General features: G+C 72.0%; 43 protein-coding genes. 29 read left to right on the top strand and 14 right to left on the bottom strand.

Going from position 1 to position 47,687, the window contains the following annotated elements; genetic code table 11:
- From GTW43_RS09820 to GTW43_RS09800, 5 genes are all read left to right on the top strand, one after another.
- A partial coding sequence (locus GTW43_RS09820; RefSeq protein ID WP_272922514.1) for a glycoside hydrolase family 2 TIM barrel-domain containing protein occupies window positions 1–1,192 on the top strand: 1,192 nt, incomplete at its 5' end.
- Between the two features lie 76 nt (window positions 1,193–1,268).
- On the top strand, window positions 1,269–2,615 hold the full coding sequence (locus GTW43_RS09815) for an extracellular solute-binding protein (protein ID WP_161301238.1): 1,347 nt from the start codon (window positions 1,269–1,271) through the stop codon (window positions 2,613–2,615).
- A 32-nt stretch (window positions 2,616–2,647) separates the two neighbouring features.
- Complete coding sequence (locus tag GTW43_RS09810) at window positions 2,648–3,553, top strand: sugar ABC transporter permease (RefSeq protein ID WP_161301237.1); 906 nt, start codon at window positions 2,648–2,650, stop codon at window positions 3,551–3,553.
- A gap of 2 nt (window positions 3,554–3,555) precedes the next feature.
- Entirely contained in the window at window positions 3,556–4,509 is a 954-nt protein-coding gene (locus GTW43_RS09805) for a carbohydrate ABC transporter permease (RefSeq protein ID WP_161301236.1), read from the top strand.
- A 129-nt stretch (window positions 4,510–4,638) separates the two neighbouring features.
- On the top strand, window positions 4,639–6,075 hold the full coding sequence (locus GTW43_RS09800) for a glycoside hydrolase family 43 protein (RefSeq protein WP_161301235.1): 1,437 nt from the start codon (window positions 4,639–4,641) through the stop codon (window positions 6,073–6,075).
- Between the two features lie 27 nt (window positions 6,076–6,102).
- On the opposite strand, the gene GTW43_RS09795 is transcribed toward GTW43_RS09800, so the two are convergent.
- Window positions 6,103–6,663: a TetR/AcrR family transcriptional regulator gene (locus tag GTW43_RS09795; RefSeq protein WP_161301234.1), complete on the bottom strand. Its 561-nt coding sequence runs from the start codon at window positions 6,661–6,663 to the stop codon at window positions 6,103–6,105.
- 138 nt (window positions 6,664–6,801) lie between these two features.
- On the opposite strand from GTW43_RS09795, the gene GTW43_RS09790 reads away from it, so the two are divergent.
- Entirely contained in the window at window positions 6,802–7,398 is a 597-nt protein-coding gene (locus GTW43_RS09790; protein ID WP_161301233.1) for a DUF2867 domain-containing protein, read from the top strand.
- Window positions 7,399–7,464: 66 nt separating this feature from the next.
- Here the strand turns inward: GTW43_RS09790 and GTW43_RS09785 are convergent, their stop codons facing one another.
- From GTW43_RS09785 to GTW43_RS09775, 3 genes are all read right to left on the bottom strand, one after another.
- Window positions 7,465–9,237, bottom strand: coding sequence for a biotin carboxylase N-terminal domain-containing protein (locus GTW43_RS09785; protein WP_161301245.1), 1,773 nt, complete (start codon window positions 9,235–9,237; stop codon window positions 7,465–7,467).
- A 70-nt stretch (window positions 9,238–9,307) separates the two neighbouring features.
- Window positions 9,308–9,520 carry an acyl-CoA carboxylase subunit epsilon gene (locus tag GTW43_RS09780; protein ID WP_161301232.1) on the bottom strand — a complete coding sequence of 71 codons (213 nt, stop codon included), beginning with the start codon at window positions 9,518–9,520 and terminating at the stop codon, window positions 9,308–9,310.
- A gap of 58 nt (window positions 9,521–9,578) precedes the next feature.
- On the bottom strand, window positions 9,579–11,186 hold the full coding sequence (locus GTW43_RS09775) for an acyl-CoA carboxylase subunit beta (RefSeq protein ID WP_161301202.1): 1,608 nt from the start codon (window positions 11,184–11,186) through the stop codon (window positions 9,579–9,581).
- Window positions 11,187–11,304: 118 nt separating this feature from the next.
- Here GTW43_RS09775 and GTW43_RS09770 point away from each other — a divergent pair, with 118 nt between their 5' ends.
- The 4 genes from GTW43_RS09770 to GTW43_RS09755 all read left to right on the top strand — a co-directional run bounded on the left by GTW43_RS09770 (window position 11,305) and on the right by GTW43_RS09755 (window position 15,577).
- Window positions 11,305–12,177 carry a biotin--[acetyl-CoA-carboxylase] ligase gene (locus GTW43_RS09770; protein WP_161301203.1) on the top strand — a complete coding sequence of 291 codons (873 nt, stop codon included), beginning with the start codon at window positions 11,305–11,307 and terminating at the stop codon, window positions 12,175–12,177.
- A gap of 166 nt (window positions 12,178–12,343) precedes the next feature.
- Window positions 12,344–13,465 (top strand): adenylate/guanylate cyclase domain-containing protein, encoded by a 1,122-nt coding sequence (locus GTW43_RS09765; RefSeq protein WP_161301204.1) that lies wholly within the window; start codon window positions 12,344–12,346, stop codon window positions 13,463–13,465.
- 40 nt (window positions 13,466–13,505) lie between these two features.
- Window positions 13,506–14,318 (top strand): enoyl-CoA hydratase-related protein, encoded by an 813-nt coding sequence (locus tag GTW43_RS09760; RefSeq protein ID WP_161301205.1) that lies wholly within the window; start codon window positions 13,506–13,508, stop codon window positions 14,316–14,318.
- A 77-nt stretch (window positions 14,319–14,395) separates the two neighbouring features.
- On the top strand, window positions 14,396–15,577 hold the full coding sequence (locus tag GTW43_RS09755) for a sensor domain-containing diguanylate cyclase (RefSeq protein WP_161301206.1): 1,182 nt from the start codon (window positions 14,396–14,398) through the stop codon (window positions 15,575–15,577).
- On the opposite strand, the gene GTW43_RS38625 is transcribed toward GTW43_RS09755, so the two are convergent.
- Window positions 15,574–15,738 (bottom strand): LPXTG cell wall anchor domain-containing protein, encoded by a 165-nt coding sequence (locus tag GTW43_RS38625; RefSeq protein ID WP_161301207.1) that lies wholly within the window; start codon window positions 15,736–15,738, stop codon window positions 15,574–15,576. The two genes, GTW43_RS09755 and GTW43_RS38625, sit on opposite strands and share 4 nt — an antisense overlap.
- Window positions 15,739–15,982: 244 nt before the next feature.
- On the opposite strand from GTW43_RS38625, the gene GTW43_RS09745 reads away from it, so the two are divergent.
- The 4 genes from GTW43_RS09745 (at window position 15,983) to GTW43_RS09730 (ending at window position 20,298) form a co-directional block, all read left to right on the top strand.
- The gene (locus GTW43_RS09745) at window positions 15,983–16,321 is read left to right on the top strand and encodes a hypothetical protein (protein WP_161301208.1); all 339 of its coding nucleotides are present in this window, start codon (window positions 15,983–15,985) and stop codon (window positions 16,319–16,321) included.
- Between the two features lie 294 nt (window positions 16,322–16,615).
- Window positions 16,616–17,887: an Ig-like domain-containing protein gene (locus GTW43_RS09740; protein ID WP_161301209.1), complete on the top strand. Its 1,272-nt coding sequence runs from the start codon at window positions 16,616–16,618 to the stop codon at window positions 17,885–17,887.
- A gap of 188 nt (window positions 17,888–18,075) precedes the next feature.
- A complete protein-coding gene (locus tag GTW43_RS09735) occupies window positions 18,076–19,545 on the top strand; it encodes an ABC transporter permease (RefSeq protein WP_161301231.1) in 1,470 nt (489 codons plus the stop codon).
- A 57-nt stretch (window positions 19,546–19,602) separates the two neighbouring features.
- Window positions 19,603–20,298, top strand: a complete 696-nt coding sequence (locus GTW43_RS09730) for an ABC transporter ATP-binding protein (RefSeq protein WP_161301230.1) — start codon at window positions 19,603–19,605, stop codon at window positions 20,296–20,298.
- A 30-nt stretch (window positions 20,299–20,328) separates the two neighbouring features.
- Here GTW43_RS09730 and GTW43_RS09725 read toward each other — a convergent pair whose 3' ends face one another.
- Window positions 20,329–21,243 (bottom strand): helix-turn-helix transcriptional regulator, encoded by a 915-nt coding sequence (locus GTW43_RS09725; protein ID WP_161301229.1) that lies wholly within the window; start codon window positions 21,241–21,243, stop codon window positions 20,329–20,331.
- Window positions 21,244–21,361: 118 nt separating this feature from the next.
- Here GTW43_RS09725 and GTW43_RS09720 point away from each other — a divergent pair, with 118 nt between their 5' ends.
- On the top strand, window positions 21,362–22,405 hold the full coding sequence (locus tag GTW43_RS09720) for an NAD(P)-dependent alcohol dehydrogenase (protein WP_161301228.1): 1,044 nt from the start codon (window positions 21,362–21,364) through the stop codon (window positions 22,403–22,405).
- Window positions 22,406–22,523: 118 nt separating this feature from the next.
- Complete coding sequence (locus tag GTW43_RS09715) at window positions 22,524–22,859, top strand: DUF1330 domain-containing protein (protein ID WP_161301227.1); 336 nt, start codon at window positions 22,524–22,526, stop codon at window positions 22,857–22,859.
- A 24-nt stretch (window positions 22,860–22,883) separates the two neighbouring features.
- Here GTW43_RS09715 and GTW43_RS09710 read toward each other — a convergent pair whose 3' ends face one another.
- Both GTW43_RS09710 and GTW43_RS09705 read right to left on the bottom strand, forming a co-directional pair.
- A complete protein-coding gene (locus GTW43_RS09710; RefSeq protein WP_161301226.1) occupies window positions 22,884–24,485 on the bottom strand; it encodes a M48 family metallopeptidase in 1,602 nt (533 codons plus the stop codon).
- Between the two features lie 156 nt (window positions 24,486–24,641).
- Window positions 24,642–25,733: a hypothetical protein gene (locus tag GTW43_RS09705; protein ID WP_161301225.1), complete on the bottom strand. Its 1,092-nt coding sequence runs from the start codon at window positions 25,731–25,733 to the stop codon at window positions 24,642–24,644.
- A 96-nt stretch (window positions 25,734–25,829) separates the two neighbouring features.
- On the opposite strand from GTW43_RS09705, the gene GTW43_RS09700 reads away from it, so the two are divergent.
- On the top strand, window positions 25,830–27,005 hold the full coding sequence (locus tag GTW43_RS09700; protein ID WP_161301224.1) for a cystathionine gamma-synthase: 1,176 nt from the start codon (window positions 25,830–25,832) through the stop codon (window positions 27,003–27,005).
- Window positions 27,006–27,036: 31 nt separating this feature from the next.
- On the opposite strand, the gene GTW43_RS09695 is transcribed toward GTW43_RS09700, so the two are convergent.
- The 3 genes from GTW43_RS09695 to GTW43_RS09685 form a co-directional block, all read right to left on the bottom strand.
- Window positions 27,037–27,291: a hypothetical protein gene (locus tag GTW43_RS09695; RefSeq protein ID WP_161301223.1), complete on the bottom strand. Its 255-nt coding sequence runs from the start codon at window positions 27,289–27,291 to the stop codon at window positions 27,037–27,039.
- Window positions 27,288–27,773: a sigma factor-like helix-turn-helix DNA-binding protein gene (locus GTW43_RS09690; RefSeq protein ID WP_161301222.1), complete on the bottom strand. Its 486-nt coding sequence runs from the start codon at window positions 27,771–27,773 to the stop codon at window positions 27,288–27,290. Before GTW43_RS09690 ends, GTW43_RS09695 begins: the two co-directional genes overlap by 4 nt.
- 84 nt (window positions 27,774–27,857) lie before the next feature.
- On the bottom strand, window positions 27,858–28,346 hold the full coding sequence (locus GTW43_RS09685) for a MarR family transcriptional regulator (RefSeq protein ID WP_161301244.1): 489 nt from the start codon (window positions 28,344–28,346) through the stop codon (window positions 27,858–27,860).
- A 182-nt stretch (window positions 28,347–28,528) separates the two neighbouring features.
- Between GTW43_RS09685 and ilvA the strand changes: the two genes are divergently transcribed.
- The 3 genes from ilvA to GTW43_RS09670 all read left to right on the top strand — a co-directional run bounded on the left by ilvA (window position 28,529) and on the right by GTW43_RS09670 (window position 31,773).
- Window positions 28,529–29,770 (top strand): threonine ammonia-lyase, encoded by a 1,242-nt coding sequence (ilvA, locus tag GTW43_RS09680; RefSeq protein ID WP_161301221.1) that lies wholly within the window; start codon window positions 28,529–28,531, stop codon window positions 29,768–29,770.
- Between the two features lie 168 nt (window positions 29,771–29,938).
- Window positions 29,939–30,913 carry an ATP-binding cassette domain-containing protein gene (locus GTW43_RS09675; protein ID WP_161301220.1) on the top strand — a complete coding sequence of 325 codons (975 nt, stop codon included), beginning with the start codon at window positions 29,939–29,941 and terminating at the stop codon, window positions 30,911–30,913.
- A complete protein-coding gene (locus tag GTW43_RS09670) occupies window positions 30,910–31,773 on the top strand; it encodes an ABC transporter permease (protein WP_161301219.1) in 864 nt (287 codons plus the stop codon). Before GTW43_RS09675 ends, GTW43_RS09670 begins: the two co-directional genes overlap by 4 nt.
- 69 nt (window positions 31,774–31,842) lie before the next feature.
- Here GTW43_RS09670 and greA read toward each other — a convergent pair whose 3' ends face one another.
- Together greA and GTW43_RS09660 are read right to left on the bottom strand one after the other, a co-directional pair.
- Window positions 31,843–32,340 (bottom strand): transcription elongation factor GreA, encoded by a 498-nt coding sequence (greA, locus tag GTW43_RS09665; protein ID WP_161301218.1) that lies wholly within the window; start codon window positions 32,338–32,340, stop codon window positions 31,843–31,845.
- A 214-nt stretch (window positions 32,341–32,554) separates the two neighbouring features.
- Window positions 32,555–32,959, bottom strand: a complete 405-nt coding sequence (locus tag GTW43_RS09660; RefSeq protein WP_161301217.1) for a DUF4307 domain-containing protein — start codon at window positions 32,957–32,959, stop codon at window positions 32,555–32,557.
- A 151-nt stretch (window positions 32,960–33,110) separates the two neighbouring features.
- Here GTW43_RS09660 and mca point away from each other — a divergent pair, with 151 nt between their 5' ends.
- The 3 genes from mca (at window position 33,111) to GTW43_RS09650 (ending at window position 34,940) form a co-directional block, all read left to right on the top strand.
- On the top strand, window positions 33,111–33,971 hold the full coding sequence (mca, locus tag GTW43_RS09655; protein WP_161301242.1) for a mycothiol conjugate amidase Mca: 861 nt from the start codon (window positions 33,111–33,113) through the stop codon (window positions 33,969–33,971).
- Window positions 33,964–34,233, top strand: coding sequence for a hypothetical protein (locus GTW43_RS37465; RefSeq protein ID WP_237536507.1), 270 nt, complete (start codon window positions 33,964–33,966; stop codon window positions 34,231–34,233). Before mca ends, GTW43_RS37465 begins: the two co-directional genes overlap by 8 nt.
- Window positions 34,234–34,343: 110 nt before the next feature.
- A complete protein-coding gene (locus tag GTW43_RS09650) occupies window positions 34,344–34,940 on the top strand; it encodes a dihydrofolate reductase family protein (RefSeq protein ID WP_161301216.1) in 597 nt (198 codons plus the stop codon).
- A 54-nt stretch (window positions 34,941–34,994) separates the two neighbouring features.
- Here GTW43_RS09650 and GTW43_RS09645 read toward each other — a convergent pair whose 3' ends face one another.
- On the bottom strand, window positions 34,995–38,198 hold the full coding sequence (locus GTW43_RS09645; protein WP_161301215.1) for a tetratricopeptide repeat protein: 3,204 nt from the start codon (window positions 38,196–38,198) through the stop codon (window positions 34,995–34,997).
- Window positions 38,199–38,336: 138 nt separating this feature from the next.
- Between GTW43_RS09645 and GTW43_RS09640 the strand changes: the two genes are divergently transcribed.
- The 6 genes from GTW43_RS09640 to GTW43_RS09615 all read left to right on the top strand — a co-directional run bounded on the left by GTW43_RS09640 (window position 38,337) and on the right by GTW43_RS09615 (window position 47,556).
- Window positions 38,337–38,789: an MmcQ/YjbR family DNA-binding protein gene (locus GTW43_RS09640; RefSeq protein WP_161301214.1), complete on the top strand. Its 453-nt coding sequence runs from the start codon at window positions 38,337–38,339 to the stop codon at window positions 38,787–38,789.
- Window positions 38,790–38,836: 47 nt separating this feature from the next.
- On the top strand, window positions 38,837–40,864 hold the full coding sequence (locus tag GTW43_RS09635) for a thioredoxin domain-containing protein (protein WP_161301213.1): 2,028 nt from the start codon (window positions 38,837–38,839) through the stop codon (window positions 40,862–40,864).
- A 155-nt stretch (window positions 40,865–41,019) separates the two neighbouring features.
- Complete coding sequence (locus tag GTW43_RS09630; RefSeq protein ID WP_161301240.1) at window positions 41,020–42,288, top strand: glycosyltransferase; 1,269 nt, start codon at window positions 41,020–41,022, stop codon at window positions 42,286–42,288.
- On the top strand, window positions 42,285–43,904 hold the full coding sequence (locus GTW43_RS09625) for a phospholipid carrier-dependent glycosyltransferase (RefSeq protein WP_161301212.1): 1,620 nt from the start codon (window positions 42,285–42,287) through the stop codon (window positions 43,902–43,904). The genes GTW43_RS09630 and GTW43_RS09625 overlap by 4 nt, the downstream gene beginning before the upstream one ends.
- 2 nt (window positions 43,905–43,906) lie before the next feature.
- Window positions 43,907–45,151 carry a glycosyltransferase gene (locus GTW43_RS09620; protein ID WP_161301239.1) on the top strand — a complete coding sequence of 415 codons (1,245 nt, stop codon included), beginning with the start codon at window positions 43,907–43,909 and terminating at the stop codon, window positions 45,149–45,151.
- On the top strand, window positions 45,148–47,556 hold the full coding sequence (locus GTW43_RS09615; protein ID WP_161301211.1) for a galactose oxidase early set domain-containing protein: 2,409 nt from the start codon (window positions 45,148–45,150) through the stop codon (window positions 47,554–47,556). The genes GTW43_RS09620 and GTW43_RS09615 overlap by 4 nt, the downstream gene beginning before the upstream one ends.
- Window positions 47,557–47,687 lie beyond the last annotated feature (131 nt).

Raw genomic sequence — 47,687 nt, 5'->3', positions numbered from 1 at the left:
GGGCCACCGGGTGCGGGCCGTGCTCGCCGACGGGCGCGGCACGGTGCTGACCGCCGAGGCCCGCGCGGACCTCGACCTGGCGCCGCGCCTGACGCTGCGCGTGCCGGAGGACCGGCTGCGGGTGTGGTCGCCCGCCGACCCGCACCTGTACGACCTGACGCTGGAGGTCTCCGACGCCGGGGGCCGGGTCGTGGACCGCGTGACGTCGTACGCGGGTCTGCGCTCGGTGTCCCTCTCCGGGAAGCGGCTGCTGCTGAACGGGGAGCCGGTCTTCCAGCGGCTCGTCCTCGACCAGGGCTACTACCCCGACGGGCTGATGACCGCGCCGAGCGACGCCGCGCTGGTGCGGGACATCGAGCTCGGTCTCGCAGCGGGCTTCAACGGCGCGCGGCTGCACCAGAAGGTCTTCGAGGAGCGCTTCCTCTACCACGCGGACCGGCTCGGCTACCTGGTGTGGGGCGAGTTCGGCGACTGGGGATGCGAGGTCGGCGTCCGCGACGACAACCAGCGGCCCGACGCGTCGTACGTGACCCAGTGGCTGGAGGCCGTCGAGCGGGACCACGCGCACCCGTCGATCGTCGGCTGGTGCCCGCTCAACGAGACGTACCAGCCGCTGCACGACCGCATCACCGCGCTCGACGACGCGACCCGCGCGATGTTCCTCGCCACGAAGCTGGCCGACGGCACCCGGCCGGTGATCGACGCGTCCGGCTACGCGCACCGCGTTCCGGAGACGGACGTGTACGACGCGCACTGCTACGAGCAGGACCCGGCCGCGTTCGCGAAGACGATGCGCGGCCTCGCCACGGACGAGCCGTACGTGAACACCGGCCCGGACGGGCGTGCGTGGTCCGTGCCGTACCGCGGGCAGCCGTACTTCTGCAGCGAGTTCGGCGGCATCTGGTGGGACCCGGAGGCGGCCGCCGAGGCGGCGGGCGACGAGCGGGACGCCTCGTGGGGATACGGCGAACGGCCGCGGACCGCAGGGGAGTTCGTGGAGCGTTTCACCGGCCTCACGGGCGTGCTGCTCGACGACCCGGACATGTTCGGCTACTGCTACACGCAGCTGACGGACGTCTTCCAGGAGCGCAACGGCGTGTACCGCTTCGACCGCTCCGAGAAGGTGGACACCGCTCTCCTGCGGGACGCCCAGCTGCGGACGGCCGCGTACGAGCCGACGGACGCCGGCTGACCGGCCGGCGCCGACACCGGACACCGTTTACATCGATGTACACCCATCGGAGACGACAGTTCAGAAGGGAGCCGCGATGACCGGCACATCCGCATCCGCCGTCGGTCGCCCCGCACTCACCAGGCGGCGCGCGCTGGGCGCCGCACTCGCCGCGGGGGCCACGGTCCTCGGTGCGGGAGCGCTCAGCGGCTGCGGCAGCGCGCTGGCCGCCGGGGAGTCGACGGTCCGGCTGTGGGACCTCTTCCAGGGGGCCGACGGCGGGCTGCTGGACGACATGGTGCGCAAGGCCGGGCCGGACATGCCCGGGACGCACATCGAGCGCACGGTCCTGGAGTGGGGCACCCCGTACTACACGAAGCTCGCCATGGCCTCGGCCGGCGGACGCGGCCCGGACGTCGCCGTCGCCCACATGTCGCGCCTCGCGGGGTACGCACCGACGGGCCTGGTGGACCCGTGGGACATGAACCTGCTCGCCGAACACGGCGTGCTGCGCAAGGACTTCGCGGACGCCGTGTGGTCGCGCACCCAGTTCGAGGGCCAGACCTACGCGATCCCGCTCGACACCCACCCGTTCATCGTGTTCTTCCATCCGGAGCCGATGAAGAAGGCGGGGCTGCTCACGGCCGACGGCACGCTGGACGCCGACGCGTTCTCCTCGCCGGACAAGTTCCTCGCGGCCGGCCGGGAACTGGCCAGGGCCTCGGGCAAGCAGGGCATCGCCTTCGGGTACGCGACCGACACCGCGCAGGGCTGGCGGCTCTTCTACGGCCTGTACCGGCAGACGGGCGGCGCGTTCGAGCTGCCTCCCGGTGGTCCCGCGAAGGTGGACGTGGACCGGATGGCCGAGGTCATCGCGTTCATGGCCAAGCTGGTCGACGGGAAGACCAACCCGAAGCGGCTCGACTACAACGCGGGCGTCGCCGCGTTCGCCAACCATCAGACCGCCATGATCCTCTCGGGTGAATGGGAGCTCGGCACCTTCCGCGCCCAGGACAAGCACGTGGGCGCGGCCCCGTTCCCGACCGTGTTCGGCACGCCCGCGATCTACGCGGACTCGCACTCGTTCGTGCTCCCCCACCGCGACCGTCCCGACGAGGAGCACCGCCGGCGCACCCACCAGGCGGTGGCCGCCCTGCTCAAGGCCGGGCAGATCTGGGCGACGGCCGGGCACATTCCCGCGTACGGCCCGGTCACCCGCACCGAGGAGTACGCCGGCCTGCTGCCGCAGGCGCACTACAAGGTGGCCCAGGACCATGTCGTCCTGGACCCGGCGGTCTGGTTCGCGGGCGCGGGCTCCGACTTCCAGAACGCCATGTCGCAGGTCCTCCAGCAGGCCCTGCTCGACGGTCTCGCCCCCGACCGTGCGGCGCGCGCGATGGTGCGGCGCCTCAACACCTTCCTCGCCAAGCCCAGTCCGGCCTGACCGGCCGCGCCCACCTCGCAGGAGGCACGACGATGTCCTCTCCCCATGCCGCGCTCCGGCCGGCTGCCGGTCGGGTGCGCCGGCTGCTGAGCCCCGGCCTGCTCTTCGCACTCCCGTTCCTGGTCCTGTTCGCCGTCTTCATGCTCTGGCCGCTCGGCCAGGGGCTGTGGATGAGCCTGACGGACCGGGCCCTGTCGGCGCACAGCCCGTCCTTCGTCGGCCTCGACAACTTCACCGAGGCCTTCGGGGACGCGGAGATGTGGCGGGCCCTGTGGCACACCGCCTGGTTCACGATCATCTCGACGGTCCCGCTCGTCGTGGTCGCGCTCGCCATGGCCCTGCTCGTGCACACGGGTCTGCCCGGGCAGTGGGTGTGGCGGCTGGCCTTCTTCGCCCCCTACCTGCTGCCGGTGGGCGTGGTGGGCCTGCTCTGGATCTGGCTCTACCAGCCCGACCTCGGCCTCTACAACCACCTGCTCGACAAGCTCGGCCTCGGCCAGCTCGCCTGGCTCAGCGACGAGTCGGTGGCCATGTGGGCGGTCGCGCTGGCGACCCTGTGGTGGACCGTCGGCTTCAACTTCCTGCTGTTCCTCGCCGCCCTGCAGTCCATCCCGGACCATCTGTACGAGGCGGCGGCCATCGACGGTGCGGGTGCCTGGCGGCGGCTGTGGTCGATCACCCTGCCGCAGCTGCGCCGCATCACGGCCGTCATCACCGTGCTCCAGGTCCTGGCGTCCCTGAAGGTCTTCGACCAGGTCTACCTGATGACCAAGGGCGGCCCGAACAACTCGACGCGGCCGGTCGTCGAGTACGTCTACGACGTCGGCTTCACCGGATACCGGCTCGGTTACGCCTCGGCGATCAGCTACATCTTCTTCGCCCTGGTGCTGCTGGCCTCCGCCGCCCAGTTCCTCGCACTCCGCCGCCGGGAGAAGTGACCATGACCTCCACCGACATACCCGCAGCCCGTCCGGCCGGAGCGTCCCGCACGGTCCGCCCGCAGCGACCGGTACGACCGCCGCGGCGGCGGCCCGGACGGGAGCCGTCCCGCACGAACCTGACGCTCGGCACGAGCCGCACCGCCCGGGTGGCCGCGCTCACCGTCCTGTGCGTCGGCGCCGTGCTCTGGCTGCTGCCGATGGCGTGGGCCGTGCTCACGGCCTTCAAGTCCGAGCAGGACGCGAGCGATCCGCTGCACTGGCTGTGGCCGAAGGGCGGCCTCACCTTCCAGGCGTTCCGCACCGTCTGGGACCGGGGCGACCTGCCGCTGTGGATGTTCAACAGCCTGCTGATCGCGGCCTGCGTCACCGTGATCACGGTGCTGGTCTCGGCGATGGCCGGATACGCCTTCTCCCGCACGGTGTTCGCCGGCCGGCGCGGTCTGTTCGCGCTGACGGTCGCGGCCGTGCTCGTGCCGCCGCAGATCCTCATCGTGCCGTGGTTCCAGCAGATGCTGTCGCTGCACCTGCTCGACACGTACGCGGCGGTGATCCTCCCGCAGACGGTGGCGCCGGTCATGGTGTTCATCCTGAAGAAGCACTTCGACTCGCTCCCGCGCGAGCTGGAGGAGGCGGCCCGGATCGACGGGGCCGGGCACTGGCGGATCTTCTGGTCGGTGCTGCTGCCGCTGTCGCGGCCGATGCTCGCCGCCGTGTCGATCTTCGTGTTCATCGGCGCGTGGAACAACTTCCTGTGGCCGTTCGTGTCCACGTCCGACCCCGCGCTGATGACCCTGCCCGTCGGCATCACCTCGGTGAAGGACGCGTACGGCGTGCAGTACGCGCAGTCGATGGCCTCGGCCGTGCTGGCCGCACTGCCGCTCGTCGTGGTGTTCATGTTCTTCCAGCGGCACATCGTGAAGTCCGTCGCGACGACGGGACTCGGCGGCCAGTGAGCGCGGGGCCCGGCCCCTCCGGGCCCCACGATCGCGGTGACACACCGCCCCCGACGCCCCGTTGACACCACCTCACCGTCTCTCTACCGTCCTGAAGCCGTGGCACTTACATCGATGTAAGGAGCGTTCATGCGTCCCCGGCCCCCCACCGCTCTGGTCGCCGCCCTGCTCGCGCTGCTCGTCGGCCTGCTCTGCGCCCCGCAGGCCGGCGCGGCCCGGCCCGCGGCCGCCGCCGCGGGCACCTTCCGCAATCCGCTCAACACGGGCCCCGACCCGTTCGTGACGTACGCGAACGGCGCCTACCACCTGACCACCACCCAGGGCGACAGCATCCGCATGTGGAGCTCGCCGTCCCTGGCCACCCTCCTCGACGCCGACCCCGTCACGGTGTGGACGGACACCGACGCCTCCCGCAACCAGCACATCTGGGCTCCGGAGTTCTACCGCTTCGGCGAGCGCTGGTACCTCTACTACACCGCCGACGACGGCACCGACGACCACCACCGGCTCTACGTCCTGGAGTCCCAGGGCGACGACCCCGCGGGCCCCTACCACTTCAAGGCGAAGCTGGCGCCGCCCAACCACGCGGACGACTTCGCGATCGACCCCGGCATCCTCCAGCACGACGGCCGGCTGTATCTGGCCTACAGCGGCATCAACCCGTACCAGCACAACGGGCTCAACATCGCCCCGCTGGAGAATCCGTACACGCTCTCCGGCGACGCCGTCGCGATCGACGCCGCGGGAGGCTGCCCCGAGGTCCGCGAGGGACCGGAGTTCCTGCACCGGGGCGGCCGCACCTGGATGACGTACTCGACCTGCGACACCGGCAAGCCCGACTACCAGCTGTGGATGAAGTCGCTGCCGGACGGCGCCGATCCGCTGGTGCCGGGCAACTGGACGCAGCACTCCGGCGCCGTCTTCTCGCGGGCCGACGAACACGGCGTGTTCGGCCCGGGCCACCATGCCTTCTTCACCTCGCCCGACGGCACGGAGGACTGGATCGTCTACCACGCGAAGACGACGTCGGTGAACACGTACACCGACCGCACGACGCGGGCCCAGAAGATCGGCTGGAACGCGGACGGCAGCCCCGATCTCGGCACGCCGCTCGCGATGGGCGCCACCCAGGACCTGCCGGCCGGTGACCCCGGCTCCGGGAACCACTGGATCAACGACGACTCCCGCTCCAGCGGCAGCGGGAGCGTCACGTACACGGGCGACTGGAACGCGGGGACGGGCTGCGCCGCACAGTGCTTCTGGGGCGACGACCACTGGAGCGAACAGGCGGGCGCCACCGCGACGTTCGGCTTCTCCGGGACCCGCATCGCGCTCCTGTCGGTGCAGGACACCGGCAACGGCATCGCGGCGATCAGCGTCGACGGCGGCCCCGAGCAACGCGTCGACTTCTACGGCGCGATCCGCACCGGCGAGCGTCTGCAGTATCTGAGCCCGCGACTGGCGAACGGCCCGCACACCCTGCGGGTGCGGGTGACCGGCGAGCACAACGCGTCCTCCGGTGCCGCGTTCGTGAGCGTCGACCGGGCGGAGGTCTACACCGACTGACCGTCGCCGCTCCTCCCCCGGCCGGGGTCAGGCCAGCAGGCGCCGGCTGATCAGCCTCATCACTTCGGCGCGGCCGAGCGTTCCGTTGTCGGCCGCGTTGAAGTGGTTCCCCAGACGCACCGAGACCGCGATCAGACAGCGCACCTCGACCTCCTCCTCGTCGGGGCAGATCGCGGAGAACAGCGAACGCAGATAGTCCATACGGCGGTTGTCGACGCGTCGCAGCCGCTCCGCCACCGCCGGATCACGGCGCGCCCAGTCACGGATCGCGATGTCGGCCGTCGTGCCGCGCACCGGCCCGTCGGTGGACTCGGCGACGAGGGCGAAGAGGCGCACGAGCCGCCGGCGCGCGTCGCCCCCGCCGCTCTCCACCTGCGCGACGACGCCCTCGGCGACCTCGTACTCCCAGGTGTCGAGCATCTCGGTGAGCAGGGCGTCCCTGTTGCGGAAGTAGCCGTAGAAGCCCCCCTTGGTGACGCCGAGCGCCTGCGCGAGGACCTCGATACGCACGGCTTCGGGGCCGCCCGCGGACAGTGCGCGCAGCCCTTCCTCGATCCACTTGCCGCGGGGTGTGCGGGTGACGGCCATGGGGCGGGGCCCTCCTGTCGGGCGGCAGCAGCGTCGAGCCGAGTATACGGTGCCGTACAGATGGGGCTATGCTCGAGTTGTACGCCACCGTATATTCCGTGCGGCCCGCGAGGGCCGGAAGAGTCAGGGGCCGTCGCCATGCGCCTTCCGCGCACCGCTCACACCGAACGCCCGTGGCGGATCCACGAGATCGCCCGCGACTTCACGGTCGAGGACGTGTGGGAGCTGCCGACACCGGGCGGACCCGACGAACTGGACCGGCTGGTGCGGCAGTTCGCCGGTGGCATCCGCGAGGGCGTCCGCGGCGACGCACCGCTGTCCCGCTTCCTGTTCGCCGTCCGCTGGCGTCTGGGCGCGCTGTTGCGCCTGGACGGGGCCGATGCGGGAGTGGGTGCACGCGTGCCCTCCCTGCGCGACAGGCTGCCGGACGACCTGCGCGACGGTCCGCGCGGCCCCGACCTGGGCGAGGCACCGTTCACGTCCGTCTACCTGACCCACGACGAGTGGGCCGCCGAGATGAGGAACAGGACGGTGCACGGCGTGCTCCACCTCGGCTGGGTCCCGGTCGGCGCGGACCGGTACACGGGCCGGATGACGGTCCTGGTGAAGCCGAACGGAACGCTGGGCGCGCTCTACATGCTGGCCATCAAGCCGTTCCGGTACCTGGGGGTGTACCCGGCGCTGCTGCGCCGGATCGGGCGGCAGTGGCGGGCCGGGCAGCCCGCCGGGATGTGACGCCGGGGGCGCCTGTCGGCCGCTGCGGCCCGACAGGCGCCCCCGGCTGCGCTCTGCGCTCTGCGTTCAGTCCTTGATCTCGCAGATGGGGGCGCCGGAGGTGAGGGAGGCGCCGATCTGCGCGGTCAGGCCCTTGACGGTCCCGGACTTGTGCGCGTTGAGGGGCTGTTCCATCTTCATGGCCTCCAGGACGACGACGAGGTCGCCCTCCTTGACCTCCTGCCCCTCCTCGACCGCGACCTTCACGATCGTGCCCTGCATCGGCGAGGCCAGCGTGTCACCCGAGGCCGCCGGACCCGACTTCTTCGCCGCACGCCGCTTCGGCTTCGCCCCCGCCGTCAGCCCGGTCCGCGCCAGCGACATGCCCATCCCGGCCGGCAGCGACACCTCCAGACGCTTGCCCCCGACCTCGACGACGACCGTCTCCCGGCCCGTCTCGTCCTCCTCGCCCGCCTCCGCAGGCGCGGCGAACGCCGGAATGTCATTGACGAACTCGGTCTCGATCCACCGCGTGAAGATCGTGAACGGCTCCTGCGAACCCGTCAGCTCCGGAGCGAACGCGGGATCCGTGACCACCTTGCGGTGGAAGGGAATCGCGGTCGCCATCCCCTCCACCGTGAACTCCGCCAACGCCCGCGCCGACCGCTCGAGCGCCTCCTGACGCGTACGCCCCGTCACGATCAGCTTCGCCAGCAGCGAGTCCCACGCCGGACCGATCACCGACCCCGACTCCACACCCGCATCCAGCCGCACACCCGGACCGGCCGGCGCATCGAAACGCGTCACCGTGCCCGGCGCCGGCAGGAACCCACGCCCCGGATCCTCACCATTGATCCGGAACTCGAAGGAATGACCCCGCAGTTCAGGATCCCCGTAACCGAGCTCCTCACCGTCCGCGATCCGGAACATCTCCCGCACCAGATCGACACCCGCGACCTCCTCCGTCACCGGATGCTCCACCTGAAGCCGCGTGTTCACCTCCAGGAACGAGATCGTGCCGTCCGCACCCACCAGGAACTCGACCGTGCCGGCCCCCACATAACCGGCCTCCTTCAAGATCGCCTTCGACGACGCGTACAACTCGTCCAGCTGCGCCTGCGACAGGAACGGCGCAGGCGCCTCCTCCACCAGCTTCTGATGCCGGCGCTGCAACGAGCAGTCACGCGTCGAGACGACCACCACATTGCCGTGCGAGTCCGCCAGACACTGCGTCTCCACATGCCGCGGCTTGTCGAGATAACGCTCCACGAAACACTCACCGCGCCCGAACGCGGCAACCGCCTCACGCACCGCCGACTCGTACAGCTCCGGCACCTCCTCCAGCGTCCGGGCCACCTTCAACCCACGCCCGCCACCACCGAACGCCGCCTTGATCGCGATCGGCAGCCCGTGCTCCCGCGCGAACGCCACCACCTCGTCCGCACCCGACACCGGATCCGGCGTCCCCGCCACCAGCGGAGCACCCGCCCGCTGCGCGATGTGCCGCGCCGCGACCTTGTCCCCCAGATCCCGGATCGCCTGCGGCGGCGGACCGATCCAGATCAACCCCGCATCCAGCACCGCCTGCGCGAACTCCGCGTTCTCCGACAAGAACCCGTACCCCGGATGCACCGCATCCGCCCCTGAGTCCGCAGCCGCCCGCAACACCTTCGCGATGTCCAGATAACTCGTCGCCGGACTGTCACCACCCAACGCGAAAGCCTCATCGGCCGCGCGGACGTGCAGAGCGTCCCGATCCGGATCGGCGTAAACAGCAACGCTCGCGATCCCGGCGTCCCGGCACGCCCGGGCCACGCGGACAGCGATTTCGCCACGATTGGCGATGAGGACTTTGGTCAGCATGACTGCTCCAGTCGGGGGGAGTTCATGTGCACTCCAGAGAAGAAAGAGAGGAAGGGGCGGGTGGGTCTCAGCGCGGCCAGCACGAGGTGTGCCACGCGCCGGGGCCGGGTTGCGGCAGGCCGTGCGGGACCGTGCGCCGCGCGGCGCGGACCCATGCGTTCACGGCCGGTGGGCCCTCGGGTTCGGCTTGGGTGGCCGCGGTGGTGCGGGCCTGGACGACGGCGAGGGCGGCGGCGAGTTCCTCGGGGGTCGGGTTGCCCCGGACGACCTTGATCACCACGATCGGGCTCCTGACGGCTGAGGGTTGTCTACAGGCACGTTCATGTCCGCAGGTGTGTCTACAGGGGGATGTTGCCGTGCTTCTTCGGCGGCAGGCTCTCCCGCTTGGTCCGCAACTGCCGCAGCCCCTTCACCACGTGCGCCCGCGTCTGCGACGGCATGATCACCGCGTCCACGTACCCGCGCTCCGCGGCCGTGTACGGATTCAGGAGCGTGTCCTCGTACTCCCGCACCAGCCGCTCCCGCGTCCCCTCCACGTCATCGGCGCCCGCCAGCGTCTTGCGGTGCACGATGTTCACCGCACCCTGCGCCCCCATCACCGCGATCTGCGCCGTCGGCCACGCCAGATTCAGATCCGCCCCCAGATGCTTCGACCCCATCACGTCGTACGCACCACCGAACGCCTTCCGCGTGATCACCGTGATCAACGGAACCGTCGCCTCCGCATACGCGTAGATCAGCTTCGCACCCCGCCGGATGATCCCCGTGTGCTCCTGCTCCACCCCCGGCAAGAACCCCGGCACATCCACGAACGTCAGCACCGGCACATTGAACGCATCACACGTCCGCACGAAACGCGCCGCCTTCTCCGACGCATCGATGTCCAGACACCCCGCGAACTGCATCGGCTGATTCGCCACCACCCCCACCGGACGCCCCTCCACCCGCCCGAACCCCGTCACAATGTTCGGCGCGAACAACGCCTGCGTCTCGAAGAACTCCGCATCATCCACCACATGCTCGATCACCGCATGCATGTCGTACGGCTGATTCGCACTGTCCGGAATCAGCACATCCAGCTCACGGTCCTCCTCACCCAGCGCGAGATCAGCCTCCTCCGCAAACGCCGGCGGCTCACTCAGATTGTTCGACGGCAGATACGACAACAACTGCTTGACGTACTCGATCGCGTCCTTCTCGTCCCCCGCCAGATGATGCGCCACCCCCGACCGCGCATTGTGCGCCCGCGCACCCCCCAACTCCTCAAAACCCACATCCTCACCCGTCACCGTCTTGATGACATCCGGACCCGTGATGAACATGTGCGACGTCTGATCCACCATCACCGTGAAATCCGTGATCGCCGGCGAATACACCGCACCCCCCGCACACGGCCCCACCACCAGACTGATCTGCGGAATCACCCCCGACGCATGCGTGTTCCGCCGGAAGATCTCCCCATACATCCCGAGCGCCATCACGCCCTCCTGGATCCGCGCACCACCCGAGTCGTTGATCCCCACGACCGGACAACCCGTCTTCAACGCGAAATCCATCACCTTCATGATCTTCTGCCCGAAGACCTCACCCAACGCCCCGCCGAACACCGTGAAATCCTGCGAGAACACCGCCACCGGACGACCGTCCACCGTCCCGTAACCGGTCACCACACCATCCCCGTACGGCCTGTTCGCCTCCAGACCGAAATCCGTCGACCGATGCCGCGCGAACTCGTCCAACTCCACGAACGAATCCTCGTCCAACAACAACGCGATCCGCTCACGCGCCGTCAGCTTCCCCTTCGCATGCTGCTTCTCCACCGCACGCGCCGACCCCGCATGCGTCGCCTCACCGATCCGCCGCCGCAGATCCGCCAGCTTCCCCGCGGTCGTGTGAATGTCGATCTCGGTCTTCTCGGACGGTTCCAGCTGTTCCAGTTCGGACATCGGGACGCGGCTCCCTGCCTGATTCGACGCTGCTGAGGGGACGAGGCTACTGACTCGTAGAGTAGTGGGGCGCCTACGGTTCGGCAGTGCGTCCTTGGCCACACCTAGGGTGGGGCGCATGACGCCCCCAGACCCCTCCGCCGCACCCTCCAGCCCCTGGTCCGACCTGGACCGGCCGCCGCTGTCCGAGAGCGGGCTGCGCCGCTCGCTGGTCCGCGGCGACGGCCTGTGGTCCGCGCTCGACGTCCTGCCCCGCACCGGCTCCACGAACACCGACCTCGTGGCGCGGGCGAGCGCCGGAACCGTCGAGGAGGGTGCCGTGCTCGTCGCCGAGGAGCAGAGCTCCGGGCGCGGCCGGCTCGACCGGCGCTGGTCCGCGCCGCCCCGCTCGGGCCTGTTCTTCTCCGTCCTGGTCAAGCCCGCGGAGCACGAGGTGCCGGTGTCGCGCTGGGGCTGGCTGCCGCTGCTCACCGGGGTCGCCGTCGCGACCGGGCTGTCCGCGGCGGCCGGTGTCGACACGGCGCTGAAGTGGCCCAACGACCTGCTCGTCACCGTCGCCGGCGAGGAGCGCAAGGCCGGCGGCATCCTCGCGGAGTCCTCCGGCGCGGGCGGCATCGTGATCGGGGTCGGGCTCAACGTGTCGCTGCGCGCGGACGAACTGCCCGTGCCCGGCGCCGGATCGCTGGCGCTGGCCGGGGCGCAGGTCGTCGACCGGGAGCCGCTGCTGCGCGCCGTGCTGCGGTCCTTCGAGCGGTGGTACGGGCAGTGGTGCGCGGCGCAGGGAGACCCCGGCCTCTCGGGGCTCCAGGAGACGTACGCGGCGGGGTGCTCGACGCTGGGCCGGCAGGTGCGGGCGATTCTGCCGGGGGAGCGGGAGCTGGTCGGCGAGGCGGTCGCCGTGGACGGCGACGGGCGCCTTGTCGTCCGGACCGCGGACGGCGACCGGGTGCCGGTCGGCGCGGGCGACATCGTGCACCTGCGTCCGGCCTAGGCCGGGTCCGCCCAGGGCCTGTTTCGCCCCCGTACTCGCCCGAGCGGATGACCTGGCACCTTCCCGTGCGGAACCCGCGCCGAACGGAGTGACGTGCGGCACAAGGGCTGCCGTATCGTTGAGCCCGGTCGATACCTGACCGCGGCAGATCGGAAGGGCAGCAGGCGTGACCGTCGACGACTCGGGCTCCGGCACGGGCTCCCCACCCGACCCCGAGAAGCCGGAGGGGGACGAGCAGGAGACCGCTGACCCCCTCGCGCTGCGGCTCGAAGGGCTGATCCTCGGTGCCGAGCGCCGCTACACCCCGTTCCAGGCGGCCCGCAGCGCCGGTGTCTCCATGGAGCTGGCGTCCCGATTCTGGCGGGCCATGGGCTTCGCCGACATCGGGCAGGCCAAGGCGCTGACCGAGGCGGACGTGCTCGCGCTGCGCCGCCTCGCCGGACTCGTCGAGGCGGGGCTGCTCAGTGAGGCCATGGCGGTCCAGGTGGCCCGGTCGACCGGGCAGACCACGGCGCGGCTCGCCGAGTGGCAGATCGACTCGTTCCTGGAGGGTCTGACCGAGCCGCCGGAGCCCGGGATGACCCGCACCGAGGTCACGTATCCGCTGATAGAGCTGCTGCTGCCCGAGCTGGAGGAGTTCCTCGTCTACGTGTGGCGGCGGCAGCTCGCCGCGGCCACCGGGCGCGTCGTGCAGGCGGCCGACGACGAGGAGATGGTCGACCGGCGGCTGGCCGTCGGGTTCGCGGACCTCGTCGGGTTCACCCGGCTGACCCGGCGGATGGAGGAGGAGGAGCTCGGCGAGCTCGTCGAGGCCTTCGAGACCACCGCCGCGGACCTCGTCGCGGCGAACGGCGGACGGCTGATCAAGACGCTCGGCGACGAGGTCCTGTACGCCGCCGACGACGCGGGCACGGCCGGGGAGATCGCACTGCGGCTCATCGAGACGATGAGCAACGACGAGACGATGCCCGAGCTGCGCGTCGGCATGGCCTTCGGGACGGTGACCACACGCATGGGCGACGTGTTCGGCACGACGGTCAACCTGGCGAGCCGGCTCACGTCGATAGCGCCCAAGGACGCGGTGCTCGTCGACGGGGCGTTCGCCGAGGAGCTGATCCGGGCCGGTGACACCCCGAGCTCGGAGGCGGAGGCCTCCGCGCAGGCGCTGAAGGCGGTGGAGGCGGGCGAGGAGCCGCCCTCGTACCGCTTCGCGCTGCGGCCCATGTGGCAGCGGCCGGTCCGTGGCCTCGGCGTCGTGGAACCCTGGACGCTGACCCGGCGCACCTGACATCTTGACGGTTAACTGACGTTAACCGGAAGGGCGAGTCATGGGCGCGGAGCAGCGGTTCGGGGAGTTCGTGGTCGTACGGCGCCACGGCGCGGAGGGCGGCGGGGCCGTCGCCGAGCTGGTGCTCGACCGGCCCAAGGCGATGAACGCGGTCTCGACCGCCATGGCCCGCTCCCTCGGCGCCGCCTGCGACGCGCTCGCCGCCGACCGGGATGTGCGGGTGACCGTCCTGACGTCGAGCCACGAGCGGGCGTTCTGCGTCGGCGCCGACCTCAAGGAGCGCAACTCCTTCTCGGACCTCGACCTCGTGCGTCAGCGCCCGGTGGCCCGCGCCGCGTACACGGGCGTGCTGGAGCTGCCGATGCCGACGATCGCCGCGGTGCACGGGTTCGCGCTGGGCGGCGGCTTCGAGCTGGCGCTGTCGTGCGACCTGATCGTGGCCGACGCGACCGCGGTGGTCGGCCTGCCCGAGGTGTCGGTGGGCGTCATCCCCGGCGGGGGCGGCACGCAGCTCCTGCCGCGCCGGATCGGGGCCGCGCGCGCCGCCGAGCTGATCTTCTCCGCGCGGCGCGTGGAGGCCGCCGAGGCGGGCGGTCTGGGCCTCGTGGACGAGGTCGTGGCCGCCGGGCAGGACCGGGCCGAGGCGCTGGCCCTCGCGGCCCGGATCGCGGCGAACTCCCCGGTCGGCCTGCGCGCCGCGAAGAAGGCCCTGCGCCTGGGCCACGGCCTGGACCTGCGGGCCGGTCTGGAGGTCGAGGACGCGGCCTGGCGCTCGGTGGCGTTCTCCGGCGACCGGGCCGAGGGCGTGGCCGCGTTCAACGAGAAGCGGAGCCCGCAGTGGCCCGGTGAGTGAGCGGTTGTGGCGGCGGAACCCCCAGGTCGGGCGTACTGAAGTCACCGAAATGCCGGAAACGTTCCTAGCCTGGGGGGATGGGAGAGGACGTCCGGCTGCGCGCCGTGGTCATGCTCGCGCAGGGGATGGCCGCTGCGCAGGCTCCGCGTGACTCCTGGCGGGCCGCCGCGCTCGGCGCCTGCCGCGCGCTGTCCGGCAGCTTCGCCGCGCTCTCCGTGTGGGAGCGCGGCCACGGGCGGCTGCGCGTGCTGGCCAACGTGGGGCAGCTGGCGGCCGACGAGGAGGAGTTCCCCGAGGGCGAGACCTACCCCGTGCACCAGTTCCCCGAGATCACCGAGTTCCTGCACGAGCGGTGGGCCGGGGGCGGCGGGCCGAACGCCTGGGTGGAGACGGCCGCGGGGCCCGTCGAGCGCGGCGGCTACTGCCATCAGAGGGTCGCCGCACTGCGCCGGAGGGGCCGCGGCTGCTGTGTCGTCGCGCCGATCGTGCTGCACGGCCGTGCCTGGGGCGAGCTGTACGTCGCGCGGCCGGCCGGGGCGCCCGTGTTCGGGCGGGAGGACGCCGACTTCGCGACGGTGCTCGCCTCCGTCGTCGCGGCCGGCATCGCGCAGACCGAGCGGCTGGAGGAGGCGCGCCGGCTGGCGTTCACCGACGCGCTCACCGGCCTCGCCAACCGCAGGGCCGTCGACATCAGGCTCGACGAGGCGGTGGAGCGGCACCGCGCGGACGGCGCCGTGGTCAGCCTCGTCGTCTGCGACCTGAACGGGCTCAAGCGCGTCAACGACACGCTCGGCCACGCCACCGGCGACCGTCTGCTCGAACGGTTCGGCTCGGTCCTCTCACTGTGCGGCGCGATGCTGCCCGGGACGCTCGCCGCGCGGCTCGGCGGCGACGAGTTCTGCCTGCTGGCGCTGGGGCCGGACGCCGACGCCGTGGTGCGGGTCGGCGGCGAGGTCTGCGCCCGCGCCGCCGAACTCGATCTGGGCGACGGCGTGGCCTGCGGCATCGCCTCGACCGGCGACCCGATCGGCGAGGTCACCAGCGCCCGGCGGCTGTTCCGGCTCGCGGACGCCGCCCAGTACCGGGCGAAGGCGCTGCGCTCGGCGGAGCCGGTCGTCGCGGGCCGGGACGGCGGTCCGGACGACCCCGTGGTGCGGCTCGCGGACGCCCCGCCGCCCGTCGCGGGCGAGGGGGAGCGCCGCCGCATCCGCGGCATGGACCCGGACCCGGATCCGGACGCGCAGGGCCTGGATCGCTAGGCGAGCCCGGTCGGCCCGTCCGAGCGCTGGCGGCGCACCGAGTACGTCACGAACCCCACCCCGATGCCCAGGAAGACGGCGCCGCCCAGGACGTAGGGGGTGGTGTCGATGCTGCCGGTGTCGGCGAGCCGCAGGTCGCGGTCGGTTCTGACATCGCTCACCGTGGAGGTGGTGCGGGCGTCGGCGTGCGGGGACGGATCGCCCGGCGTCGCTGTGGCATTGGGAACGAACCACAGGGCCCCGAGCAGGGTCCCTGCGGCTGTGGCGGTGAACAACGATCGGCGTGCGGCGGACACGGAAGCGATCCCCCTTGTGGCGCTGGCGAATTGGCCGTGTGCGCCGATGTTAGTGAATCCTGCGGGTCACAGGAAAGTCACGAGCGGAACGGGCCGTACGCTCCGCGGTATGAGCACTGATGAGACGTCACGTTTTGTTCGCCTGAAGGTGGAATTGGTCCTGGAGGTCGAGGACGCGGAGGCGCTGACCGGCGCCGCGCTGCAGCGGATCTCCGAGGACGAGGCCATGCCGCCGGAGGAGAGGTCGCACGCCGAGGGGGCCGTGCAGGAGGACGAGGCGGAGGCCGTCGCGTACCTCGTCGACCCGTTCGACCTGGTCGCGGAGGTGCCCGGGGCGGAGCTCGTGCAGGCCTCGTGGTCCAGCGAACAGGTGGATTACGATCCCGATTCGCCGGATTGGGACCTCGACGAGGATGATGAGGGTCAGGACGGCACGGACCACGTGTAGCGCCACCCGGATCACACCCCCGGGCGGTGACCGCTGCCCGGGGTTCCGTCGTCCCGGAGGGGGAGTCACGGAAGTGGGACGCGAGGTTCCGCGGGGTGCCGTCACGGTCGGTGCGCCGGTGGTCACGTGTCCGTACGCCGACGTGTCCTCGCCCACATCCGAGCGTTTTCGGGAACGGGACGAACCGGTCACCGCGTTGAGTACGGGTATGGGGAACACGTGTGTTCTCCCTGACCGCACTCGGGGCGGCCGAAGACTGGCCGGGACGTCGGGAAGTCGGGTAATTCGGCGACTATGGAGAAGCGTGTGATGACGGACGGTAAGCGGCGCAAGGGCCTGATGGCCGCGTCCGCTGTGCTCGGCGGCGTGCTGGTGCTCTCCGCGTGCAGCGGGAGCGACGCCGACTCGGGCGGCTCGGCGAGCGGTACGAAGGAGTCGCAGGCCTCGCAGGCGGACGAGGCGGCGGCGAAGAAGACCTCCGAGGCCGAGATCAGGATCGCCCCCAAGGACGGCTCCGACAACGCGAGCATCAACAACGCCGCGAAGGTCACCGTGAGCAAGGGCACGCTCACCGACGTCACCATGACGACCGCCGACGGCACCGCGGTCGCGGGACAGATATCGGCCGACAAGAAGAGCTGGAAGCCCACGAACCAGCTCGAGCGGTCGACCACGTACAAGATCGCCGCCGAGGCGAAGGACTCGGGCAACCGGGTCGCGCACGAGAACGCGTCGTTCACGACCGTCTCCCCGGCCAACAGCTTCATCGGCAACTTCACGCCGGAGGACGGCTCGACGGTCGGCGTCGGCATGCCGGTCTCGATCAACTTCGACAAGGCGATCACGAACAAGGCCGATGTGCAGTCCCACATCACGGTCTCGTCCAGCAGCGGCCAGGAGGTCGTCGGCCACTGGTTCAACGCCAACCGCATCGACTTCCGCCCCGAGGACTACTGGAAGGGCGGCTCCACCGTCACCCTGAAGCTGGACCTCGACGGGGTCGAGGGAGCGGACGGCGTGACCGGCGTCCAGCAGAAGACCGTCACCTTCAAGGTCGGGCGGAACCAGGTCTCGACCGTCGACGCCAAGACCAAGCAGATGACCGTCACCCGTGACGGCCAGGTCGTCAAGACCATCCCGATCTCCGCCGGTTCGCCCGACAACAAGACGTACGAGGGCCAGATGGTGATCTCCGAGAAGTTCAAGGAGACCCGGATGAACGGCGCGACGGTCGGCTTCACCGACGACGACGGCAAGGGCGAGTACGACATCAAGGACGTGCCGCACGCGATGCGTCTGTCGAACTCGGGCACCTTCATCCACGGCAACTACTGGGGCGCGAAGTCCATCTTCGGCTCGGTCAACACCAGCCACGGCTGTGTGGGCCTCGCCGACGCCAAGGGCGCGGGCGACTCCAGCACCCCCGGCGCCTGGTTCTACGACAACTCGATGGTCGGCGACGTCGTCATCGTGAAGAACACCGGCGACAAGACCGTCCAGCCGGACAACGGCCTGAACGGCTGGAACCTGAGCTGGGCGGACTGGAAGGCCGGCTCCGCCGCCTGATCCACCCCCGCACCACCGCGCACGGCCCCGGGCACGCACCGCGTCCCGGGGCCTTCGTGTGTCCTCCGTAAGGGGTCTCATCCCGTTCTCATCAACGCTTCAGTCAACCCTTACAGCCCGTCCATACCGTTTCGCCGTTCCCTGTCAGTGCCCCCGTCCCCCGTGGGCCCACATCCGGCGAGGCTTCGATGTTCTTCACCTATCTCCGGCGCGAGCTGCGCCGCCGCAGAAAAGCGGCGCTCGTCGTCGCCTCCGGGCTCGCGCTCGGGATCGCACTCGTCATCGTGGTCAACTCCGTGTCCTCGGGCATGAACAAGGCCCAGGACAAGGTCCTCCAGTCCCTGTACGGGCTCGGCACCGACATGACCGTCACCAAGGCCGCGAGCGCCCCCCAGAGCGGCGAGAGCGGCCGCCCGCGCTTCAAGTTCGACGCCAAGGACAGCGACTCGGACGAGGAGCAGAGCAGCGACCGGGTCATGGTGCAGGGCTTCCAGACGCTCGCCGCGTCGACCGCCGACAAGGTCGCAGGACAGGACGGCGTCGCCGACACCGTGGGCGGGCTCAGCCTCCAGGTCATGAAGGTCGACGGGCAGTTCACGCGCGGCCAGTTCAAGCAGGACGGATCCGGCGGTGGCGGCCGCACGGGCGGCCCCGGCGGCGGCAGCGGCCAGCCCCAGGGCCGGGTCGAGGGCGGCGGCGCCAGCTTCGCCGTCAACTCGTACTCGGTCTACGGCACGGACGTCACCAAGCAGGGGCTCGGCCCGCTGACCTCCTCGAAGATCACCAAGGGGCGTACCTTCAAGGCCTCCGAGACGGACGCGAAGGTCGTCGTCGCCGACGCCTCCTACGCCAAGGAGAAGAAGCTCGCCGTCGGCGACACCGTCACCGTCAAGGGCACCAAGTACAAGGTCATCGGCGTCGCGACGCCGGACAGCGGGGACGCGGCGGCCAATCTGTACCTGCCGCTGAAGCAGGCGCAGACGCTCGCCGACGCCAAGAACAAGATCACGACGGTCTACGTCAAGGCGAGCGACTCCCAGCAGATCGACTCCGTCAAGTCCGCGGTCCAGAAGAACGTCCCGGGCACCACGGTCACCACCTCCGCCGACCTCGCCGACACCGTCTCCGGCTCGCTGTCCACCGCCTCGGACCTCGCCTCGAACGTCGGCCGGTGGCTGTCGATCGCGGTGCTCGTCGCCGCGTTCGTCGTCGCGGGCCTGCTGACCTCCTCGGCCGTCTCGCGGCGCGTGCGGGAGTTCGGCACGCTGAAGGCGCTCGGCTGGAAGTCGGGCCGGGTCACCCGCCAGGTCGTCGGCGAGGCGGTCGTCAACGGGCTCATCGGCGGCGTCCTCGGCATCGCGGTCGGCCTCGCCGGCGCCTACGCGGTCAGCGCGATCAGCCCCACGCTCACCGCCGAACTCGGTGCGGGCGGCGGCCAGTCGGCGGGCGGCCCCGGGGGCGGCGGCCCCGGCGGCGGCATGATGCGCCAGGCCGCGGGCGGCAAGACCCTCGACATCGCGCTCAGCGCCCCCGTCTCCGCGACCACGATCGCCCTCGCGGTGGGCCTCGCCGTCGCCGGCGGTCTGATCGCCGGAGCCTTCGGCGGCTGGCGTGCCTCGCGACTGCGTCCGGCCGACGCGCTGCGCCGCGTCGAGTGACCCCCGCAGCCCTGCACGCCCACCCCCGACCCTCTTACGTACCGCAGGAGTTGCACCATGTATCAGCTGAAAGGCGTCACCAAGCAGTACCGGCGCGGCAAGGACACCGTGAACGCGCTGGCCGGCGTCGATCTGACCATCGGGGACGGTGACCGGCTCGTCATCCAGGGGCCCACCGGCGGCGGCAAGTCGACGCTCCTGCAGATGCTGGGCGGCCTCGACCGGCCCACCGCGGGCAGCGTCGAACTCGACGGCACCGACCTCGCGAGCCTGCCCGAGGCCCGGCTGACCAGGGTCCGCGCCGAGTCCATCGGCTTCGTCTTCCAGTCCTTCAACCTCATCCCGACGCTCACCGCGCAGGAGAACGTCGAGACCGCGCTCGTCCCGCTCGGCCTCAAGGCCGGGACCCGGCGCGAGCGCGCCGCGGAGGCGCTGCGCTCGGTGGGCCTCGGCGAACGCACCGGCCATCTGCCCTCGGAGCTGTCCGGCGGCCAGCAGCAGCGCGTCGCCATCGCCCGCGCCCTGGTGAAGAACCCGAAGGTGCTCCTCGCCGACGAGCCCACCGGGAACCTCGACGAGTCCATGCGCGACGAGATCATGGAGGTCCTGGAGACCCAGTGGAAGGAGCACGGGCTGACCTTCGTCATGGTCACCCACGACTCGGCCCTGGCGAAGAAGGCCCCGCGCCTCGCGACCATCCGCAAGGGCCGGATCACGGTCACCGAGAACGAGGCGGCGGCGAAGGCACGCTGACGCACGCCGGACGGACGGGCCTGCCCGCGCTCAGGCCCGTCCGGCTCCCGGCGAGACCGCCGGGGCGTCCGTGCCCCAGCTCGTGAGGAGGCGCAGGGCCTCCGCCGAGGGGGAGCCGGGCTCCGCGTAGTAGACCGACAGGAACTGTCCGTCGTCGTCCGGCAGATGCAGCGTCTCGTACGACAGCGACAGGTCACCGACCAGCGGATGGTGCATGCGCTTCACGCCGTGGCCCTTCTCCTTCACGTCGTGGGTCGCCCACAGCCGGCGGAACTCCTCGCTCTTGACCGACAGTTCGCCCACCAGCGCCGACAGCTCGGGGTCCTCGGGGTGGCGGCCCGCGTACAGACGCAGGTAGCTCACCATGTCCGAGGCCTTCGACTCCCAGTCCACGAACAGCTCACGGTAGTCCGGGGCGAGGAACGTCAGCCGCGCCCAGTTCCGCTCCGCGGGCGGCAGCACGCCCCAGTCGCCGAACAGGGCCGCCGCCGTCCTGTTCCACGCGAGGATCTCCGAGCGCGCCCCGCCGACGTACGCGGGCACACCCTCCATCGAGTCCAGCATGTGCCGCAGCGCCGGGCGCATCTGCTGCTGCCGGCGCGGCGCCCGCGTCCGGCGCCGCTGCTCCTTCGGCTTGGCGAGGTCGGTGAGGTGCGCGTGCTCGGCGTCGGTGAGCCGCAGGGCGCGCGCGATCGAGTCGAGCACCTCCGCGGACACGTTCCGCCCGTTGCCCTGCTCCAGGCGCGTGTAGTACGCCACCGAGACACCGGCCAGCTGTGCCAGCTCCTCGCGGCGCAGCCCCGGCACCCGGCGGTGCCGGCCGTGCGAGGCGATGCCCACGTCCTCCGGCTTGAGCCGGGCCCGCCGCGTGCGCAGGAACTCGCTCAGCTCGGCCCTGCGGTCGAGGCCGTCGGTGTGCGGTCCGGGCTCCGGTGTGTCGTCCATACCCTCAAGTATTCCCGGTCCTACGCCCACGAGCCTGTCCCCGCCAGTGGTAGGACCGCTGGACGTACGCAAAGCGGTGACCTGGGCGAATGTCCCGCGGCCGGGCACGCTGGACACCATGACCACGACTGTTGCCGCATATGCCGCTCCGAGTGCCAAGGCTCCGCTGGAGCGCACCACCATCGAACGCCGCACCGTCGGCGAGCACGACGTGCTGATCGACATCAAGTTCGCCGGCATCTGTCACTCCGACATCCACCAGGCCCGCGAGGGCTGGGGCGAGGCCATCTTCCCGATGATCCCCGGCCACGAGATCGCCGGTGTCGTCTCCGAGGTCGGCTCCGCCGTCACCCGGTTCAAGGCCGGCGACCGCGTCGGCGTCGGCTGCATGGTCGACTCCTGCCGCACGTGCGAGAACTGCCTCGCCGGGCGCGAGCAGCACTGCCTGCGCGGGAACACCGGCACGTACAACGCGATCGGCCGCGACGGCGAGCCCACCTACGGCGGCTACTCGCAGAAGGTCGTCGTCGACGAGGCCTTCACCGTCCGCATCCCCGACAGCCTCCCCCTCGACGTGGCCGCGCCGCTGCTCTGCGCCGGCATCACCACGTACTCCCCGCTCAAGCAGTGGGGCGCCGCCCCCGGCAAGAAGGTCGCCGTGATCGGCCTCGGCGGCCTCGGCCACATGGGCGTCAAGATCGCGCACGCGCTCGGCGCCGAGGTCACCGTCCTGTCGCAGTCGCTGCGCAAGAAGGACGACGGCCTCAAGCTCGGCGCGGACCACTACCACGCGACCAGCGACCCGAAGACCTTCGAGGAGCTCGCGGGCACCTTCGACGTCATCCTGTCGACCGTCTCCGCGCCCCTCGACTTCGGCGCCTACCTGGGTCTGCTCAAGGTCGGCGGCGCGCTGGTCAACGTCGGCGCCCCCGAGGAGCCGATCGCGCTCAACCTCTTCTCCCTCATCGGCGGCAACAAGACCCTCGCCGGCTCGGCGATCGGCGGCATCGCCGAGACCCAGGAGATGCTCGACTTCTGCGCCGAGCACGGTCTGGGCGCCGAGATCGAGCTCATCGAGGCCTCGCAGATCAACGAGGCGTACGAGCGCGTCGTCAACTCCGACGTGCGCTACCGCTTCGTGATCGACACCGCCACGATCTGACCCGCCGGGCCGTCCGCCCCGCGCGGATGACCCGCGAGGTAATCGACGCCCTCCCCGGGCCCCGGCAGGATCGTTCCCGTACCGACCCGATCCTGCCGGACCCGAGGAGGGCTCACCCATGACCGCCTACGCCATCGCCGTGCTGCGCCCCGAGCCCGTCCTGCACCCCGAGGTGGTGGAGTACATCGAGCGGGTCCAGGGCACGTTCGAGCCCTACGGCGGCCGCTTCCTGTCGCACAACGAACCCGGGGAGTGGCTGGAGGGCGAGCCGCTCGGCGGGATCGTCCTCGTCGAGTTCCCCGACCTGGAGCGCGCCCGTACCTGGTACGCGTCCGCCGCCTACCAGGAGATCCTGCCGCTGCGCACCGCGCACATCCCCGGCGAGCTGGTCCTGCTCGACGGCGTCCCCGCCGGGTACGACGCCCGGCGCACCGCCGCCGCCCTGCGCGGGTGACCCCGCGCGGGCCGGTGCGGGCCGTCAGGCCACGGGTGCGAGCAGCCCGCGCAGCGGCGCCGTGTCCGGGACGTCCGCGACCGCCGCGTCCAGGGCCTCCTCCAGCGGCGCGCTGCGGTCCTCGGCGAGCCGCAGCACCGCGGAACCCGTCCAGGACAGCTCGAAGTGCGCGCGGCCGCGGGCGATCAGCTCGCCGACGACCAGGTGCGACAGCATGTCGCGCAGCTGCGGGCGGGCGAGCTCGCGCGCAGCGCGGCCCGTCGCGGCCGCCGCCTGCGGTGACCTGGGCAGCCGCTCCGCGAGCTGCCACAGCGCGCCCGCCTCGATCGCCGCGAGCACCGAATCCGCCGAACCGTCGCCGCCGGTCGCCTCACGCACCGCCTGCCGCAGCGGCTCCGCCGACCCGGTGGCGTAGACCGTCATCGACTCGTGCACCAGCTGCGGCCAGTCCGCCGCCCGGCGCAGGCCGAGTGCCTGCGAGGTCAGCGCCGCCTGCTCCAGCGCGGTGAACGCGGCGGCCGGATCGACGAGCAGGCCGAGCGCCGGACCCGCCGCGTGCCGGCCGCGCCCGTCGTCGGGCAGCTGCTCGATCCGCGCGACGCGCTCCGCGATCGGCGGGTGCGTGTCGTACCCGGAGGGCTGCTCGTCCGGCAACTCGGCCCGCAGGGCGTCGAGTTCGCCGGAGCGGGCGTCGAGCAGCCGGCCGAGCCCGCCGTACACCTCACCCTGCGGCGGCAGCAGCCCCGCCCGCACGCCGAGCGTCGCGTACGCGCTCATGTACAGGTCGAACGCCGCGTCCAGAACCGGGATCTCGCGCAGCGCCGACGCCGTCGCGTCCCGGCCCGCGATCCGCGCGGCGGCGAGGTCGGCGGCGTACTCCTGGCGTCGCATCGAACCCCGCATCACCCGCACGTAGAACGAGCCGTACCAGAGGAACGGGCGGGCGGCGAGGCGGAAGCTGATGCCCGCCGAGCCCGCGCCGACCTGCCGCACCGACTTGCCCTTCGCGAGCCGCGCGGCCTGCTTGGCCTCGGACCGCCGGAGCTCGTCGGCCCGTCGGGCGTCCGAGGCGCCCATGAGCGTGCCGACGGTCAGGGAGATCCGTTCGAAGCCGCGCCGGTCGATCGCGCCGAGCCGGGGGTCGGCGTGCGCGTAGTGGCCGAACTCGTGGGCCAGGACGCCGGTCAGCTGCGCCTCGTCGAGTCCGGTCAGCAGCGGGGCGCCGAGCAGCAGGACGCGGCGGCCGGGGAACAGGCCGAGCAGGCGCACCTGTTCGTACACGGCGGCGTTCACGTGCGGCACGAGGTAGATCTCGTCCGGGCCGCGGGTGCCGGCCTGCTCGGCGAGCCGGCGCACCGCCGCCCACAGCCGGGGCTCCTGGTGCTCCTCGACGCGCAGGCCGTCCGCGGGCGGTTCGAAGCGCGGGCTGCGCACCGCGAACATGCCCCGCAGGATCGGGATCGCGACGATGCCACTGACCACGACGATCTTCAGCGCCGCCCCGAAGTGGCCGCCGCCGATGATCCACCAGTCGAGCGCGCCGAGCGCACCGAGCAGGACCAGGCCGACGAGATAGAAGCCGAGCAGCAGCACAAGGGCGCGCAGGGCGCGCAGAGTTGAGCCCATCGGGCGGTTCCCCCCACGGGAAGGCGACGAAACACCAGGTGAGACTGGTGATGCGGCTGATGCCAGTGGGGGGAACGGGAGTATGACACAGCCGAGGGGGGAACGATCACCGATTTCGCGCGACGAGCACCGTGCCCCTGCCCCCGGCGGGCCGGGTCAGTGCGGCAGCGTCGCCGGGCTGCCGCCGTTCGCCTCGTAACCGGCCACCGCGAGCGCCCGGTACACCGCGTACGACGCCGCCGGGTCCGGCTCCGTCGTCCACGGGATCGCCCCGACGTGCCCGTCCACCGCGAGCAGCTGCTCCATCGCCTCCGCCCAGTGCTCCATCCGCACCAGGAAGAACACCAGCAGATGCCGCACGTGCGCGAGCATCGGGTCGTCCGCACGCGCCTGCGAGACCGCGAACATCGCGCCGTGCAGCGCCTTCGTCACGACCTCGCTCTCGTAGAAGCTGCGCACCATCGTGATCTCGGGCAGGTGCTCGTACAGCGCGAAGAGCGGCAGGGCGGCGAGCAGCGACCCGCGCGGCGCCCGGGCCGCCGCGGCCTCGGCGAACGAGAACGCCTCCTCGCGGGAGCCGTGCCACTTCTCCGTCCAGTAGCGCAGGCCCGCCAGGTGCGCGCCCATGTGACCCGGCGCCGTGTCCAGGATCTTGAGCCACACCTGCTCGAACTCCTGCCGGGAGTACCCGAGACCGCGGGCCACCGCGAGATGCGTGATGTGCGGGACCGGGTCGCCGGGGGCGAGCAGCGCCGCCTGCTCGCACGCAGAGCGCGCCTCCTCGAGCACGATCCGCTGCTCGTCGGGCGTACCGCCGCCACGCCAGGCCTGCTGCACCAGGAACTCCGCGAAGACCTGCGCCCCGCCCGCGTCCTTCGGCTGCTGCGAGCGCCACGCCTGCAGCCAGCCCGCGCCCAGCCGCGGCGTCTGCTGCGCCTCCAGCGCGGCCGCACCGGCGATCGCCTGCACCCGCTCCCAGCGCGTCTCGGTCTCCTTGCCGGTGCCCGCGAGCAGCTGCGCGGCCGCCGTGAAGTCCTGGTTGCGCTGCACGACGCTCATCACGTCCAGGAGGTCCTGGTCGGGGCCGGGCAGCCGTACGTCCAGCTCCTCCTGGCGCACGAAACCGTAGTCCGCCGGGTCGGCGGCGTCCGGGGAGCCCGGTGACACCAGCCGGATCCCGCCCCGCCGCCGCAGCATCACGACCCAGGCGATCATCAGCACGGCCATGAGCACCCAGAGAATTCCCATGCCTACAAAGCTAACCCGTCGCCGGTGCGCACCCGCCGGCCCCGTCCGGGCCGGCCCGCCCCCCGAGCGGCCCGGAAGCGCCTACGCTCAGGCCCCATGAGCGATACGCACAACCACAGCGGCAGCGCCCCGCGCGGATTCGAGACCACCGCCATCCACGCGGGAAACACGGCCGACCCCGTCACCGGCGCCGTCGTCCCCCCGATCTACCAGGTGTCCACGTACAAGCAGGACGGCGTCGGCGGCCTGCGCGGCGGCTACGAGTACAGCCGCAGCGCCAACCCGACCCGCACCGCGCTCGAGGAGAACCTCGCCGCGCTCGAGGGCGGCCGCCGCGGCCTCGCCTTCGCGTCCGGGCTCGCCGCGGAGGACTGCCTCCTGCGCACCCTGCTCAGCCCCGGCGACCACGTCGTCATCCCGAACGACGCCTACGGCGGCACGTTCCGGCTGTTCGACAAGGTCGTCTCGCGCTGGGGCGTGGAGTGGTCCGTCGCGGACACCGCCGACATCGCCGCGGTCCGCGCCGCGATCACCCCGAAGACCAAGGCCGTCTGGGTCGAGACCCCCTCGAACCCGCTGCTCGGCATCACCGACATCGCGGCCGTCGCCCAGGTCGCCCACGCGGCCGGCGCGAAGCTCGTCGTCGACAACACCTTCGCGAGCCCCTACCTCCAGCAGCCGCTCGCGCTCGGTGCGGACGTCGTCGTGCACTCCATGACGAAGTACATGGGCGGTCACTCCGACGTGGTCGGCGGCGCCCTGATCACCGACGACCCGGCGCTCGGCGACGACCTGGCCTACCACCAGAACGCGATGGGCGCCGTCGCCGGGCCCTTCGACTCCTGGCTCGTGCTGCGCGGCATCAAGACGCTGCCCGTGCGCATGGACCGGCACAGCGAGAACGCGACCCGCGTCGCCGAGATGCTCACCCGCCACCCGCGCGTGACGCAGGTCCTCTACCCGGGCCTGCCCGAGCACCCCGGGCACGAGATCGCCGCCAAGCAGATGAAGGCGTTCGGCGGCATGATCTCGTTCCGCGTCGAGGGCGGCGAGGAGGCCGCGGTCGAGGTCTGCAACCGGGCGAAGCTGTTCACGCTCGGCGAGTCCCTCGGCGGCGTCGAGTCCCTCATCGAGCACCCGGGCCGCATGACCCACGCCTCGACGGCCGGTTCGGCCCTCGAGGTCCCCGCCGACCTGATCCGCCTCTCGGTGGGCATCGAGTCGGTCGACGACCTGCTGGCCGACCTGCAGCAGGCCCTCGGCACCGACTGACCGGTACCGACTGACCGGCACGGCCGGGGGCCTACAGGCCCGTGAGCGGTGGAGTCGTCTCCGAGGGCGGCTCCACCCACGGGTGCGCCGTGCACGCCCACACGGTGAACGCCACGGCGGCGGCCACCAGGAGCGCCCACAGCAGCCGCCGCGCGAGCACCCGGCGGCGCAGCATCCGCCCGCCCCGGCGCATCGCGTCCGCGCACAGCTCCGTCGGCACCGACGGTGGCCGCGCCGCGTCGAGCGCGGCGCGCACGGCGTCCTCCTCGCGTTCCAGCCGGCTCATACCGAAGCGGTCCCTCCCGGCGAGGGGGCGGCGGGCGCCGAGTCCCCGGGCGTCCCCGCCGCGAGCGTCACCGCCCGCGCGTGCAGGGCCCGTACGCGCTCCACGGGCAGTCCGAGCAGCGCCGCCACCTGTTCCTCGCCCACGCCCTCGAACAGCCGCAGCACGAGCACCAGGCGCTCCTGCGGCGGTACGTGCGCCAGAGCGCCGCCGTGCCCGCGGTGCTGGTGCCAGGAGCCGCGCGCGAACCGCACGGCCAGCTCCGTCCGCGCGCAGTCGTAGGGATCCTCGCCGCGCAGCCGGTCCCACGACGCGTACGTGCGCGCGAGGGCGGCCGTGAGCAGCTTCCGCGCGCGAGGGGGATCGTCGGGCGGCTCGGCCGTCAGGAGCGTCGCGGCATGCAGCAGCCGCCCGCCCGCGCCCGCGACGAACGCCTCGAACTCACGGGCCCGGCGGGCGCTCCTGAACGCCTGCCCTTCGCGCACGTCTCATCAGATTCCGCCCGCGGCCCCCGGGTCAAGAGGCAGGAGCCGCGGTGTGCCGCCACCGGCATCGGCACCCGTGCCGGGTCAGGACGCCGGGCCGGCGGACGGCTGACCCGTCTGGCGGGCGGACAGCGCCGAGTTGAAGCGCGTGAGGAGCGCGCAGAACTGCTCGCGCTCCTGCGGCTCCCAGTCCTGCGTCAACTCGGCCATCAGCTCCCGGCGCGACGAGCGCACCTCCTCGAGCCGCGCCGTACCGCGCGGGGACAGCTGCAGCACCACCGCGCGCCCGTCCTCGGGGTGCGAGGTCCGCTTGACGAGACCCGTGTCGACGAGCGGCGCCACCTGGCGCGTCACCGTCGACGAGTCGATCCCCATGCTCGCGGCGAGCGCCTTGACGCCCATCGGGCCTTCCTTGTCGAGGCGGTTGAGCAGCAGGTAGGCGGCACGGTCCATCGAGTTGCGGACCTGCCCGACCCCGCCGAGACGGGTCTGTTCGGCGCGCCGGGCGAAGACCGCCACCTGGTGCTGCAGGGTCTCGAGGAGGCCGGAATCGCCGGCGGTCGACATGTCCATCGTTTCCTGGGGTGTGGGCATGGCCGGGGGCTCACTTCATGCGTGGAGGCGGATGGGGAATGCACTGGATTTGGGGCACAGGGTACGCGGCGAAAGCGCTGACCGTACCGGCCGTGCGCAATCCTCGTTCCGCACCCTGAACACGAACGGTCCCGTCCGGCGTGAGCTGCGAGACTGCCGTCATGAGCTACGACGCGTCTCACTCCTTGCCCCGCTCGCTCCCCGCGGTCACGCTCGACGACGTGCGCGGGGCGCAGAAGATGCTCGGCGGCGTGGCGCGCGTGACGGCCATGGCGCACAGCCACCACCTCTCGCAGCTGACCGGCACCCCGGTCCACCTGAAGTGCGAGAACCTCCAGCGGACCGGCTCCTTCAAGCTGCGCGGCGCCTATGTGCGCATCGCCGGGCTGCTCCCCGAGGAGCGCGCCGCGGGCGTCGTCGCCGCCAGCGCGGGCAACCACGCGCAGGGCGTGGCCCTCGCCTCCGCGCTCCTCGGCGTGCGCTCCACGGTGTTCATGCCGGTCGGCGCGCCGCTGCCGAAGGTGGCCGCGACCCGTGACTACGGCGCCGAGGTGAGGCTGCACGGTCAGGTCGTCGACGAGACGCTGGCCGCCGCGCAGGAGTACGCCGAGCGCACCGGCGCGGTGTTCATCCACCCCTTCGACCATCCGGACGTCGTCGCCGGACAGGGCACGCTCGGCCTGGAGATCCTCGAGCAGTGCCCGGAGGTGCGCACGATCCTCGTCGGGGTCGGCGGCGGCGGGCTCGCGGCGGGCATCGCGGTCGCGGTCAAGGCGCTGCGCCCGGACGTGAAGGTCATCGGCGTGCAGGCGGCGGGCGCGGCCGCGTACCCGCCCTCGCTCGAGGCCGGGCGGCCGGTCTCGGTGCCGCACCCCGCGACGATGGCCGACGGCATCAAGGTGGGGCGCCCCGGCGACGTCCCGTTCCGCCTCGTCGCGGACCTGGTCGACGAGGTCCGCACGGTGGCGGAGGACGCCCTGTCGAGCGCGCTGCTGCTGTGCCTGGAGCGGGCCAAGCTCGTCGTCGAACCGGCGGGCGCGAGCCCCGTGGCGGCCCTCCTGAGCGACCCGCACGGCTTCGAGGGCCCGGTCGTGGCGCTCCTGTCCGGCGGCAACGTGGACCCGCTCCTGATGCAGCGCGTCCTGACCCACGGCATGGCCGCGGGCGGCCGCTACCTGTCCCTGCGGCTGCGGCTCGACGACCGCCCCGGCGCGCTGGCCTCGATCCTCGGCGTGCTCTCGGCGGCCGACGCCAACGTCATCGACGTCAGCCACGTGCGCACCGACCCGCGGCTCGGGCTCACCGAGGTCGAGGTGGAGCTGCACCTGGAGACGAAGGGCCCCGCGCACTGCGCGCAGGTCGCGGCGGCGCTGCGCGAGGCGGGCTACACGGTCATCGACTGACCGGCGCCGGGCCGTCGGGGAGCACCGCGGAAAAAACCGTGGCGAGACGCGATACATCGCGATAGTGTGTGAGGTGCTTCACTCGTCTGCCGGGCGTTGCCGCCCCGGCGAACCTAGACTTTCTCACCGGCACTCACTAGCTGGTCACTCACTCGCTGGGGGAACCACATGCCAGGCGCCATCTACGCCGAAGGTCTGGTCAAGACCTTCGGTGATGTGAAGGCCCTGGACGGGGTCGATCTGGATGTTCCAGAAGGCACCGTCCTGGGCCTGCTCGGGCCGAACGGCGCGGGCAAGACCACCGCCGTCCGCTGTCTGACGACCCTGCTCACGCCGGACAGCGGCCGAGCCGTCGTCGCGGGCATCGACGTCCTGAAGAATCCGAACGAGGTGCGCAGGTCGATCGGCCTGTCCGGCCAGTTCGCCGCGGTCGACGAGTACCTGACCGGCCGGGAGAACCTCCAGATGGTCGGACAGCTCTACCAGATGCGGGCCAAGGAGGCCAAGGCCCGCGCGGGCGAGCTGCTCGAGCGCTTCCACCTCGCGGACGCCGCCGACCGCCCGTCCAAGACCTACTCCGGCGGCATGCGCCGCCGGCTCGACCTCGCGGCCGCGCTCGTCGTCTCCCCGCCCGTGATGTTCATGGACGAGCCGACGACGGGCCTCGACCCGCGCAACAGGCAGCAGCTGTGGGAGGTCATCCAGGAACTGGTCGCGGGCGGCACCACCCTGCTGCTCACCACCCAGTACCTGGAGGAGGCCGACCACCTGGCGCACGACATCTGCGTCGTGGACCACGGCCGGGTCATCGCCCGCGGCACCTCCGACCAGCTCAAGGCGCAGACCGGCGGCGAGCGCGTCGAGGTCGTCGTGCACGAGCCGGAGCGCATCGACGACGCACGCGCCGTCCTCGCCGCTCTCGGCAAGGGCGAGACCACCGTCGAGCGGCACACGCGCAAGCTGACCGTGCCCGTCACCGGCGGCGCCAAGCTGCTCGCCGAGGTGATCCGGGAGCTGGACACGCGCGGCATCGAGATCGACGACATCGCCCTGCGCCGTCCGACCCTGGACGACGTCTTCATCTCGCTCACCGGCCACCTGGCCGAGCAGGCCGGCGAGGAGACAGAGGAGGCAGCGACATGAGCGCCGTCACCCGGACCGCCCGGGTCCCGAGCGCGGCGGGCGGCCTCGGCCAGTCCGTCCGCGACTCCCTGGTCGTCGGCAAGCGGAACCTGATCCGGATGACCCGGATCCCCGAGATGATCCTCTTCGGGATCATCCAGCCGGTGATGTTCGTGGTCCTGTTCACGTACGTCTTCGGCGGCTCGATCAACATTCCGGGCGCGCCCGCCGGCAGTTCGAGCGCCTACAAGGAATTCCTGATGGCCGGCATCTTCGCCCAGACGGTGACCTTCGCCACGGCGGGCGCCGGAGCGGGCATCGCGGACGACATGCACAAGGGCCTCATCGACCGGTTCCGCTCGCTGCCGATGGCGCGTGGCGCGGTGCTGACCGGCCGCACGCTCGCCGACCTCGTGCAGACCGCGGTGACGCTCGCCGTCCTCGCCGTGGTGGCCCTGCTCGTCGGCTGGCGCACCCACGAGAACATCGGCAAGGTGCTCGCCGGCTTCGGCCTGCTCCTGCTGCTCGGGTACGCGTTCACCTGGATCGGCGCGCTGATCGGCCTGTCCGTGCGCACCCCGGAGGCGGCGACCTCGGGCGGACTGATCTGGCTCTTCCCGCTGACCTTCATCTCGAACGCGTTCGTCCCGGTCAACGGGATGCCGAAGTTCCTGCAGTACGTCGCGGAGTGGAACCCGTTCAGTGCCACGGTCTCCGCCGCCCGCGACCTCTTCGGGAACACGATCGACGGCGTCCCCAGATCGGTCACCGGCGCGTGGCCGATGGAGCACCCGGTCTGGGCCTCCCTGATCTGGTCCGCCGTGATCATCCTGGTGTTCCGCACCCTCGCGGTCCGCAAGTACCGCAGCGCGTCGGCCTGACCCGGCCGGACGCGGACCGGGGCCCGAGCCGTCGTGGCTCGGGCCCCGGTCCAGGGCGTCGTGCGGGCGTCAGCCGGTGTAGGGCTCCGCCGTGAGGATGCGCACCGAGGCCATCTTGCCGTTCGGCAGCTCGTACTCGGCGTCCTCGCCGACCTTCTTGCCGTTCACACCCGTGCCGAGCGGCGACTGCGGCGAGTACGTCTCGATGTCCGTGCTGGCGTACTCGCGCGAGGCCAGCAGGAAGGTGACCGTGTCGTCCTCGTCGCCGTCGAAGGCGATGGTGACGACCATGCCGGGCTCGACCACGCCGTCGTCGGCCGGCGCCTCGCCGACCTTGGCCTTCTCCAGGAGCTGGGTGAGCTGGCGGATGCGGAGCTCCTGCTTGCCCTGCTCCTCCTTGGCCGCGTGGTACCCGCCGTTCTCGCGCAGGTCGCCCTCCTCGCGCGCGGCCGCGATCTTCGCGGTGACTTCCTCGCGCGCGGGACCAGACAGGTACGCCAGCTCTTCCTTGAGCTTGGTGTACGCCTCCTGGGTGAGCCAGGTGACGTCTTCGCTGGTCTGGGTCACAGGTGCTCCTCGTAGGTACTGGGAATACAAAGCATCGCCCTACCCAGAAGGATGTTCCCTCTCAGGTGGGCGAAACCACGAGCCTAACAATTCAACGGTGAAAGGGGGAGGACATAAGCCACCAGTTTTCTGTCCGCGCAGGTCAGGCCACGTCAACCCGATAGGCGCCGACGTCCGCCGGGCCCGCTCGGCGCCGGTCGGCGTCAGTTCGGTGTCAGTCGGCGTGGCAGCCGACGAGCTCCGCGGTGGTGCCGCGCTCGCCGCTGGTGCGCAGGGTGACGACCTTGTCGATGCGCTCGCTGTGCTGGTCGAAGCGGAAGTCGGCCCGGCCGACCTCGGCGCCGTCGGCGCTCTGCGAGCGGACGGTGCAGTAGCCACCGGTGCCCGCGTCCTTGCGGATCTCCAGGTGCACCTCGACCTTGTCCGGGTGCGACTGGAAGGCGATGACCTCGCCGCTGAACTTGTTCCCCACGACGTAGTACCAGCCGAACCAGACCATCAGCGCGGCGAACAGGGTGCCGAGGACGATCGCGGCGATCCTCAGCTTCCGGTCGGCGCGGGCGTCCGCGGAGCGCGACGAGCCGTAACGCCCCTCGGGCAGCTGCTGCACGGCGCTCATTCGGCCAGATCCTCTCGCGTGGCCCGCCAGGATGCGGGCGCCGGAATTTTCCGTCCCCCGGTTCGGTCACTATAGAAGCCGCACATTGCGCCGGACGACACCGGGCGCCCTATCTCGCGAGGATCTTGTCTTGACTGAGCAGCTGCGACTGATGGCCGTTCACGCCCATCCCGACGACGAGTCGTCGAAGGGCGCGGCCACCATGGCCAAGTACGTGTCCGAGGGGGTGGACGTGCTGGTCGTGACCTGCACGGGCGGAGAGCGCGGCTCCATCCTCAACCCCAAGCTCCAGGGCGACACGTACATCGAGGAGCACATCCACGAGGTGCGCAAGAAGGAGATGGACGAGGCCCGGGAGATCCTGGGCATCAAGCAGGAGTGGCTGGGCTTCGTCGACTCCGGGCTGCCCGAGGGCGACCCGCTGCCGCCGCTGCCCGAGGGCTGCTTCGCGCTGGAGGACGTCGACAAGGCCGCCGGTGAGCTGGTCAAGCAGATCCGTCGCTTCCGTCCCCAGGTCATCACCACGTACGACGAGAACGGCGGCTATCCGCACCCCGACCACATCATGACCCACAAGATCACGATGGTGGCCTTCGAGGGCGCGGCCGACGCCGAGCAGTTCCCCGAGTCCGTGTACGGGCCGGTCTTCCAGCCGCAGAAGCTGTACTACAACCAGGGCTTCAACCGGCCGCGCACCGAGGCGCTGCACCACGCGCTCCTGGACCGCGGCATGGAGTCGCCGTACGAGGACTGGCTGAAGCGCTGGGACGAGTTCGGGCGGGTCGAGCGCACGCTGACCACGCACGTTCCGTGCGCCGACTTCTACGAGATCCGGGACAAGGCGCTGATCGCGCACGCCACGCAGATCGATCCGGACGGCGGCTGGTTCCGCGTGCCGATGGAGATCCAGAAGGAGGTCTGGCCGACCGAGGAGTACGAGCTCGCGAAGTCGCTCGTCGATACCTCCCTCCCCGAGGACGACCTCTTCGCGGGCATCCGCCACAATGCCTGATGTGAACGCGAATCTGGCAATGACCCATCTCGTCCCCCTTGCCGCCAAGGAGGTCGACGAGAACAAGGTGACTCCGGGTGTTCTCGGCTTCATCGTCTTCGCGGTGATGGCGCTGGCCGTGTGGGGCCTGATGAAGTCGATGAACCGCCACATGGGCAAGGTCGACTTCAAGGAGAAGGGCTCCGGCGCCGAGGGCACCGGGGCCGGCTCCGAGCGGGTCGGCGCCGCTCCCGGCTCCACCTCCACCGCCGACCGGGACTGAGGCACGCTCCCGGGCGTGCCCGCGATGAGTTTCGCGGGCACGCCGGGTCTTCATGGCTACCGGGCCGCGGCCCGGCACCCGGGGGGACCGGACAGGAATCGGGAGATGTCATGAGCACCGTCGTCATGCACGGTGTCGTCTCGGTGGACGGCTTCATCGCCGGCCCGGACGACCAGGTCGGCCCGCTGTTCGACTGGTACGGGAACGGCGACGTCCCGCTCGGCGGCGGCAACAGGGTCTCCGAGGCGTCCGCCGCGTACGTCCGGCCCCAGTGGGACAGCCTCGGCGCGATGATCATCGGCCGCCGCCTCTTCGACCTCACCGACGGCTGGGACGCGCGGCCGCCCGCCGGCGAACACGTCGTCGTGGTGTCCCACCGGCCCCGCCCCGCCGACTGGCACCCCGAGGCGACCCACTACCACTTCGCCGAGGACGTCACCTCCGCCGTCGCCGCCGCGAAGGAACGCGCCGGGGGACGCCGGGTGGCCGTGGCCGCCGGCGACGTCGGCGGCCAGGCCTTCGCCCTCGGCCTGGTCGACGAGGTGGCGATGGACGTGGCCCCGGTCGTCCTCGGCACCGGCCGCCCCTATTTCGGCCCCACCGCCCCCGGCCCGTACCTCCTGGAGGACCCGGACGTGGTGGTGCGGGGGGACCGGGTGCTGCACCTGCTGTACCGGGTGCGCAAGGGGCAGAGCCGCCGGCCGTGACCGGCGGCCGTCCGCCCCGTCGAGGCCGGCCGTGACCGGCGGCCGTCCGCCCCGTCAGTCGGTCACCCCCATCACGTCCCGCGCATGCCGGTTCGGGACCATGCCGAGGCGCCAGGCCTGCCAGCCCGCGTCCAGGTCGACGCCGCGTTCGAGCAGCAGGGCGTACGCCGTCACGTAGTCGTCGAGCTTGCCGTCGCGGGCCGGCGCCGGGTCCCGGGTCAGGGCCGCCAGCTCCTCCTGGGCGACCGCCGTGCCGACCTCGGAGCCGCCCGGCGAGGAGTAAGGCAACAGCGTGCAGCGCAGGAACGCCGCCCACTCCTCGCCCCGCCGGTCCCCGTACGAGGCGAACAGGCCGCGGGCCTCCTCGCACAGGTCGAGGGCCTGCTGGAGCCGGGTGTTGCCGGCGTCCACCACCGCCAGCTCCAGGCACGTCCACGCCTCGCCGTGCGTCACACCGATGCGCTGGAAGTCGGCGCGGGCGTCGACGAGGAGCTGGCGGGCGAAGCCCGAGTTGCGCAGCGAACCGGTCTGCGCGGCCCGCTGGTCACGGGTGACGCGCGCCGAGTGGTGCCGGGCGCAGGCCAGCCCGTACACGTCGCGCATCCGGGAGAACATCGTGCGCGAGCGCTCCAGTTCACGGACCGCCTGGTCCAGGTTCCCGGTCTCCTCCAGGGCCTGACCCAGGTAGTAGTACGTCCAGGCCTCGCCGCGCGCGTCCTCGTTCTCCCGGTGCCGGGACGCGGCCTGGCGCAGGCCGTCGACCGCGGCCGACGCGTCGCCGTCGACGAGCCGGGTGCGCGCCAGCTGGGTCAGCGCCCAGGCCTCGCCGCGTGCGTCCCGGGTCCGGCCGTACAGGTCGAGCGCGGCGCGCAGTTCGTCGTCGGCGCGCGGCACCTGGCCCATGCGCAGACACAGCTGGCCGAGCTGGAAGTGCGCCCAGGCCTCGCCGTGCAGCGACTCGTTCTCCCGGTGCAGGGTGAACGCGTCGGTCAGCAGCACCAGCGACTCGCGCACGTGCGCCCGGTCCCGCTCGACCGCCGCGAGCGCGTGCAGCGTCCAGCCCCGGTCGCCCTTCGTCTCCGGCGTCGTCTGCAGGTCGAGCGCCTCGCGCAGCTTCGCGCTCGCCTCCGTCAGCTGGCCCTGGTGGTGCAGCGTGATGCCGAGCGAGCACAGCGCGCGCGCCTCGCCCGCCCGGTGGTGCGCCTCCCGGTACAGGTCCACGACCGAGGACAGCGTCGTCCGTGCCTTGTCGAGCTCACCGAGCTGGCGGGCCGCGATACCGGTGCGCCACTGGACCGAGCGCACCAGCAGCCCCTGGTCGATGGCCTGGGTCAGCTCGCTGATCTCGCCCAGCCGGTAGAGGTCGCCGCGCAGCAGGCAGTAGTCGCACAGCGCGCCCAGCAGACCGAGCACCGCGTCCTGGTTGACGCCCTCCGCGTGCCGCAGCGCCGCCGTGATGAAGCTCGACTCGTCGTCCAGCCAGCGCAGCGCGGCGTCGAGCGACGTGAAGCCGTGCGGGCCCATCTGCCCGGCGCGCGTCGACATGTTCCCGTCGACGAGGCGGATCACGGAGTCGGCGAGGTCCGCGTAGTTCTGGATCAGGCGCTCCTGCGCGGCCGTGCGCTCGGCCGGCTCCTCCTCGTCCTCGAGCCGCGCCTGCGCGAACGCCCGCACCAGGTCGTGCAGCCGGTAGCGGCTGCCGCGCACATGGTCGACGAGCCCGGCGCGGGCCAGCGCCGTCAGGTGCTTCGTCGCCTCCGTGGTGTCCGTGGCGAGCAGCGCCGCCGCCGCGGGCGCCCCGAGCGAGGCGCGCCCGGCGAGCGCGAGCCGCCGCAGCAGCCGCCGCCCCTGCTCCGGCTGGTCGGTGTAGCGCAGCCACAGGACGCGCTCGACGGGCTCCACGGGCCCGTACGCGCCGAGATCGGCCGCCAGCGCGCGCGGCGAGCGCGGGCCGATCGAGGACCCCGCGATCCGCAGCGCGAGCGGCAGCCCGCCGCACAACTCCCGTACGGCCTCGGTCGCTTCGGCGTCGTAGGGCCCGTCCGCGTCCTGCGCCGCCTCGCGCAGCAGCTCCTCGGCGCCGGCCACGTCCAGCGCCTCCACCGGCAGGTGGTGCACCCACGCCGGGGTGTCGTCGCCGAGGTCGAGCGGCTTCCTGGACGTCACGACGACCAGGCTGTCCGAACGCTCGGGGACGAGCGTGCGCACCTGCCGGGCGTCGGCCGCGTCGTCGAGGACGATCGTGACGGGCAGCCCGGTCAGATGCTGGTGATACAGCTCGCCGAGCCGCTTGACCTGCTGCTCCGGCGCCGAGCGCTCACGGAACAGGAGCTGTTCGCGCGGCGCGCCCAGCCGGTTCAGAAGGTGCAGCAGCGCGTCCCGGGTGGACAGCGGCGCCGCGTCCGAGCGGTCCCCGCGCAGGTCCACGACGCACGCCCCGCGGAACTGGTCGCGCAGCTCGTGCGCCGCCCGCACCGCCAGCGTGGTGCGCCCCGAACCGGGCGCCCCGTGCAGCACGACGACCGTGGGCCGCGTCTGCGTACTGGCGCGGGCCGCGTGCACCCACTGGGTGATCTGCGACAGGGCGGCCCGGCGCCCCGCGAACGGGCCGTCCGGCTCGGGCAGTTGGCCGAACGACTGCTCCAGGACCGTCCGCCGCCGGGCCGCCGCGCTCTTGTCGGTCCGCCGCAGCTGCGGCACGGCGGTCTTCTTGCCGCCCGTCCCCGTGCCGGTGCTCGCCGCGAGCACCCGCTGCTGGTCGAGGAACGGCCGGATGCCCCGGACCTCCAGCGCGGTCAGCCACTGCAGCCGCAGTTGCTCGTGGCCGCCCGGTTGGCTCGCCGCGCCCGCGCTGCGGCTCGCCGCCGGCAGATGCGCGGCGGTCACCTTCGCGACGGTCGCCGCGGCCCCGAGCACCGCGACGGCCGCCCCGGCGCCCACCGCGACCCCGGTCCCCGCGCCCAGCGCCAGGTCGGCCACGCACGCCGTGACGGCCCCGACCCCCGCCACCATCAGCGGTGTCGACCCGCTCTCCCGGGCGAACCGCTGGCCGAACGTCATCTGTCCGGCCGACGCCTCGTCGAGCGCCCCCGTGTAGGCGGCGTACTCCTCGACCGCGGTCTGCCCCATCGCGTCCAGCGCACCGCGCGCCCGCGCGAGCAGCACGTTCCCGTCGACCCGGCCGCCGGAGCGCCTGACCTCCTCCTCGACGGCCCGCGCCAACAGCCGCTCGGCCTCCGCCCGATGGCTGTCTCGCATACTCGGTCCCCCTCCGGTCGACATCACGTCCGTTCACGGTCAAGTGTCCTGCGTACGGGGGGAAGGCGCGAGAGGCCCGGCGGAGCGTCCGGCCGGACAATGCGGCGCCGCGCCGCCTCCGGCTGTCATCATCCAGCCATGCCTCATCCCGTCATGTTCGACGACGACGACCCCTACCTGGTGCGGCTGCGCCGCGTGGCCCTTGCGTTCCCGGGGGCCGAGGAGCGGGTGGCGCACGGGCGGCCGGGGTTCCGGGCCGGCAAGTTCTTCGCCTGGTACGGGGGTTCGACCAAGGGGACCGCCGACACCCGCGTCCCCTACGACCAGGCGCTCCTCGTGCTGCCGGACGAGGGGGACCGGGCGGCCCTCGCCGACGATCCGCGCTTCTTCGCGCCCGCCTACCTCGCCCCGTCCGGATGGATCGGCCTCGACCTCACCGCAGGCGGCGGCACCGGCCCGGACGACGTCGACTGGCAGGAGGTCGCGGAACTCCTCGACGCGTCCTACCGGCAGGTCGCGGGCGTCCGGCGGACCGCGGCGCTCGACGCGGCGGGCGGCCCGGCGGCGCACCCGGGCGACCCGGCGGACTGAGGCGGGGGCTCCCGGCCGCGGCCGCGGGCTCGTGCGACGATGCCGGTATGAATCGCCTGGCCGAATCCCAGTCGCCGTATCTGCTCCAGCACGCCGACAACCCCGTGGACTGGTGGCCCTGGACGCCCGAAGCGTTCGAGGAGGCGCGGCGGCGCGGCGTGCCCGTGCTGCTGTCGGTCGGGTACGCGGCCTGCCACTGGTGCCACGTCATGGCGCACGAGTCGTTCGAGGACGAGGCGACCGCCGCCGTCATGAACGAGCACTTCGTGAACATCAAGGTGGACCGCGAGGAGCGGCCCGACGTCGACGCCGTCTACATGGAGGCCGTGCAGGCGGCCACGGGGCAGGGCGGCTGGCCCATGACGGTGTTCCTGACGCCGGACGCCGAGCCGTTCTACTTCGGGACGTACTTCCCGCCCGAGCCGCGGCACGGCATGCCGTCGTTCACCCAGGTGCTGGGCGGGGTGCGGGACGCGTGGACGGGCCGGCGCGGCGAGGTCTCCGAGGTCGCGGGGAAGATCACCGCGGATCTCGCGCAGCGTGAACTCCCGTACGGGAACACGGAGATGCCCGGTGAGGAGGAGCTCGCGGCGGCGCTGCTCGGGCTGACCCGGGAGTACGACGCGACGTACGGCGGTTTCGGGGGAGCGCCCAAGTTCCCGCCGTCCATGGTGATCGAGTTCCTGCTGCGCCACCACGCGCGGACCGGCGCCGAGGGCGCGCTCCAGATGGCCGTCGACACGTGCGAGCGGATGGCGCGCGGCGGGATCTACGACCAGCTCGGCGGTGGCTTCGCGCGCTACTCCGTGGACCGCGAGTTCACGGTGCCGCACTTCGAGAAGATGCTGTACGACAACGCGCTGCTCTGCCGGGCCTACGCGCACCTGTGGCGGTCCACGGGCAGTGAGCTCGCCCGGCGGATCGCGCTGGAGACCGCCGACTTCATGGTCCGCGAACTGCGCACGAACGAGGGCGGGTTCGCCTCCGCACTCGACGCGGACAGTGCGGACCCGGTCAGCGGCGAGCAGGTCGAGGGCGCCTACTACGTGTGGACGCCGCAGCAGCTCACGCAGGTGCTCGGCGCCGAGGACGGGGCCGTGGCCGCCGCGCTCTACGGGGTCACCGAGGAGGGCACCTTCGAGGAGGGCGCCTCGGTGCTGCGGCTGCCGCAGGACGCGGGCGTCGCCGACGCGGCGCGGCAGGCGCGCATCCGGGAGCGGCTGCTGGCCGCCCGCGCGGAGCGTCCCGCACCGGGCCGCGACGACAAGGTGGTGGCCGCGTGGAACGGGCTGGCGATCGCCGCGCTCGCCGAGACCGGCGCGTACTTCGGCCGCCAGGACCTCGTCGACGCCGCCGTCTGCGCCGGTGACCTGCTGGTGCGGCTGCACATGGACCCCTCCGCGCGCCTGACGCGGACGAGCAGGGACGGGCGGGCCGGGCAGAACGCGGGGGTCCTGGAGGACTACGCGGACGTCGCCGAGGGCTTCCTGACACTGGCGTCGGTGACCGGCGAGGGCGTGTGGCTGGAGTTCGCCGGGTTCCTGCTCGACCACGTGCTCGACCGGTTCACCGACCCGGACAGCGGCGCCCTGTACGACACGGCCTCCGACGCCGAGCGGCTGATCCGCCGGCCGCAGGACCCGACCGACAACGCGACCCCGTCCGGCTGGACGGCCGCCGCGGGCGCGCTCCTGTCGTACGCGGCGCAGACCGGCTCGGAGCCGCACCGGACCGCGGCCGAGCGGGCCTCGGGCGTCGTGAAGGCGCTCGGTCCGCGCGCGCCCCGGTTCATCGGGAACGGCCTCGCGGTCGGCGAGGCACTGCTCGACGGCCCGCGCGAGATCGCCGTCGTCGGGGAGGTCGGCGGCCGGCTGCACCACGCGGCGCTCATCGCGACGGCGCCGGGCGCCGTGGTCGCCGCGGGGCCCGAGGGCGGTGACGAACTGCCGCTGCTCGCCGACCGGCCGCAGGTGGACGGGCGGGAAACCGCTTACGTATGCCATCACTTCGTGTGTGATGCCCCCGTGACGGATGTGGCCGGACTGAACCGTATCTTGGGCGAAACGCAGGGTTAGCACGGTATTTATCCGAACAGGCCCCCCGTCTTCACAGGTTCCCCATATCCTCGCTTCATCGGTGGGGTGGGCATGACGACTCGTCATGCCTGGGGGGATCTGGGGGGATCTGTTTGCTTGCGACCGATGCTGTCGGCATGTCCGATGCCGGCACCATGCTCAGTGCTGCGCTCGTCGCGGCCGTTTCACTGGCCCTGTTCTGGATGGCCGCCTTCACGCTGTGGTGGCAGATGCACGCCTGGCGCACGCCGGAAGTGCTCGCCTCCACCCGATTCGCCAGCCCCGACGATCACGGGGCCCTGTCCTTCTCGCTGCTCCTGCCGGCCCGGCACGAGCAGGCCGTGCTCGACCACACCATCCAGCGGCTGCTCGAGTCCGGGCACCGCGACTTCGAGATCATCGTCATCGTCGGCCACGACGACCCGGAGACCGCCGAGGTCGCCGAGCGCGCGGCCGCCCGCGACCCGCGCGTCCGGGTCGTCGTCGACACCCACGACAGGAAGAACAAGCCGAAGGCGCTCAACACCGCGCTGCCGCACTGCCGCGGCGACGTCGTCGGGGTCTTCGACGCCGAGGACCAGGTCCACCACGACCTGCTCACCCACGTCGACCACGCCTTCCGCGACACCGGCGCCGACGTCGTGCAGGGCGGCGTCCAGCTGATCAACTTCCACTCCAGCTGGTACAGCCTGCGCAACTGCCTCGAGTACTTCTTCTGGTTCCGCTCCCGGCTGCACCTGCACGCCCAGAAAGGCTTCATCCCGCTCGGCGGCAACACCGTCTTCGTCCGCACGAGCGTGCTGCGCGAGGCCGGCGGCTGGGACCCGGACTGCCTCGCCGAGGACTGCGACCTCGGCGTGCGCCTGTCCAGCACCGGCAAGAAGGTCGTCGTCGCCTACGACTCCGACATGGTCACCCGCGAGGAGACCCCGGGCACCCTGCTGTCCCTGCTCAAGCAGCGCACCCGCTGGAACCAGGGATTCCTCCAGGTCTACCGGAAGAAGGACTGGAAGCAGCTGCCCACGTTCCGGCAGCGGCTCCTCGCCCGGTACACGCTCATGACCCCGTTCATGCAGGCCTTCACCGGCCTGATCATCCCGCTCAACGCGGCGGTCGCCCTGCTCATGGACGTGCCCGTCGGCATCGCCTTCATCACCTTCCTGCCCGCCGTCACCGCGTTCGTGACCTTCGTCTTCGAGGTCGTCGGACTGCACGACTTCGGCCGGCAGTACGGCCTGCGCGTCCGCCTCGTGCACTACCTCAAGCTCGTCGCGGGCGGCCCCTTCTACCAGGTGCTCCTCGCCGGAGCCGCGATCCGCGCCGTGTGGCGCGAGCACCGCGGCCGCGGCGACTGGGAGCTCACCAGTCATGTGGGCGCGCATCTGCCCACCGAGCGCGCCGCCCGAGAGGACGTTCCCGCGTGACCGCCACTCTTCCCGCGGCGGGCAGCTCCACGCCCGTCGCGCAGACCACACCTGTGCCCGCACGCCTGCGCACCCCGCTCAGAGCCGTCCGCTTCCGGCGCTCCCCGGCCGACCTCGCCCTGTGCGGGGTGCTCCTCGCCGCGATCGTCCTCGTGCAGGGCTGGAACATCAGCGGCTACCCCAACTTCAGCGACGACGAGGGCACGTACCTCGCCCAGGCCTGGGCCGTCCAGCAGGGCGAGGGCCTGGCCCACTACACCTACTGGTACGACCACCCGCCGCTCGGCTGGCTCCAGCTCGCCACCGTCAGCTGGATCCCGTCCCTCGCCGACCCGTCCGCCATGACGGTCGGCACGATGCGGCTCGCCATGCTCGGCGTCAGCGCGGTCAGCGCCGTCCTGCTCTACGTGCTGGCCCGCCGGCTGCGCCTGCCGCGGTGGGCGGCCGGCCTGGCGATGGGCCTGTTCGGCCTGTCGCCGCTCGCCGTCGTCCTCCAGCGCGAGATCTTCCTCGACAACATCGCCGTGATGTGGATGCTCCTCGCGTTCTGCCTCGCCGCCTCCCCGAACCGGCACCTGTGGCACCACTTCGCGGCCGGCGTCGCCGCCGCGACGGCCGTCCTGTCGAAGGAGACGATGCTCGTCCTGCTGCCCGCGCTGCTCGTCACGATGTGGCGGCACGGGCACCCCGCCACCCGCAAGTTCGCGCTGACCGGGGCGATCACCGCGTGCGCGCTCGTCGGACTCTCGTACCCCCTGTTCGCGCTCCTCAAGGGCGAGTTGCTGCCCGGCGGCGGCCACGTCTCGCTGTGGGACGGCATCACCTACCAGCTCGGCCGCCCCGGCTCCGGGTTCGTCCTCGACGCGGGCTCCGGCTCGCACGGCGTGCTGCACTCCTGGCTCTACTACGACAAGGTGCTGCCGCTCGGCGGACTCACCGCCGCCCTGTTCCTGCTCGTCACCCTGCGCTGGTCGGTCACCGCACGCGCCCTCGCCGGACCCGCGCTCGCCGTCGCCGTGCTCGCGCTCGTCGCGATGCGCCCGTCCGGCTACCTGCCCGCCATGTACGTCGTGCAGGCCCTGCCGTTCCTCGCGCTCGTCCTCGCCGGGGCCGCGGCCGGTGTCGTGCACGCGCTCGTCCACCGGGGCCGGGCCCCGCGCGGACTGCGCCTGACCGCGGTGGCCCTCCTCGCGGCGAGCGCCGCCGCCCTCGTCGCACCCCGCTGGTACGACGGCGACCGCACCGCCATGACCGTCGACGCGAACGCGCCGTACCGGGGCGCCGCCGACTGGATGGCGACGAAGGTCGCCGACCCGGCCCGCACCCGCGTCCTCGTCGACGACGCCCTCTGGCTCGACCTCGTGCACGCCGGGTACGCGCCCGGACTCGGCGCCATCTGGTTCTACAAGGCCGACCTCGACCCCGCGGTCACGAAGACCCTGCCGCACGGCTGGCGCGACCTCGACTACGTCGTCGCCTCACCGACCGTGCGCCGCGACGCCGCCGACCTGCCGCACGTGAAGGACGCCCTGAAGCACTCGACGCCGGTCGCCACCTTCGGCGCGGGCGAGGACCGGATCGAGATCCGGCGGATCCGGACAGGGAGCACCCGATGAGCATGCGCCCCGAGCACCGCACCGACCCGGCACCCGACGGCACGGAACTGCCCGAACCCGGGGCCGTCACCATCGTCGTCCCCACCTTCAACGAACAGGACAACGTCGCCGAACTCCTCTACCGCATCACCGAGTCGGTACCGGCCCGGCTGCCCTGCGAGGTGCTCTTCGTCGACGACTCCACCGACCAGACGCCCCGCGTCATCCGCGAGATCGCCCAGGACTGCCCGTTCCCGGTCACCGTCCTGCACCGCGACGCACCGGACGGCGGGCTCGGCGGCGCCGTCGTCGCCGGACTGCGGGCCGCCACCTCCGACTGGGTCGTCGTCATGGACGGCGACCTCCAGCACCCGCCGTCCCTCGTCCCCGAACTGGTCGCCACCGGCGAGAAGGAGGGCGCCCAGCTCGTCGTCGCCAGCCGCTACCTGCCCGGCGGCAGCCGCGCGGGACTGTCCGGGATCTCCCGCGTCGCCGTCTCCCGCGCCTCGACCTGGCTCGCCAAGGGCCTCTTCCCGCGCGCCCTGCGCGGCGTCAGCGACCCGATGAGCGGCTTCTTCGCGATCCGCCGCGCCGCCGTCCACCCGGACGCCCTCAAGCCCCTCGGCTACAAGATCCTCCTCGAACTCGCCGTCCGCAACGGACCGTTGACCGTCGCCGAGGTGCCGTTCGTCTTCCAGGAGCGGCACGCGGGCACGTCCAAGTCCACGCTCCGCGAAGGCCTGCGCTACCTGCGCCACCTCGTCGAGCTGCGCACCGCGGCGCCGCTCGCCCGGATGCTGGTGTTCGGCCTGATCGGCCTGACCGGCTTCGTGCCCAACCTGCTCGCCCTGGCCGCCCTCACCCGCACCGGCGTGCACTACCTGCCGGCCGAGATCCTCGCCAACCAGGCGGGCGTCGTCTGGAACTTCCTGCTCATCGAGGGCCTCCTGTTCCGCGAGCGGCGCCGGCACCGCCACTGGGCCGACCGCACCGCCCGCTTCGCCGTGCTGGCCAACGCCGACCTGGTGCTGCGCATCCCGCTGATCGCCCTGTTCGTGCGCGAGCTGGGGATGGCCGTGCTGCCGGCCACCGCGCTCGCCCTCGTCACCACGTTCGTCCTGCGCTTCGCCGGAACCGAGGCGCTCGTCTACGCCGGGAAGGCCAGGACCTCACGGACGGGGCCCGGCACGCCCGGGACACCCGGCCCGTCCGGCCCACCGGACCAGGCCGGGACCTCGGCCGAGACCGCCACGGGAGCCGCCGCATGAGACCGAGAAGACCCGCCTGCAGGACGGCCCTCGCGGGGGTGACCGCGCTCGCCGCCTCGCTCCTGATGGCCGTGCCGCAGCCCGCCTCCGCCGCCAACCTCGTCAAGAACCCCGGCTTCGAGAGCACCGGCACCGGCGACATGCCCGCGTGCTGGGAGAAGTCCGGCTGGGGCGACAACGACTTCTCCTTCACCGCCACCGACGACGCGCACACCGGCGACAGGGCGATGAAGGTCGAGCTGACCCGCCGCGTCGACGGGGACCGCAAGGCGCTCGTCACCGAGTCCGCGGACTGCGCGCCGCCCGTCACCGTCGGCAAGCAGTACGACCTCGGGCTCTGGTACCGGACGACGACCCCGGACGCCTCGATCACCCTCTTCCGGCACGACGCGACGGCCGGCTGGCAGTACTGGACCGACCTCAAGACCCTGGACATGAGCGCCGGCTGGGCCGAGGCGTCGGTCCGCACGCCCGAGGTCCCGCCGGGCACCGACCGCATCAGCTGGGGCGTGTCCGTGTACGGCACGGGGTCGGCGACCACCGACGACTACACGATGGAGCAGGTCGCCGACGCCGTCCCCGACCCGGAGTGCACGGGCACCGCCGAGGAGTGCGCCGACGGCCGCTGGGACGTCCTGCCCACGCAGAACCCGGTCCGCTCCATGCACTCCGTCGTCCTGCGCAACGGGAAGATCCTGCTCATCGCGGGCTCCGGCAACAGCGAGGAGATGTTCGAGGCGGGCACCTTCACCTCGGCGGTCTACGACCCCGAGAAGGGCACGTACACGACGATCCCCACGCCGAAGGACATGTTCTGCGCGGGACACGTCCAACTGGCCGACGGCCGCGTCCTCGTGATGAGCGGCAACAAGGCCTACCCGGCGAAGGACGGCTCGCACGGCTACGAAGGCTTCAAGGACAGCTACGTCTTCGACCCCGCCACCGAGACCTACAGCAGGACCAACGACATGAACGACGGGCACTGGTACCCGTCCGCGACCGTCATGGGCAACGGCGACGTGATGTCCTTCGGCGGCCTGCGCGAGGACTCCACCGGGTCCGTCACCGCCGAGCGCTTCGACGCCGCGAAGGGGGAGTGGCTGCCCGCGTCGCAGGTCAACCAGACCTGGTCGTACTGGGGCCTGTACCCGTCGATGATCCTCCTCCAGGACGGCCGCCTCTTCTACTCCGGCAGCCACGTCTTCGGCAACGGCACGCCCGGCACCGGCGCCTCGCTCTACGACTACGACAAGAACACCGTGACGGACGTCCCGGGGCTCCGGTCCAAGGACGAGCGCGACCAGTCCGCGAGCGTGCTGCTGCCCCCGGCCCAGGAGCAGAAGGTCCTCACGATGGGCGGCGGCAACATCGACTCCAACCCGGACGCGGGCCGCCTCGTCGACGTCATCGACCTCAAGGACCCGAACCCGGCCTACGTCGCCGGGCCGCCGCTCCCGCAGGGCACCGTCGACCTCGGCGCCGGACCGCAGCCCGAGACCGGCGCCCAGGGCAAGATGTACGTCTCCGCCGTGCTGCTGCCCGACGGCAAGGTCCTGGAGACCGGTGGCGCCCTGCACAACCGCGCCGACCCCGTGTACGAGTCGTCGATCTTCGACCCGGCGACCACGGCCTTCGACCCGGTCGCCCCGGATCCCGAGGCCCGCGGCTACCACTCGTCCGCGTTCCTGCTGCCCGACGGCCGCGTCATGACCACCGGCGACAACCCCGGCAACGGCAGCTGGAACCACAACGTGTCGATCTACACCCCGCCCTACCTGCTCAAGGGCGAGCGCCCCGCCATCACGTCGGTCATCGACAAGGAGTGGAAGTACGGCGACACCCAGCGCATCACCGTCGACCGGCCGATCGCCAAGGCCGAACTGATCCGCCCCGCCGCGGTCACCCACTCGTCCGACCCCAACCAGCGCTACGTCGACCTGCCGCTGTCCGTCGACGGCGCCAACGTCGACCTGAACGTCACGCCCAACCCGAACCTGGCGCCGCCCGGCTGGTACATGCTCTTCGCGGTCGACGCGAACGGGGTGCCGTCGGTCGCGCAGTGGGTGCATCTGACCGGGGCGCCGACGGGGGAGACGGCCGTGTCGCCGCACGTGCACGCGTTCGCGGACGGGCTCGCGGCGAAGCCGAAGGGGAAGCGGGCGGCGCGCACGTCGGCGCCGGTCAGCCCCGTGATCGCCGGGTGCGACCGGCACTACGGCTCCGCCAACGTCTGTGTGCCCACGGCCTTCCCGCCGCAGGTGGCGTCCTCGCCGCGGGGGCGCTGCGCCTGGCTTGCCGGGCGGGACTACGGGGTGCTCCGCGTCAACGGGCGGGACGATCCGCTGGGCCTCGACCGGAACGGGGACGGGGTCGCGTGCGGCAAGGGGGACCGGTCCGCCCGCTGACGCGTCCGTCGCCGGCTCTCCGTCCGTGGGGGCTGGTCGCGCAGTTCCCCGCGCCCCTGGAGGTGCGGACTTCGTCCGCTACCTCCATCGGGGAAATGCGGCGCGCAGCGCCTGCATTTCAGGGGCGCGGG

The sequence above is a fragment of the Streptomyces sp. SID5785 genome (assembly GCF_009870065.1).
Taxonomy (GTDB): domain Bacteria; phylum Actinomycetota; class Actinomycetes; order Streptomycetales; family Streptomycetaceae; genus Streptomyces.
The sequence above is the reverse complement of the archived record's forward strand: the minus strand, read 5'-3'. Positions and strand labels throughout refer to the sequence as shown.

Excerpts from the sequence above, each read along its gene's own strand:
- GTW43_RS09740 (WP_161301209.1), top strand. The coding sequence starts at position 16,616 with ATGGAGAAGCGTGTGATGACGGACGGTAAGCGGCGCAAGGGCCTGATG.
- GTW43_RS09810 (WP_161301237.1), top strand. The coding sequence starts at position 2,648 with ATGTCCTCTCCCCATGCCGCGCTCCGGCCGGCTGCCGGTCGGGTGCGC.
- GTW43_RS09735 (WP_161301231.1), top strand. The coding sequence starts at position 18,076 with ATGTTCTTCACCTATCTCCGGCGCGAGCTGCGCCGCCGCAGAAAAGCG.
- GTW43_RS09615 (WP_161301211.1), top strand. The coding sequence starts at position 45,148 with ATGAGACCGAGAAGACCCGCCTGCAGGACGGCCCTCGCGGGGGTGACC.
- GTW43_RS09705 (WP_161301225.1), bottom strand. The coding sequence starts at position 25,733 with ATGGGAATTCTCTGGGTGCTCATGGCCGTGCTGATGATCGCCTGGGTC.
- GTW43_RS09715 (WP_161301227.1), top strand. The coding sequence starts at position 22,524 with ATGACCGCCTACGCCATCGCCGTGCTGCGCCCCGAGCCCGTCCTGCAC.
- GTW43_RS09795 (WP_161301234.1), bottom strand. The coding sequence starts at position 6,663 with ATGGCCGTCACCCGCACACCCCGCGGCAAGTGGATCGAGGAAGGGCTG.
- GTW43_RS09675 (WP_161301220.1), top strand. The coding sequence starts at position 29,939 with ATGCCAGGCGCCATCTACGCCGAAGGTCTGGTCAAGACCTTCGGTGAT.
- GTW43_RS09710 (WP_161301226.1), bottom strand. The coding sequence starts at position 24,485 with ATGGGCTCAACTCTGCGCGCCCTGCGCGCCCTTGTGCTGCTGCTCGGC.
- GTW43_RS09630 (WP_161301240.1), top strand. The coding sequence starts at position 41,020 with ATGCTCAGTGCTGCGCTCGTCGCGGCCGTTTCACTGGCCCTGTTCTGG.
- GTW43_RS09635 (WP_161301213.1), top strand. The coding sequence starts at position 38,837 with ATGAATCGCCTGGCCGAATCCCAGTCGCCGTATCTGCTCCAGCACGCC.
- GTW43_RS09695 (WP_161301223.1), bottom strand. The coding sequence starts at position 27,291 with ATGAGCCGGCTGGAACGCGAGGAGGACGCCGTGCGCGCCGCGCTCGAC.
- GTW43_RS09640 (WP_161301214.1), top strand. The coding sequence starts at position 38,337 with ATGCCTCATCCCGTCATGTTCGACGACGACGACCCCTACCTGGTGCGG.
- GTW43_RS09805 (WP_161301236.1), top strand. The coding sequence starts at position 3,556 with ATGACCTCCACCGACATACCCGCAGCCCGTCCGGCCGGAGCGTCCCGC.
- GTW43_RS09720 (WP_161301228.1), top strand. The coding sequence starts at position 21,362 with ATGACCACGACTGTTGCCGCATATGCCGCTCCGAGTGCCAAGGCTCCG.
- GTW43_RS09670 (WP_161301219.1), top strand. The coding sequence starts at position 30,910 with ATGAGCGCCGTCACCCGGACCGCCCGGGTCCCGAGCGCGGCGGGCGGC.
- GTW43_RS09790 (WP_161301233.1), top strand. The coding sequence starts at position 6,802 with ATGCGCCTTCCGCGCACCGCTCACACCGAACGCCCGTGGCGGATCCAC.
- ilvA (WP_161301221.1), top strand. The coding sequence starts at position 28,529 with ATGAGCTACGACGCGTCTCACTCCTTGCCCCGCTCGCTCCCCGCGGTC.
- GTW43_RS09775 (WP_161301202.1), bottom strand. The coding sequence starts at position 11,186 with ATGTCCGAACTGGAACAGCTGGAACCGTCCGAGAAGACCGAGATCGAC.
- GTW43_RS09730 (WP_161301230.1), top strand. The coding sequence starts at position 19,603 with ATGTATCAGCTGAAAGGCGTCACCAAGCAGTACCGGCGCGGCAAGGAC.
- GTW43_RS09645 (WP_161301215.1), bottom strand. The coding sequence starts at position 38,198 with ATGCGAGACAGCCATCGGGCGGAGGCCGAGCGGCTGTTGGCGCGGGCC.
- GTW43_RS09685 (WP_161301244.1), bottom strand. The coding sequence starts at position 28,346 with ATGGACATGTCGACCGCCGGCGATTCCGGCCTCCTCGAGACCCTGCAG.
- GTW43_RS09650 (WP_161301216.1), top strand. The coding sequence starts at position 34,344 with ATGAGCACCGTCGTCATGCACGGTGTCGTCTCGGTGGACGGCTTCATC.
- GTW43_RS09755 (WP_161301206.1), top strand. The coding sequence starts at position 14,396 with ATGGGAGAGGACGTCCGGCTGCGCGCCGTGGTCATGCTCGCGCAGGGG.
- GTW43_RS09725 (WP_161301229.1), bottom strand. The coding sequence starts at position 21,243 with ATGGACGACACACCGGAGCCCGGACCGCACACCGACGGCCTCGACCGC.
- GTW43_RS09660 (WP_161301217.1), bottom strand. The coding sequence starts at position 32,959 with ATGAGCGCCGTGCAGCAGCTGCCCGAGGGGCGTTACGGCTCGTCGCGC.
- GTW43_RS09760 (WP_161301205.1), top strand. The coding sequence starts at position 13,506 with ATGGGCGCGGAGCAGCGGTTCGGGGAGTTCGTGGTCGTACGGCGCCAC.
- GTW43_RS09815 (WP_161301238.1), top strand. The coding sequence starts at position 1,269 with ATGACCGGCACATCCGCATCCGCCGTCGGTCGCCCCGCACTCACCAGG.
- GTW43_RS37465 (WP_237536507.1), top strand. The coding sequence starts at position 33,964 with ATGCCTGATGTGAACGCGAATCTGGCAATGACCCATCTCGTCCCCCTT.
- GTW43_RS09700 (WP_161301224.1), top strand. The coding sequence starts at position 25,830 with ATGAGCGATACGCACAACCACAGCGGCAGCGCCCCGCGCGGATTCGAG.
- GTW43_RS09745 (WP_161301208.1), top strand. The coding sequence starts at position 15,983 with ATGAGCACTGATGAGACGTCACGTTTTGTTCGCCTGAAGGTGGAATTG.
- mca (WP_161301242.1), top strand. The coding sequence starts at position 33,111 with ATGGCCGTTCACGCCCATCCCGACGACGAGTCGTCGAAGGGCGCGGCC.
- GTW43_RS09770 (WP_161301203.1), top strand. The coding sequence starts at position 11,305 with ATGACGCCCCCAGACCCCTCCGCCGCACCCTCCAGCCCCTGGTCCGAC.
- GTW43_RS09620 (WP_161301239.1), top strand. The coding sequence starts at position 43,907 with ATGCGCCCCGAGCACCGCACCGACCCGGCACCCGACGGCACGGAACTG.
- GTW43_RS09800 (WP_161301235.1), top strand. The coding sequence starts at position 4,639 with ATGCGTCCCCGGCCCCCCACCGCTCTGGTCGCCGCCCTGCTCGCGCTG.